Genomic DNA, 57,391 nt, shown 5'->3' with positions numbered 1-57,391 from the left:
TTCTCCAATAGCTCAGTCGGTAGAGCGACGGACTGTTAATCCGCAGGTCCCTGGTTCGAGCCCAGGTTGGAGAGCCAAGATTCTTAAAAACCCACTCATCATGAGTGGGTTTTTATTTGTATGATGCCTTCACATGTTCGAATCGAGTCACTTATTTTTTATTGTTTTAGGTTGCATCAGCACCTGCATTTTTCTTGCTGTTTGTTTACGCCCCTATTTATTTCCAAAACAAAAATTCTTTGCTCGTCCTGTCATTACCAACTTTGAAATTCAGATGTTTATCCGTTTAAAACAAAGTTTTCCAAGTTATCATGTTTTAGCACAAGTGGCTTTTAGCGCTTTAATTACCAGTAAGGACTATAAAATTCGTAGTCAGTTCAACCGAAAAGTTACTGACTTTGTTGTGCTTAACGATAAGATGGAAGTGATTGCCATTATTGAGTTAGATGACCCTTCTCACCTTGAAAAAACGGAAGAAGATCGTATTCGTGATCAAATGCTCACAGAAGCAGGTTACACTGTAAGACGCTATACAAACATTCCAAGTGTACGTCAGCTACAAAAGGATATTCATTAAAAAACCGCTGTTATTTCTTTTCAGAACTTGCTGCTTCTTTTTCAGCTATTCTTTTTTCCATTTCTAAACGTTGCTGCTCATATTGTTTTTTAGTCTTAGCATCACTCTTTGCAACCAAGAAAAGAATTCCAATAATCAGGAAAGGAATAAGCAAACCTAATCCCATTAATAACCAAGGAACAGATTTTTTTTCAACAGGTTGCTGGCTCATAAATGCTTCAAACTCAAACGGTATCGATTTTAAGGTGTGTAACAATATAACAAAAAGGGCCCTCTTTAGGACCCTTTTAATTTGAATATATTCAATACAAAAATTATTGTGCTATTCCTGTACATTCAACATTCTTACTAGCATCTATTACCGATGGATCAAGCACTATATTTGTTTTAGCTGGCATCTTAGATTGAACAAATTGATAAATTTCAGCATTTCTACATACAATCGCTTGAGTATGAGCAGCCCCTAGAACAGGCACAAATGTCACATCAGTTCCCATTTTTTTAAGCCCCTCTTGTAAGGCAAGAGTAACAGGATATGGTACAGCCATATCAGCAGTCCCCTGAACAATCATAACTGGTGAATTAATTTTTTTAGTTGCTGGCTGATTATCGTCTAAGAACTTTTTCACAGTTGGGTTTTCTTGGAAGTTACCAGCTAAACCAGGATAATCTAAAACTGTTTTACCAGTATTAGTCGCAAGAAAGTCACGAATATCATCTGCAAATTTATTATGCAAATCAGTTAAACATACGCCATTTTCACCAGTAGTCCCCTCTGCGAACTCAGCTACACTCTGAGAACGTTGTTGGAAAATTTCACGATAATTAAATTTAGGTTCATAGGCTGTAATACCCACTGTAGTATATGCAGCATATGCGAGTAGCTCAGCATACACTTCTACAGCCGTACCAACAGGTGCAGTACCAGCCTGCTCTTTCACAAGAATGTCTTTAATTGCTTGCGGAGCAACTTTAGAAATAATATCGCCAAGGCTAGAAGCTGGTGCTGTTGCAACCGCTCCTTTGTAGTTACTGTCGTTATTAGCAAATTCAGCTGTTCCTAATGAAGCATGGCCTCCTTGGGACTGTCCAATTGACATCCATGAACTATTTAACTGACTACCGTAATGATCCTTCGCAGCTTTAACTGCTGCAATTGCAGATTTAGCCTCACTTCCTAGATTAAGGTATGGATGCATCCCTCTAGTACCTAAACCTTCATAGTCTGGAGCAATCACGACATAGCCAGCTGCCAACAATGTATCCGCTAAAATTTTGAAACGTGGATTAATTGTATTATTACTTGGCGCACAGCTATCGCCTACGCCTACAGTGCCATGTTCCCATACAACTACACGATAACCATCTTTAGGTTGAGCAATTTTAGGGAACATTACTAATGCTGTTGCTTCTGCTGTTTTCCCTTGAACATTTGCCATGTTATAAGTCATGACTTTTATAGATGAAGCACCTTCTAAACTATCCTTAGAATAGGCTTTTTCAGAAATATAAGTTTTATTAGGGTTCACACCAATATAGTCATCATCATCGTCATTACATGCTGCAAGAAATAATGTTGAAACCGATAATGTTATAGCTAAAGCAATTTTTGACCGTTTCATAAAATATCCTTTTTATGTTATGTGTTATTTATTCCGCATATTTTTATGCACAAATATTAAGACATAAAAAAAGTGCTCTGCATAGAACACTTTTCAACCTTACGGTCATTTTTACTATATGAAATTTAAAAATATTCCCAGAAAAATGATTAATCCAACCCAGCGATTGTGACGGAATGCCCAAAAACAGACTTGAGGGTTGCGGTCTTTGGTTTTAATTGTTTGATATATAAAATCGAATGCTACAATCACTAATGCAATGATCGCCCATGGAAATAAAATATTTTCTAAATACAGTGCAGCACCAATCAAAACAAGACTGGTTGCTTGTAAAAGCGCAATAATCTGGATGTCATATCGACCAAAAAGAATAGCTGTAGATTTCACACCAATCTTTAAATCATATTCACGGTCAGTAATGGCATATTGAGTGTCATAAGCGACTGTCCAAGCTAGATTACCAAAATAAAGAAGCCAACACGTTATATCTAACGGCTTACCCATCGCAGTAAATGACATTGGAATTCCCCAAGAAAATGCCATACCTAAAACCACTTGTGGTAAATGGGTATATCTTTTCATGAAGGGATATATAAATGCTAAAACTAATCCAGCTAGAGCACAATAGAATGTCGCTAGAGGTAAAAAGAACAACGTACAAGCGCTAGCAAATACTAGCGCTAAAAATACATATATTGCTTCTCTCGGACGAATTATCCCAGTTGCTAATGGACGTGTTTTAGTGCGTTCAACATGTGCATCTACTTTTCGATCAGCAAAGTCATTAATGGCACAACCAGCAGCACGCATAAAAATTGTGCCTAAGACCATTGCCAAAAGAATATGCAATGGCGGCGTTCCTTCTGCCGCAACCCAAAGTGCCCACATGGTTGGCCAAAAGACGAGTTCTGTTCCAACTGGCTTATCAAACCGACATAGATAATAGTATGCTTCTAAACGCTGACGCCATGTGGTATCTGTTGCAGTCGTCATAGTAGTTCCTTGTCGTTCTGCTGATGTAGAAAAGCTTCAAAAGCTGGTAAGAATGTTTCTTGGACTATAAATTTACACCCATGCCAAGTATAGCAACTTTGTCGCGTCCACCCTTCTGGCAAATGAATGACACGGCGGTCACAAAGTGGTGTGGTTCTTTGAAATAGAAAAAATCCAATCGGTGTAGAACCAATGTGCTGGAATATGCGGGCTTTTTTTTGTAGGCTTAAAATAGGAAAAATACTTTTTGCTTTAACCCAAGGTTCTGCCTCACTGCCATATAAATAAGTCTCGCGCACCCATGAGGTGTGAGTATGAGGCATATTCATCCATTGGCTATCTGCAAAAGTTAAACGCTGAAAGTGTTCTTTAAAAGGTTTTACACTGAACTGACCACCACCAAGTTCAGTCAATTGTTGAGTCAGAGAACCAGATGCATACAACCATGTTTTCAACTCAGGATTTAAAGTCTTTTCCTGTTTAAGTACTGGTTGCCGTTTACGCATAATCTGCTCACATGAAAACTCGCACTTAGTTTAACCCAATTTTTTGATAAAAAACGTAGAGAATTCAATCAACATTCCAAGCAATAAAAAAGCCTGCATAAGCAGGCTTTTTATGAAAATACGTATTACAAGCTGTAGTACATATCAAACTCAACTGGGTGAGTAGTCGTGTTAAGACGACGTACATCTTCAGTTTTAAGTTCGATGTATGCATCAAGCATTTCTTTAGTGAACACGCCGCCTTTTAACAAGAATTCGTGATCTGCTTGAAGTGCTTCAAGAGCCATATCTAAGCTATGAGCAACTGTTGGGATTTTTGCTTCTTCTTCTGGAGGAAGATCATACAAGTTCTTATCAGCAGCTTCGCCCGGATGGATCTTGTTTTGGATACCGTCGATACCAGCCATTAACAATGCAGCGAAACCTAAGTACGGGTTCATCATTGGGTCTGGGAAACGAGCTTCGATACGCTTACCTTTAGGGCTAGAAACGTATGGAATACGGATAGACGCAGAGCGGTTACGCGCTGAGTAAGCAAGCATGATTGGTGCTTCGAAGTGAGGAACCAAACGCTTGTATGAGTTTGTAGATGGGTTTGTGATCGCATTCAATGCACGAGCGTGCTTGATAACACCACCGATGAAGTACAATGCCATTTCAGAAAGGCCTGCATATTCATCACCAGCAAACAAGTTCTTGCCATCTTTAGAGATAGACATATGAACATGCATACCAGAACCATTATCGCCTACCATTGGTTTAGGCATAAAGGTTGCAGTTTTTGCATATTGGTGTGCAACGTTCCAAACAGCATATTTGAATTGTTGAACTTCGTCAGCTTTACGTACAAGTGTATTGAAGCTCACACCAATTTCTAATTGGCAAGAAGCAACTTCGTGGTGGTGTACTTCTACACGACCAGGGCCCATGATGTCTTCGATTTTCGCACACATTTCTGCACGCATATCTTGTGAAGAATCAACTGGAGGAACTGGGAAGTAACCGCCTTTAACACGTGGACGGTGACCAGAGTTACCAGACTCGTAGTCTTTACCAGTAGACCAAGCAGCTTCTTCAGCGATCAATGTATGACGAGCGCCAGACATATCGATGTCCCACTTCACTTCATCAAATACAAAGAATTCTGGTTCTGGACCAAAGAATGCAGTATCACCGATACCTGTAGATTTTAAGTATTCTTCTGCACGGCGAGCAATCGAACGTGGGTCACGCTCATAACCTTGACCAGTTGAAGGTTCAATAACGTCACAAGTCACAACTACAGTTGGTTCAGCAAAGAACGGGTCAACAAAACCAGTTTCTGCATCTGGACGTAAAATCATGTCAGATGCTTCAATGCCTTTCCAACCAGCGATTGAAGAACCATCAAACATTTTACCGTCTTCAAAAGTATCTTCATCAATAGAATCAGCTGGGTAAGTTACGTGCTGTTCTTTACCCTTAGTATCAGTAAAGCGAAAATCGACCCATTTTGCGCCACTTTCTTGTATGAGTTGAAGGACCTTGTTCGCCATGCTCATTTTGCTCCAATGAAATTTTGTTGCACTTGTTAAGTGCGTGTTAATTGCTAGTATATATTAAGCAAATCTCATACCAACTTTATAAGACTTACCTAAAACATTGAATTGCTTATAACTATCCATGATTTAGGTCCCTTGTCTTGAACCCATTATACTGTTTGCATAGTTAAATGCACCATATTCAGACATTTTCAAATTATGGCATACAAGAATAGCTCACAATCGCCCTAATTTAGTGCAAAATTGTTGCGCTAATATGAATCATCGCATCAATATCTAACAGTAATTCATGATCATAATACTTTCTTATATAGAAAGCTGGCATTCTTATTACAATGAATAAAAAATAATAAATGATGACTTATGAAATTCTAACCTTTCGATGAGAGCTCTACATCTACTCATGCCTTTGCAAAAAAGGCTTTAATGTAAATATTGCCTTGAAAAGTAATTTTCAAAAAAATTTAAATAGTCCTCTTTTGCGTTATACCTCACTCATTAAAATACTGAGGTTTTCTGAAATTATTTTTCTTTTTTACAGCACTTCTATTTTAAGACTCGTTAAAACAGCTTAATTCTTATTTTCCTTATGGAGTTCTCTGCTGTGAGGCAAGTTTTGATCAGCTTTGGTGCGTAATAATCTGATAGCTTAGCTTTTCACGATATAGTTTTTCACTTTTCCATTTTTTACCATTTGTTATATACCTTTTTTATACATGACCAACTTGCTTTTCAATTTAAAAAAAACTAAAAAATAAAACATAACTTTTTTTTATAATTAAACAAACTAAAAGTTTGGTTTACTTGACTACAAATATGTTCAAAGGATTTGAAATGAAGCATGAACTCGAACAATGCGACACAGCTTTTTTCGGCCATCCAAAACCCTTAAAAACTTTATTTTTTACTGAACTGTGGGAACGGTTTTCTTACTATGGAATTCGTCCCTTATTGGTTCTTTACATGGTTGCGATGGTCAATGACGGTGGTTTAGGTCTTGATCGTCCTACCGCAGCTGCAATTGTAGGGTTATTTGCTGGCTCTATGTATTTAATGACCGTTTTAGGCGGTTGGATTGCCGATAACTGGTTAGGCCAAGCAAGATCTGTCTGGTATGGTTCCATCATTATTGCATTAGGTCATTTATCGATTGCACTTACTCCTATCTTTGATCAATTCTTTTTTTATTTCGGTTTAGTTCTTATTGTTATTGGTTCTGGATTGTTTAAAACCTGTATTTCAGTGATTGTCGGAACATTATATAAAGCCCAAGATAATAGACGTGATGCCGGCTTCTCCATTTTTTATATGGGAATTAATATAGGTTCTTTTATTGCTCCTCTTCTTACAGGCTTATTAGCACGGGATCATAACTGGCACTTAGGTTTTGGTATAGGTGGCCTTGGGATGTTAGTTGCATTACTTATTTTTCGTGTATTCGCTATTCCACAGCTACAAGCTTTTAATGAGTTGCGTCAAGAAAATGACAATTGGAATAAACCAATTGTTGAAAATAAAAATGCGCCAAAAATTGCTTTATCCTTTTTACTATCTGTCGCAGTCGTTATTGCCCTGACCTCCTTTGGTGTAATTCATATCAATCCGGTCGCGGTAGCAACTTACTTAACCGTAGGAATCGGCGTTGGTATTATTGCTTACTTTGCATATTTACTACTTTTCCTGAATTTAGAGCAGCATGACAAATTTAAAATTATTATTTGCTTTGTTTTATTAGCAGCATCTGCGCTATTTTGGTCTGCCTTTGAGCAAAAGCCCACAACTTTTACTTTATTTGCACAAGATTATACGGACCGTATTGTTTTCGGATTTGAGATCCCAACTGTATGGTTTGAATCAATCAATGCCCTATTTATTATTGTTTTTGCTCCAGTTGCAGCTTGGCTATGGGCGAAGCTAGGTAAGGCAAATAAAGACCCAAGCTATATCAGCAAATTTATTATCGCATTGTTATTCGCAGCAGGCGGCTTTTTGCTCATGTCTCTTGCCAGTCATTTTGCTATTAATGGTGGGGCAGTTTCACCATTTTGGTTAGTCGGTACTTTATTTTTTCTTACCATAGGTGAACTTTGCCTAAGCCCGATTGGCTTATCAACCATGACTAAACTTGCACCTGATGTCATCCGCAGTCAAATTATGGGTCTGTGGTTTACTGGTTCAGCTTTAGGTAATCTGATAGCAGGGTTGATTGGAGGACATGTATCGGCAGATGGCATTAATCACTTACCTACCCTCTTTATGAGATGTGTTTTGGCGTTAGTGATTGGCGCAATCGTGTTATTTTTATTAAAGAAACCTATTTATAGATTAATGAACAAAAGTACCAGTAAAGTTCAACCTGACTTGGAAACCATATGACCAATTTAACTGTTCAAGAAAAGCTAGAGAAACTTCGTGAACTCATGCTTAACCAGCATGTTGATGTGTTAGTCGTCATGAGTGCCGATCCACATATGTCAGAATATTTACCGGATTACTGGAAAGCAAGGCAATGGCTTAGCGGTTTTAGTGGCTCTGTTGGAACACTTGTAGTCACTCAAAATTTTGCGGGACTTTGGGCAGATGGACGTTATTGGGTACAAGCCGAGCAACAGCTTGTGGGAACTGGATTTGAACTTCAAAAATTGACCAGTGATGAATCATCAACACATCTAGCTTGGATTGCACAAAACTTAACAGCAGGATCCGTCATTGCAGTAAATGGACATACCTTATCCATTCAACAATTTAAGGCGCTCGAACATACTGCAAGACTTAACAACTATAAACTCGAAACTCAACAAGATTTAATTGGAGCAATCTGGTCTGATCGTCCGGAGCTTCCTTCCAAAAAAATCAACTTGATGCCTGAAGGGTTAAACGCCCTCTCTCGTAAAGAAAAAATTCAGAATATTCGTGAAACTTTACACAGCAAGAATATTGCGGGTCATTTCATTTCATCTTTAGATGATATTGCATGGATCTTAAATGCACGTGGGCAAGATGTAGAATATAACCCTGTGTTCTTGTCTCATTTATATATTAGTGAAAAACAAACTATTCTTTTTATTGGTACTGAAAAAGTTGATATAACCATTCAACAAGCTTTAGCAGCTGATGGTATTGAGATTCGTAACTATGAAGATACGGCAACATTTTTAGCGAATATTTCTGATGTCTCTATACTTTTAGATCCAGCCAAAGTATCGATTTATCATGAACAAGCCATCGCAAAAGATATTCAGGTTGTATACGACATCAACCCGAGTACGCTTTTTAAATCACGTAAGCATGAAAGTGAAATAGCTCATATCCGTCATGCAATGGTTAAAGATGGTGTTGCCCTTTGCCACTTTTTCCACTGGTTAGAAAAAGCACTTCATCATCGTGAAACCATTTCAGAACTGACGATTGATGAAAAAATTACAGCTTTCCGTGCTCAGCAAGATGGGTTTATAGGGCCAAGTTTTTCTACAATTGCTGGCTTTAATGCCAATGGCGCTCTACCTCACTACCGCGCAACTGAGGAGCACTATTCATTTATTGAAGGCGATGGATTATTGCTAATTGACTCAGGTGGGCAATATGTAAATGGAACAACAGATATTACTCGTGTAGTTCCTGTGGGCACGCCAACACAACCACAAAAACGTGACTATACCTTGGTTTTAAAGTGTCATATTGCTTTGGCCAAAACGATTTATCCAGAAGGTTTAGCTGCACCGCTACTCGATTCAATTTGTCGCCATACCTTATGGCAACATGGTTTAGATTATCGCCACGGAACAGGTCACGGTGTAGGCTTTGCTCTTAACGTTCATGAAGGACCGCAAGTACTTTCTTATTACGCGCCAGTTCATGCCTATAGCAAATTGCGTGAGGGAATGATTCTTTCCAATGAGCCAGGACTTTATCATGAAGGACAATACGGTATTCGCATTGAAAATCTGGTGGCAAACCGTCTTCACTCTGGGTTTGAAAAAACCTATGGTGAGTTCTTGGAGTTTGAAACGCTAACACTTTGTCCAATTCATTTAGATTGTATCGTTGTTGATATGCTTAACAACGAAGAAAAAGACTGGCTAAATGCCTATCACCAAATGGTTCAAGAAAAACTAGCTGAACATTTGTCTGGAGAGGTTTTAGACTGGCTGATTTACAACACTCGTGCGATTTAATCTGCTTTTCTAACTAAGGCAGAATACTTTTTAGTTCTAATGAAAAAGCCGATTCTGCCCTAGTTGCACATATCTCTGTTTCTTAACAGATCTAATATCAATTTAAAGCTGACTTTTTTAGCAAATTTCTAAGGAATGAAATAGTTAAACTGGTCACTTCATTTTTTGTTATATTAGCCGCTTAGAAAGCGGCTTTTTTATTTTTTAATCAAGAAGTTCTTTCTAAAAGTGAGTATTAATGTGAGTAACTACTCTAGTCACTTATTAAATATATATTAATTATTATGAGGTTAAGTTCATCATGCTTCTAATGATCGACAATTACGACTCTTTTACCTACAACATCGTCCAGTACTTTGGCGAGTTGGATCAGGAAGTAAAAGTTGTTCGCAATGATCAAGTCACATTAGAGGATATTGAACGATGGCAACCTAAATATCTGGTTATTGGTCCTGGCCCTTGCTCTCCAAGCGAAGCAGGTATTTCTATTCCGGCAATTAACCACTTTGCCGGAAAAATTCCTTTACTTGGCGTGTGTTTAGGGCATCAAAGTATTGGGCAAGCTTTTGGCGGAAACATTGTACGAGCCAAAACGGTGATGCACGGACGTTTATCTGATATGTACCATAGCAATAAAGGTATTTTCAGTAATCTCCCTAGCCCATTCTCAGCAACTCGTTATCATTCATTGGTGATCGATCAGCAAACACTGCCTGATTGCCTTGAAGTAACGTGCTGGACCAATGAAGCAGATGGCTCAATGGAAGAAATCATGGGTGTTAAACATAAGACATTGCCTGTTGAAGGTGTGCAGTTCCATCCAGAATCAATTTTGAGCCAACATGGTCATCAAATCTTTAAAAACTTTTTAGATATTTATGCATAAGTGATATTTATGAACATTCAACAAGCACTTAACCATATTACAAAAAATATTCACCTGACTCAGCCGCAAATGGAAGACATTATGCGCAGCATCATGCAAGGTGAGGCAACCGAAGCACAAATTGGTGCTTTGATGATGGGCCTTCGCATGAAAGGTGAAAGTATTGACGAAATTACTGCTGCCGCACGTGTTATGCGTGAATTCGCTATTAAAATTGATGTCAGTGATATCAAATATTTAGTTGATATTGTCGGTACTGGCGGCGATGGGCAAAATTTATTTAACGTCTCTACAGCCTCAAGCTTTGTGATTGCAGCAGCTGGTGCAACCATTGCAAAGCATGGTAACCGAGGCGTTTCAAGTAAATCAGGTTCATCTGACCTACTGGAACAAGCAGGTATTAACCTTGATTTAGATATGGAACAAACTGAGCGCTGCATTCGTGAGATGGGTGTAGGCTTTTTATTTGCTCCAAATCATCACAAAGCAATGAAGTATGCTGTTGGCCCACGTCGTGAGCTTGGTGTTCGCAGCATTTTCAATTTACTCGGCCCGCTTACGAATCCGGCCGGCGTAAAACGCTTTGTCATTGGGGTATTTTCAGATGAACTTTGCCGTCCGATTGCCGAGGTTATGAAGCAACTTGGCGCTGAGCATGTCATGGTGGTTCATTCAAGAGATGGACTCGATGAAATTAGCCTTGCTGCCCCTACTGCTGTTGCAGAGCTTAAAGACGGTGAAATTACCGAATGGACGCTTAATCCAGAAGATGTCGGGATTGAATCACAAACCTTAAATGGTTTAGTGGTAGCAGATGCCGCAGCAAGCTTAAAGCTGATTAAAGATGCATTAGGTAAAAATAAATCTGACATTGGTGAAAAAGCAGCAAATATGATTGCTCTCAATGCTGGTGCAGGAATTTATGTGGCTGGTATTACCAAAACTTACGCTCAGGCTGTTACGTTCGCTCAAGATATTATCTATGGCGGGCAAGCTTTAGAGAAAATGAGTGTTTTGGCTGAATTTACTAAAGCATTAAAACAGTCTCAGGCAGATTAAGGATTTCTCATGATTAATATTCAAAATACCATTTTAGGTAAAATTGTTGACCGTAAACATGAGGAACTTGCTGCACGTTTAAAACAACGTAATTTGCAAGATGTTGAAGAACTAGCGAAAGCTGCAACTCCAGTACGAGGCTTTGCAAAAGCTTTACAGCACAAACGCCCTGCCGTAATTGCTGAAATTAAAAAAGCTTCTCCGTCAAAAGGCATTATTCGTGCAGATTTTAATCCTGCTGAAATTGCCGAGCAGTACGAACAAGCTGGAGCAGCATGTTTATCCGTTTTAACTGATGTTGATTTTTTTCAGGGTGCGGATGAAAATATTGCCATTGCACGAAGCCACTGTGCTTTACCTGCTTTACGTAAAGACTTTCTGATTGATCCATATAATGTAGTTGAAGCACGTGCATTACATGCTGACTGTATTTTATTGATTGTTGCATCTTTGTCAGATCAACAACTTGAAGAAATGTCTAAGACTGCATTTGAACATCAGCTTGATGTATTGGTTGAAGTTCATGACGAAGAAGAACTGGAACGTGCTTTAAAGTTGTCTGAGCAATGTGTATTAGGTGTGAATAACCGTAATTTAAAAACCTTTGATGTAGATTTAAATACCTCAATTCGTTTGAAAAACTTGCTTCCATCATCACGTTTACTTGTGACGGAAAGTGGTATTGCCACTCCAGATGATGTTCGTATGATGCAAGAAAATGATATTCACACCTTCTTGGTTGGCGAAAGTTTTATGAAACAACCAAGACCAGATCAAGCTTTTACCGCCCTTTTTGGACAACCCCAAACGGTTTAATAGAAGATATATGAGTAATAAAGATTCATCGCTTTCTAAAGAGCAACAAAAGTTACTGAAGCAATTTAAAAAGCAAATCTCCAATCCTCATTCAAGCAAAATCGCAAGTCAGTCTGAGGCCCCCAAACCTCAGGCTGAGCCTGAAGAATTGGAAGATGCAAACCTGTTTCAAAGTGCTCTAGCAGGTGTTAAGCCCATCAATAATAGTAATATTGCTGATGTAAGAACGCCTCGCACAAAAAAAATTGATGCTCAAACACTCGCTAAACGTGCAGCTGCCGAAGGTGGTCGTGAAACTGAACATGCCGAGTTATCAGACACCCAAGCCGCTCTAAATCCTGTAGCGAGTCAAGCAACTCTAAGCTATCGCATTGCCACACTTCAGCATAAAGTTTTCGAAGACTTAAAAGCTGGAAAAATGCGCTGGTTTGAAGCTGTAGATTTACACGGCTGTACGATTGAACAAGCACGTGACGCAGTTTTACAGGTTATCCAGATGGCAAAAGATGAAAATCAAAATGTTGTCAAGATTGTACATGGTAAAGGCCCTGAAGCTGTCTTAAAAACCTATGTCAACGGATGGCTACGTCAGCACCGCGATGTTTTGGCTTTTGTAAGTGCACCTGAAAATCAAGGCGGCACAGGTGCCGTTCTCGTACTGCTTAAACGTGCAGAAAAAAATCCAAAGTTCGAACAAAAGAAATGATCCAAACAGATCATTTCTTCACATCAAACACCTGTAATAATTGAGCAACCACTGCAACGGCAATCGTTGCAGGTTGTTTCGATGAAATCCCTTCTATCCCGATCGGGCAAACTAAACGTTGTAATGCTTCTGGTGCATAACCACGCGTCAGCATACGTTTCTCAAAAATAGCCCTTTTACTTTTTGAACCAATCATCCCAACATAAGCAAATGGTTCTGGCATAGATTTCAAAGCTGCAAAACACAGTTGCAGATCTAGTTGATGATCATGAGTCAAAATTAAAATTGCACCTGAACGGTCAAAATGCTCGATCTCGGCTTCAAGCGTATCAGTCGTTAAACATTGAACCTGTTGCAGTAAATCGGATGGGAAAATATCGTCACGTGGATCAATCCATTTCACTCGAACACCAACAGGCAATAAACAACGGACAATTGCTTCCCCCACATGCCCCGCGCCACAAATCAACACTTGCATGGCATAAGGTTGAATCTGCTGGCCAAATTGCCATTCTTCACTACTGACAGGCTGAAATTCGAAACGTGGTTGCTGTTCTACGTCCCGAATCTGCCAAATGGATGCATGTTGATGTGAGACTGTACGCCATATACGCTGTCCAGCTCGCCATGCTTGCAAACAATGGGATAAATCTGAGGCAATTACAGCAGGTGATATTTTTTCAAACAACAACCACATCACTCCGCCACAACATTGCCCCAAGCGAGCACTGAGGTTAAATCGCTCAACACGTCTCGTACAAGCTTCCGTTTCTCTTAAGATTGCTTTCGCAATATCAAGAGCCTGAAACTCTAGATGCCCACCACCGATCGTATCTGCCTGCTGCCATTGTTGTTGCAAATTGAGCCGCAATAACATTGTTGCACCAACCTCTCGTGGTGTTGAACCATCAGCGCGTACCACTGTGACCAATACCATAGGCATAGCATCGGCTTGCCACGCCACAAAATCAGTCCACCATTGTAAATGTTGCATAATCTTCTACATTTTAGCTTGTGGGCGGTCAGCCAAAGCTTGTCCACGCCCAATAGCAATTGCACGTAAAATTTCTTCGGCAGTTGCTGGCGCATTAAGTACGAGTGGTGCATTTTCTGGAATAGCCGCCTGTACTGCCTGACGAATTGCAGAAAAAACTGACAATGCCAACATAAATGGAGGTTCACCTACCGCTTTGGAGCGATAAATAGTGTCTGCCTGATTGTGGTTATTAAACAGTTTGACGTTAAAAATATGAGGAATATCAAAACTGGTCGGGATTTTGTAAGTTGAAGGTGCATGCGTAAACAAGCGTCCTGCATGTGGTCCTTGTGGCTGCCAATACAACTCTTCTGTCGTGAGCCATCCCATTCCTTGAACAAAGCCCCCTTCAATTTGCCCAATATCAATTGCAGGGTTAATGGACCGCCCGACATCATGCAAAATGTCGGCACGCAATACTTTCATTTCCCCAGTTAAGGTATCTATTGCGACCTCACTGACTGCTGCACCATAGGCATAATAGAAAAACGGACGGCCTAAATGGTTGACCTGATCATAGTGAATTTCTGGCGTTTTATAAAAACCGCTGTCCCATAGTTGCACACGCGCTATATATGCCCGTTGAACTAAGTCAGGAAATGTCCATGAATGTCCATTCGCTGTTGAAACCATACTATCTTCAAACTGGATTTGCTCAGCATCACTTTGACTTATTTCTGCTGCAAGTTTTGCCAGACGCTCACGAATTTTAATACAGGCATTTTGCACAGCTTTACCATTTAAATCCGCTCCACTTGATGCTGCGGTTGCCGAAGTATTTGGCACACGAGAAGTATCGGTTGCAATTAAGCGAACACTATCGATTGGTAAACCCAACTCATGCGCAGCAACCTGCCGTACTTTGGTATATAGCCCCTGTCCCATTTCTGTACCGCCATGCGTAATAGAGACAGTACCATCCATATAAACATAGACCAATGCACCTGCCTGATTGTAATGCACGGCATTAAACGAAATACCGAACATTAATGGTGTTAATGCAATACCACGCTTAATGATGTCATTGTTCTGATTAAAGGTATGAATGGTCTGTTTACGTTTCGCATAATCACTACTTTGCAACAATTCGGCCACCAGTCGAGGGGCAACATTATCACGGACTTCTGCCCCATAATGCATACGATCACGTCCGCCACCAGGCTGCTCGGCAAAGAAATTACGTTGCCGAATTTCAAGCGGATCACAACGTAAATAACGAGCAATGTCATCAATAATATTTTCAATGACAAACATGCCTTGCGGTCCACCAAAACCACGATATGCGGTATTGGAAACAGTATTGGTTTTACAGCGTAAGTTACGCAACTGAACCGCATTTAAATAATAGGCATTGCCAATATGACAAATCGCACGTTCATTCACTGGCCCAGAAAGATCAGCCGAAAAACCGCAATTTGAAGCCAATTGCACCTTTAGGCCTTGCAAAATACCAGTGTCATCAAAAGCCACAGACCACTCATAAGCAAAACCGTGACGCTTGCCTGTGGCGCTCATATCATCATCACGGTCTAAACGTAATTTACAAGGACGGCCTGTTTTTTGTGCTGCCAAAGATGCAATGCATGCCCATTGTGCCGACTGCGACTCTTTACCACCAAAACCACCACCCATACGGCGACTTTCCACACTCACCTGATGCATATTCATGCCTAATGCATGACAAATCAGCAGCTGCATTTCTGTTGGATGTTGTGTCGAGCAATAGACTTTTAAGGCGTGATTTTCTTGGGGAATCGCATAGGAAATCTGTCCTTCAAGATAGAAATGCTCTTGACCACCTAGCTCAATAGCACCAGAAAGTTGATGTGCAGCATTTTGAAATGCCTGTTCAACTTCACCATGGCTAAATTCAACAGGTGGCAATACCCACGATTCTTTTTCAATCGCATCTTGAATCGTTAAAATCGGAGTTTCGGGCACATATTCAATTTTTGCCAAGCGAACTGCCTGACGGGCTTGCTGATAAGTCTCGGCAACAACCACAAACAAGGCTTGTCCATAAAATTCGACCTTCTCTTCAGCAAAAATCGGGTCATCTTTAACAATGGGTCCCCAATTATTTTCAACATCAATATCTTGTGCTGAAAAAACTGCATAAACCCCACCAGCCTGACGTACCGCATCCAAATCAAACTTACTGATTTTACCTTTGGCACAACTCGAAAATCCGACTGCTAGATGCATCGTATTTTCAAGCTCGGGTAAATCATCGATATAGGTTGCCTGCCCAGTCACATGTAAATGTGCGCTCTCGTGTGGAATGGAGTCGCCTGCTTTAGCGGATTTTTTAGAAACACTTAAGTCAATGGTTTGATTCATGTTAGATCTCCACCAGAGCAATCAAGTCATTCACACGAGTGATCGCTTGAGACAGGATTTTTTCTACATAAAAACGCTTTAAACAGTTTTTCGCGACTTGTAAACGATATGCCGAGCTAGCACGTCCATCATCTAAAGGTTGATAGTCTTGTGACAATGCCTCTTGTGCCTTAGCTATCAATTCTGCTGTCAATTGCTGGCCTTCTAATATGGCTTCTGCATATTTTGCACGTTTGGGAACAGCAGCCATGCCACCAAAAGCAATTCGCACATTGTGAGCGACGTAATGAGTATCTAACTCGCATGAAATAGCCGCACATACCGCAGAAATATCTTGCTCAAAACGTTTGGCAATTTTATAACTGGCAAATTTAACATGCGTCTGCTCTTCACAAAGTGGAATAACAATCGCTTCAACAAACTCACCAAGCTGTAAGGCTGTTTTTTGATAATCTAGATAAAAGTCTTCCAATGCGACTTCACGCGTCTGTTCACCTACACGCAAAATCAATCGTGTACCTAGCGTAATTAATGCTGGCATTGAGTCACCGATAGGGGAACCATTGGCAATATTTCCACCTAGGGTTCCCGCGTTTTTAATAGGCATAGAAGCAAAACGGCGCTGTAATTCTTGAAAGTCAGGATAAAAATCTGAAATTTTTATGAGTGCATCACTCAAACTTACATTTGCCCCAATCGTTAAAGCATGGTCGGTAACTACAATCTTTTTCAGTTCTTCAACCTGACCAATATAAAGCATATCGCCTAAATCACGGCCCTGCTTGGTTACCCACAAACCGACATCTGTGCTACCAGCGACAATACGTGCTTGCGGCAATTGCAAACGTAAAGCGGCAAAATCCTGTAAAGTCTTTGGTGCAAAAAATTGCTGACCATGATCATTCAAATGCAATGCAGGTAATGCTTTGATCTCTTTTAATACATCAAGTACTTTTTGACGTTCTAATACAACACGCGGATAGTCATAAGCTTTTTGTGCTGCATCTAAAATAGGGCGATAGCCTGTACAACGACACAAGTTTCCGGAGAGATAATCACTGATTTGATCTTTACTCGGAGAATGTTGTTCATTTTCATACATTGACCATAACGACATGATAAAACCGGGTGTACAAAAACCGCATTGTGAACCGTGCAAATCGACCATCGCCTGTTGTACAGGATGAAGTGTCCCAGCCTGAGTAGGCAATAATGTATGAAGATCTTCTACTGTAAATAGGGCCTTACCATCTAAAGTCGGTAAAAACTGAATACAGGCATTCACACTTCGCAATTGCAAACTCTTATTGACCAACTCACCAATCACGACTGTACATGCACCACAATCGCCCTCAGCACAGCCCTCTTTTGTACCGGTCTGCCTAGTCTTACCAGTTTGGGTATATTCTCGCAGAAATTGTAAAACCGTCGTTGTAGGTAATACATTTTCCACTTGCTGCTGACCACCACGGAAAAAAAAGGTGATTGGACGTTCTGACATGTTTTATCCTTATGCTCTATAACACTGCATCTGTGCAAATATGATGCCATTAGGCGACCATTTAGAACTTAACAATATTAAATGCACATTTCATGTTCAAACACTTGACTATTAACGATAAAAAACATGAAAGTTATTCATCTTTTATTCAACGTGCGCAAAACCCAAATAAATATAGTGCGAGGATTTATGAAAATCAGATCATGTTCTGATACAATGCCGAGCTTGTTTAGTAGAGTAAATTTATACGTCTTATGTCAATGCAGCAATCGTACGCAAATATTCTGACTGCCGTCGGTGAAGATCTTGATCGTCCCGGCCTTAAAGATACGCCTGTGCGTGCGGCTAAAGCTTTTTCATATTTAACTTCTGGCTATAGTAAAACTTTAGAAGAAGTCACCAATAATGCTGTTTTTCCATCAGATAACCATGAAATGGTATTGGTGAAGAATATTGAATTTTATTCGCTTTGCGAACATCATCTTCTTCCATTCTATGGTCGTGTTCATGTTGCCTATCTACCGGAAGGCAAAGTTCTCGGCTTATCTAAATTTGCACGTATTACCGAAATGTTTGCACGTCGTTTGCAAATTCAGGAAAATTTGACTCAGCAAATCGCAGAAGCTGTGTCTGAAGTAACTGGGGCGCGAGGCGTTGCTGTCGTGATTGACTCTGCACATATGTGCATGATGATGCGTGGTGTAGGCAAACAAGAGTCAACCACTCGTACAGTTTCATTTATCGGAGACTTTAAAACCGACAAAGAAGCTCGACGTGAGTTCTTAAGTGCCGTACCTGAAAGTTACTAAATTTTATTTAGTAATCAAATTAAAAGCCCGACTAAGTTGGGCTTTTTTTACATCTAAACTCTTCACTGATTCTATAAAACATAACAATTAAATCATGTGATTTTTGTTATAAAAGTACGTCCCTTCACTTTAAAATGTTTGATGAGCTAATCATGCGATTCCAAAAAATTTCCTATTTACTTCTTCCTTCTCTTTTTATTTTTAATACCTCAATTTATGCGGACAATACAAATACACCAAAAGAACAAGATATCAAGAAAGTTGTTGATCAAAACTTTAAACCATTATTAGAAAAATATAATGTTCCCGGAATGGCGGTTGGTGTCATCCAGAATAATAAAAAGTACGAAATGTATTATGGCCTACAATCGGTTCAAGATAAAAAAACCGTAAATAGTAATACCATTTTTGAGCTAGGTTCAGTCAGTAAATTATTTACTGCCACGGCAGGTGGATATGCCAAAACTAAAGGAAAAATCTCTTTTGAAGACACCCCAGGAAAATACTGGAAAGAGCTAAAAAATTCACCGATTGACCGAGTAAACCTACTTCAACTTGCGACCTATACGAGTGGCAACCTCGCCTTACAGTTTCCAGATGAAGTACAAACAGACCAACAAGTTTTAACTTTTTTCAAAGACTGGAAACCTAAAAACCAAATTGGTGAATATAGACAATATTCAAACCCAAGTATTGGATTATTTGGAAAAGTTGTGGCTTTGTCGATGAATAAACCTTTTGACCAAGTCTTAGAAAAGACAATTTTTCCGGCTCTTCACTTAAAACAGAGTTATGTGAATGTGCCTAAAACTCAGATGCAAAACTATGCATTTGGCTATAACCAAGAAAATCAGCCGATTCGTGTGACTCCAGGCCCACTAGATGCGCCTGCCTACGGCGTTAAATCTACATTACCAGATATGCTTAATTTTATAAGTGCTAATTTAAATCCACAAAAATATCCAGCAGATATTCAACGTGCAATTGATGAAACTCACAAAGGTTTTTATCAAGTCGGTACGATGTATCAGGCGCTTGGTTGGGAAGAGTTTTCCTATCCAGCACCTTTACAGACTTTATTAGACAGTAATTCTGAACAAATCGTGATGAAACCTAATAAAGTGAGTGCTATTTCAAAAGAACCTTCAATCAAGATGTTCCATAAAACTGGTTCAACTAACGGATTTGGAACTTATGTAGTCTTTATTCCCAAAGAAAATATTGGCTTAGTCATGTTAACCAATAAACGCATTCCAAATGAAGAACGTATTAAAGCGGCTTATGCTGTACTAAACGCGATTAAGAAATAATTCTTTTTCACAACAAAAAAGAGAGAAATAACTTATTTCTCTCTTTGCTTTACTCATCATAAAAGTTAAAAGAACCAAACGTAGCCTAAACTAGATTTCATCCAGTCTCGATGATTTTGTTGTTCATAATCCCAGTTTAATCGAACGGCATTATTACTGTTAATCACATATTGCCATTGGGTATTTAATCTTAAATTCCACTGATTTTGGTCTTCCCAATATGGCAATTCAATTTGTACGACAGAGTTAAAACGGTCGAACCATTGGTTCATACAACCTAAAGTTGGCCCTATTCCTACACGCCATCCTTTATCTAGATTTGAACCTGCTTGTACGTAAGTTTGTAATTGCCCATAGCAAATATGTTTGCGCTCATAATCTGCAAAACTGTAACCAACCTGAGCATTAAAATTCGCTACGCCATGCTGTTTTTCTTCACTAAAGTTTCCATCATGAATTGCTTCTTGACGCCAGCCTAAGTTAAATCCCCAACTCAGCGGTGTTTTAAAAGGTTGAATCGGGTTATAAGAATTTACTTCTAACAGATCAAGACGTTCTAGTTTTAAATGATCATCTCGCCACTGCGCATTGCCATTTAAAAATAGTAATTGAGTCCCAGCACGGTATCCCCCTTGAGGATCTATTAAGTCGTGATAGGCTTGTCGATGACCAATTTCGATAAACTTATCACCTTGGACTTCACCAGCTTTCACTGAAATATTACGTGCATTATGGCCTTGAGTTGGCTCTTTTTCTGGTCGTTTAGGTTCTTGACGTTGCTTGTCTAAATCAATCTGGCTTCTTAGTGCCAAAAGCTGACGTAACTGTGGCTGAGCAACGCTTTCTTCTATTTGACGGCTCGTAAATTGGAGATATAAATCATCGTAAGCCATCTCTAGAATTTTAGCCTGATCTTGCTCACTAAAGGATTTTAAAACCTCAGAAGACTGCTTAATTGGCATCATCGTAATTTGATGTGCAACTTTCGCTAATGAGGCACCATGCTGATGAGCTTGGGCTAATAGTTGAGTTTCTAAAGCAGGCCGATATACAGGAGCTTTGGTGAGCCCTTGCTGTTGCATCGATTTGATTGTTTCCATCGGAATAGATGCATAAGTAAACTTTTCTTGTAAGTTAGACTCAGGTTTTACTAAATCGACCAAGCCTAATAACCTATAGGCGCAGTTATCACTCACAAAATAATAAGGAAAACTTACATGCTGCATTTCCCAAATATGGCTTACTAAAAACCGCGTTTCTTCAGGGGAAAGTTTCAGCTCATATTCCCATAAATCACGGCTTTCGAAATCACCGTACTCTTTTACCTTACGATAATAAGGCATCAGCGAATATTCACCCGGATATTGCCCTGTTAAACCTTTCCATGCATATGACCAGTTGTCGTTCCCCGCCACTGTCGCAGCATAGTTTACGGCGTAAGAAACCAAGTTTAACTGCTGCTGATCTTTAGGGTCTAAACGCAATAAAGTATGACCAAACATCGAGCTAGGATTGCCCATAAAATCTGTCGCATAAATTAATGTCGCTTTATAAGGCTTAATTTGGCCAATCCAGTTTTCAAATTCTGAACATTTTATTTGAGGCAATTCATTTTCTTGAATACCTACTTTTTGTATGAGCCATTGGCTTCGAGCCGGAAACTTACAACGAATCGACTGATTATCTTGAGCAGGCATAAATAATGCCGAGATGTCAGCTTTCAATTCTTCTTTTAAATTATTTTTCCCATTTTCTGACATGAAATAACCAGAATAAGTGACGTCACTTTTATGGTTTTTATTAGCATACATGAGCCGTTGCCATGTAATGTCTTGATCTAGATTGTGTTGTTCTGCAATGGACCAATATTTTTGAATAGATGGATTTATATCTGCTGAATACGCAATATTAACTGCCAAAGAGGCAAAAACTAAAACAACTGACTTCATTAAGTTCATCAATTTTTATCATTAAATATAAGAAAAACCCTGCCATATGACAGGGTTTTCAATTTCAAACTTATACGTAAGCTTTTAAAACGTCGTCTTTAGCCATTACAGTTTGCAATGATGCTAAAACTTGAAGGGTATTTTGATTATTTGCTGAATAGATTTCACCAAAGTTTGCTTTTGAAACTTTAAAGAAACGGTCTTTATCTTGAGATTTAATTTGCATTAACTCAGCAAGTACGTTCAGGCTTTCACCTTGGCCTACCGCCATATCACGTGCTAAAGCTTCTGCATTTTCATTTGTGAATGTTACAACTTGCGCTGTTACTGTTCCGCCTTGACGGCAGCCTAAAGTACCGAAAGTGATCCCTAATAATTGGTTAGTAAAAATACCGTTTGTTGTTGCAGCAAGAATTTTAGGCGCTACTCCTTTTTTGCCAGCCCATACTTGTGTACCCGCACCACAACCCACATCGTTGTCAGCCATTGCAACACTTGAACCAGCTGCTAACAATGCAGCTAAAGCTATTTTTTTTAACATAGATGTATATCTCCAAAAATCATTATTGATTGTTTCTTATGTCTTGTATTGTTATGTGTAATTTTTATTACACGATATTAAAGATAGCGAGAAGGCTACGATTTAGCAATTAAAAAATAAACAATATGATGAAAAGTGCTAAAGAAAAATTTACCTTAAATTCCAATTACCTTGATTATCTCGATTACCTAATATTTTAAGAACCAATACCAAGCTTAAAAGTAATAATAAATACCACGACCCAAGCTTGCCCCACCCCACCATATGCCAAGCATCGACCTGACTGGGATAGAGCCAAATTTTATAAAATGTACTTATATTTTCAGCAATCCAGATGATAAATGCGAGCGTCAATAATATCGGTAGCATCGGGATTTTAAATTTATGTTCATTTATTTGAAAATAAAGTTTTGTTTTCCAGAAAATAAAAATACTAATCGCAAATAAAATATAGCGAATATCGGGAACAAAAAATTTACTCATAAAATTTATATATGAGAAAAATGCCAGTAATAGCATAGTTCCAAAATTTGGAAGCTTTTCAAAAGACACTTGAAACAGTCGTATTGAACGTGCGAAGAAGCTGCCTACAGCCGAATACATGAAACCTGCAAATAACGGCACTGTTAAAATTTTAAATACGGCGGGCTGCGGATATTGCCATGAAGCAATTGCAGGATGCGTCAAAAATATTTCCATGACCATCGCCATGACGTGAAATAAAGCAATTACTTTGGCTTCTGCCCATGACTCCAGTTTTAAATAGAGTAAGCAGATCTGAATCATCAGTGCATAGATGAGTAAATAATCATAACGATAAAAACCCATATATTCATGGCTTCCCATCGGTGCAGTTAAAGCAAATGCAATTAAAAGCAAAATACCAAACAAGGCTGCCGAAACAGCCTTGCCGATAAATTGAAACGGTAAAGTTAGATATTGCACAAAAACTATCCTAGATATTTAGCACTATACTCATGCACTGTATCTACAAAGATTTTTGGTTGTGCAGGATCTACCCACTGGGTAATCCCATGGCCCAAGTTAGCAATGTAACCGGTCTTTTCACCATTTGCGTAGGCATCGTCTAACATCGATTTCACGGCTTTTTCAATTGAAGCAGCCGAACCATATAAAACAGCCGGATCAAGATTTCCTTGTAGCGCTACACGCCCAGCCACCGTAGTTCGAGCTATATCTAATCGCGTAGTCCAATCTAAACCTAAGGCATCTGCGCCTGTGCTAATCATTGGCTCTAGCCATTGGCCACCACCTTTAGTGAACACAATGATAGGAATACGTCGGCCATCTTTTTCACGTTGCAAACCAGCAATGATTTTATTCATGTAGTTTAAAGAGAATTCGATATATTCACGATGTGCCAATGCCCCGCCCCAGCTATCAAAGATCTGGATCGCTTGAGCACCTGCATCAATTTGAGCATTTAAATAGTCAATTACAGAGTCTGCTAAATGATCAAGCAAGGCATGCAAAACTTCTGGTTGGGCATACATCATCTGCTTGGTAAAACGAAACTCTTTACTTGAACCACCTTCAACCATATAGGTTGCAAGCGTCCAAGGGCTACCCGAAAAACCAATCAGGGGAACTTGACCACCTAAAGCAGAGCGAATCGTGCTTACAGCATTCATGACATAATCAAGGTCTGATTTTGCATTTAACTTAGGTAAATTCGCCACATCTTGTTCAGTACGAACAGTCTTTTGAAACTTAGGACCTTCTCCAGTTTCAAAATAAAGCCCTAAGCCCAGTGCATCTGGAATGGTTAAAATATCTGAAAATAAAATTGCTGCATCTAAATCATAGCGACGCAAAGGTTGTAAAGTGACTTCACAGGCAAAATCTGTATTTTTACATAAGGATAGAAAGTCACCTGCTTTTGAACGTGTTTCACGATATTCAGGCAAATAACGCCCTGCTTGACGCATCATCCATACCGGCGTGGTATCTACAGGTTCGCGTAACAAAGCACGGAGGAAACGATCATTTTTCAAAGTCGTCATTACCAATCTCTATCTTCTTTATGTGGCAGCATCATATCAAAAACAGAGACATTTTTATAATTTCAATTTCACACAAAAAACTCGTCAATCTACTAAAAAATGCATATTTACACAAAACTCTACTGCAAGCTGTGGGGTTTTCTGCAATACTTGCAACATGTTACATTGGGGTCATTGATATTCTTTTAATCACTAAATTGCCAATCTTGGGCTCATAGAAATGAGTTATTGGTGATTTTATGCACTTTGAGATTAGATCAATCCCCTATTGCTTATATGAAAATTCTTAAGGTTGAATTACATGTTTGTTCGCTCATTACTCGCTATGAGTTTAAGTTGTATTATTGCTAATGTTGCTTTTGCTGCTTCAACAACTGAGCAACCCCTGAACCCTAAAAAGGTATCAGCTCCTGTAGAAGATCCGATTGATCCTCTAGCAGTAGATGCAGCTTCAACTGTACAAGCTCAAGCTCCAACACAAATTACTGCTCAAGAACAAAATGATTTAAATCGAGCGTCAACAACATTACAAAATTTGCAGAAAACTGAAGACCCAAATGCTGAGTCTGGTATTGCTGCATCTACACCAGCAGTAGCTAAAAGCACAACGGCGGCGTCTAAGGCTGCACCAGTGTCAGCTGCTTCATGGACATTAGATGGCTTAAATTCGGCAGAATGGTCTGAAAATATTGGTAAAGGTCAACTTCCAGTTTATGCACGTGCACACGTGATGCTTAATAATGCACATGCATCACCAGGTGCAATTGATGGCATGAGCGGTAAAAACACCTTAAAAGCAATTTCTTCATTCCAACAAATGAATGGTTTATCACCTACTGGTGAACTTACCAAAGAAACTTGGGATGCATTGGTTGCTAAACAAAACAAGCCAGCATTTATTGAATACACGATTTCTGATGCTGACTTAAAAGGTCCATATGCTGAGTCGATTCCTTCTGACTACGCATTACAAGCCAAAATGAAAGGTTTATACTACACTCGTGTGACCGAAATGTTGGGTGAGAAGTTTCATATTGATGAAGGTTTCTTAAAGAAATTAAACCCAACTGCGACATTCAAAAAAGCGGGTGAAAAAATCATTGTTCCAAACGTGCGTAATGATTTACCAGAAGATATTCATTTGATTATTGCCCATAAAGGTGCAAAACAATTGTATCTCTTCAATAGCCGGAACCAAATGATTGCCTCATTTCCTGCAACAATTGGCAGTACTGATACGCCTTCTCCGGCCGGTACTTACAAGGTAGTTGGTGTGGCTCGTAACCCATGGTACAGCTATTCACCTTCGAACTTCGTACAAGGTAAAAACTTAAAACCTCTTTCTTTACCACCTGGCCCAAATGCCCCTGTTGGTAATATCTGGATTGGTTTGAGTAAAAAATCTTTTGGTATTCATGGAACGCCAAATCCATCTTTAATTTCTAAAACAGCATCACACGGTTGTATCCGTTTGACTAACTGGGATGCAAACGATTTAGGAAGCAAAGTTCGCTCTGGCGTAACTGTTAAGTTCCTTGAATAATCAAATAGTTTCATTAAAAACCTGCCTTCATGGCAGGTTTTTTTATGATTAAAAATGCATGGATAAATAAAAAACTTATCGTCATATCAATTATGCAACGACATGTTGCAGTTAACCTATTTTTTTGACCCAAATAGAACATTAATATATTTCTTAATAGATCAATAAAAATTTGGGAGATTAGATCATGAATGCTTACGTACATCGTGGTGAAGATCGAGGACATGTGAAAGCGGGCTGGTTAGAGTCATACCATAGTTTTTCATTTGGTAGCTGGTATAACCCTAAATATATGGGTGTAAGTGCTCTACGAGTCATTAATGACGACAAGATCGATGCGCATAATGGTTTCGGTACGCACTCCCATGACAACATGGAAATCTTAACCTGTGTGTTAGATGGTGCAATTTCACACCGTGACACGATGGGAAATGAAGGCCAAATTAAAGCAGGTGAATGGCAACTCATGAGTGCTGGCACAGGTGTGGCCCACAGTGAAATCAACAATACTGATACGCCAGTACATTTGCTTCAAATCTGGATTATTCCAGATGTAAGAGATGCAGAGCCGAATTACCAACAAATTAATCTTGACCCACGTAAAGATCCAAATAAATGGCATTTAATTGCTGGGCCTGATGCAAATGCACCGATGCATATTCGCCAAAATGCAGAGATCAAGTCTGCTGTATTGGAAAAAGGACATGAGTTAACTGTTGATCCGGTTAAAAAAGTGAATTATATCCACGTTATTACAGGTGTAATCCGCATTGGCGATCAAGAAGTTAAAGCAGGCGATGCTTTCGTGTTTGAAGATAAAGCGACGATTCAGGCAAATGAAGATAGTCAATTTATTTGGTTCGACTTACCTTAAATTAATCAAAAGCCCTTTGAACAAAAGGGCTTTTTTAATCTCCACCACTACCGCCCCCATCACATCCTCCCGAATCTGAAGATGATGATGATGAACAATCATTTGAATAATTAGAGCTATGATGACTAGGGCTATTATCGTGAAAATGATGGGTTGAAGAAGATGAATAATCATGCTCGCCAGATGACGAAGAATTTTTTAAATTTCTAAGCAGTGCAATTAAACAAATCAGACCAATACTGGAAAAAATTGCAATAAATACAATAATAAATAACTTCAAATAACGACCTCCTAGATCAAGCTAAACACATATTAAAATAAACTATTTTAAGTTTCCTTTACATACAAATAAGCGCTCGCTCTTGATATACCTAAATGTTGTGCAACCGTCTCTACAGCCTTTTTAATATCTAACAAACCATTATTCTTTAGCTCGTGTATTAATTGTTTTCTCTCATTGAGTTTTAACATACGCGGTGTAGTGGCATGTTTTGAGGCAAATTGATCAATATATCTTCGAATTGCTTCAGACCCATTCGGTTCCAAATTTTCAATAATGTTGTCAGTTTCAATTTTAGTAAACTGGTCTAAAGCGCTTTGCATGCCCCTAAATAGGGTTAAATCAATATTCATACATAAAGCGGCCACATATTCGCCCTCTTCATCTTTAATACCAATCGAAGTACTTTTTGCGGGGCGGCCATCTGCAAACTGGTTTGCATAGTTGGAAATAAGATTTGGAAATTCTGGAGACATAATTCTTGCCAGCCCTAACTCTGTTGCTGGATCTCCAATTTTTCTACCAGATAAATTATTGTGTATTGAGAGTATGGCATGCTCAGGATTTGTTAAGTCATGGACAACAACTTCACAAAATGGAAATAGAGTTTCACTTAACCCTTTCGCGATGGTATCTAGTTGAGTGAGTAAATGTTTATCACGATTTCCCAATGTATTTCCTCCAAATGACTTAATTACTATTTCAAATCCTAGCGTGAAGTATGCAATAGTAATTTAGACTTTTTATCTAATTTTAAACTTAATGTAAATCAAAATCTTATATCTCATTGTTATCACATTAGAAAATAAAATTAGACATTTTATCTAAATATATATATTTTATCTAAACAAGGTCAATATATTGTGCGTTGCTTGAGCAATACGAAATCTTGCATCCGAAAACATTGAATAGAATTAGGTTTAATTATGAAAAATTTAACCCTTCCAACTTATGAAGATGTCGCAGCCGCTGCTGAACGTATAAAAGGCTTTGCAAATAAAACCCCTGTTTTAACTTCACGTACTGTTAACAATGAATTTGAAGCAGAAGTATTCTTTAAATGTGAGAATTTTCAGCGTGTTGGCGCTTTCAAATTTCGTGGTGCAATGAATGCGCTTGCACAGTTCGATGAGGCTCAAAAAAAAGCTGGTGTGGTTGCTTTCTCTTCGGGAAATCATGCTCAAGCGATTGCACTGTCAGCAAAAATCCTTGGTATTCCAGCAACAATCATCATGCCCAAAGATGCTCCTGCTGCAAAAATGGCAGCGACGCGAGAATACGGCGGCAATATTGTTGAATTTGACCGTTATACGGAAGATCGAGAACAAATTGGAAAAGAGATTGCCGAAAAAAATGGTCTGACACTCATTCCATCTTATGACCATCCGCATGTGATTGCAGGTCAAGGAACGGCTGCAAAAGAGCTATTTGAAGAGGTTGGTGAGTTGGATTATCTCTTTGTATGTTTAGGTGGAGGAGGTTTATTGGCTGGGTCTTCCTTATCTGCCCGTCAACTCTCGCCTAACTGTAAAATATATGGTGTTGAACCTGCCCTAGGAAATGATGGACAAATGTCCTTTAGAAAAGGAGAGATTGTTCATATTGATACGCCCCAAACCATTGCCGACGGTGCTCAAACTCAATATTTAGGCAAACTCACTTTCCCTATTATTCAAAAGAATGTAGATGACATTTTGACTGTAACAGACGAAGAACTCGTGACTTCTATGAAGTTTTTTGCTGAAAGAATGAAGATGGTGGTTGAACCGACAGGATGCCTTGGATTTGCGGCTGCCCGTAATTTAAAACATGAGTTAAAAGGCAAACGTATAGGCATCATTATTAGTGGTGGGAATGTCGATATTGCTAAATATGTAGAGTTTTTATCAGCTTAATAAAAGTTGGTGTCTATCTATGATGTCAATTAAAGCGTCATGGATAGACATTACATGCTACTCGTCTCTCGAACTGTTCACGTCTTAATTTAAATATTCACTTTTGGAGATGGCTATGAGATTTATTTCTGAGTCTGAATCTTCTGCTCTCATCAATCATGAACTCGCTTACGATGCAATTTACCAAGCTTTAATTGCTGCCACTCAACCCGACACTAAAAGTTTTCCTGTCGTTCATGGTCAAGCGTCTGGTACAAAAAATACTTTTAGTATTAAATCATCTGCTAATCAGCGCTTAGCTGGTCTTAAAGTCGGTTCGTTTTGGGAAGATAACCCTAAAAATGGTTTGCCACGCCATAACGCGCTCATTTTATTATTTAATCAAGCCAATGGAAAAATGGCGGCAGCCATCGAAGCAGGCAAAGTGAATGCCTTCCGTACAGCAGCTTCTAATGCTGTTGCGACTAATATATTGGCAAGAAAAAATTCAAAAGTATTAGCCATATTTGGTACGGGAAATCAGGCTAAATATGAATGCGAGGCATTAGCTCGAATTAGAAATTTGGACCAAATTTTGATTGTAGGACGTGACCAGAGTAAAGCCGAAAAAATGGCAGAAGACCTAAAACAATTAGGGATTAAGCTTAAAATTACCAATGCAAAAGAAGCTTGTGAACAAGCAGATATTATTGTGACAGCAACTTCATCTCAATCCCCTCTTTTTAAAGCAGAATGGGTAAAAGCCGGTACTCATATTTCATCTATGGGTTCAGATAAAAAAGGCAAACAAGAACTTCCACCAGAATTATTTTCACAGAGTGGTTTATTTTGTGATCTGAATACCCAATCTAAACTCATCGGTGAATTCCAACATGTGCCTGAATCTGCAACTTTAATGAATATCGGTGATGTGCTTTTAGCAACCGCTCAAGGAAGGCAATCTCAGGAACAAATCACAATTTATGACAGTTCAGGCTTATCTATACAAGATTTATATATCGCCCAGAAAATTTTAGAAATTTCTTAATCTTTACATTTAACTGCATCGTTCAGGTTGATGCAGTTAAATTAAAAAGTATTTGTTTGATTTGCACTAAATAAACTGGATTAAAAAATAATCCAACAACCGTTCTCTTTCATCTGGTTTGGTAGGATCTAAAAGCTGAACCATTGCCCCATCAATCACAAACAAGAACATGTGTGCATCTTGCTTTGCAGCATTTGCATTGGTTGTTAAAAGCAAATTATAGATTTCATTAATAAGCCAATTTCGATATTCAATTACCACCTGATACGCCTTGGGATGTGTTTTTGCAATTTCAAAAATGGCTTTAAATGGTAAATGATATAGCCCTTCTAAATCTGCATGTAAAAAATAAATTTTGCGAAGCTTTTCAACCAAGCTTAAGTCTTTTTGAACATAAATGATTGAAAGTACTTTTTCTTTTAAACCATCTTTTTGAAAGGTTAAACTCATTTGAATTAGCCTTTCTTTTGAATGAAAGTAATTATAAAAAGTTGCTTTCGGAGTTTTCGACGATTCAATAATGCGGTCCACCCCGACGTTATGAAAGCCATATTTATTAAAAAGATATCGAGAGGTATGAAGGACGCTTAATGCACGAAATGGAAGATCTGAATGTGGCATAGTTTTACCGTTATAAAATAAATTTTTGTTGTATATAAATGAGATATAAACGCCGCTGCCCTTTTGGGGAGAAAAAAGGCATAGCAAAGCCATAAAGACTGTGCTTGGCACATCTCAAGTTTTATTGTTGAAATAAGTTTTTAGCCGTAATGACTTAAAGTCTGAAAAGCCGATGAGCCTTCAAACTGTTTAAAGATGAATTAAGTCGTGTCGTTATAGCTTGTGGCAAAGGCTGCCAAGAAATTAAGAATGTGCAAAGCCAACTCCTTTTATTGGGAGTTCTGCCAGAGCATTAATTAAGAATTATGGTGGCAGAACGAAAGAGGGTTGACAGACTGGCTCAAGACCCAGCACGCACGAAGGCGTCCCCCTTCCGTCCTACCGCAACAAAAGGGAGACGAACGGGTTTACATTAAAAAAACGAATTTTTTCAATGTACTTGAGCACGGCCTGTCAAAGCCGGCTGGCAATGTGGCCAGCAGGCAAAGGATAAGCTTCACATTTGTTGCAGTCAAGCACACAGAATGACATTTGCTTTAAATTAGATCATTAAAAAGTAAGGTTAAATAATGAATAAGCTATTGTTAAATTGGGGTTTATAAAGTTGGGAAATTTTGGGATATAGGGGTTTAAGAAACTAGAAATGCGCTAGTATGGTTTTTACCACCTGCGCTTTATTATTTGTTTAATTGAGTATTTGCAATGTGCCCTAGAGCCATGAAGGTTTTCTATTTTTTAAAAGAACGCTAGCCTGCCGCGTTAAATGTACTGCGTTGATAGATTAATTTATTTTATCAATTTTGAAAATTTTACCGCTTAAAGTACTTTGAAAAAACATTTCAAAACCCGGTCGTATATCTTCGCCTTCAACTGTAATGTATTTTAAATTAGAAAAACATTGAGTATTAGCGAAATAATTATCTACTGTTGCCTGAATGACGTATTTAATTCCAAACTGGTCTTTGACACTGATATTTTGTTTAAGCATGACGATATCCTAATAAAATTATGGCAGAAATAATGGACCCGCCTAAATATCCAATAGCAAACTGAGTTTTAACTAACTCTATAATCTAATTTAAATAGTTGATTTATAGACGCATAAAAGGTGCGACCATCTAAATTTAAATCAACTTCAATTCCAGAGGAAAGAAGAACTCTTTTACCAACTTCAACAGTTTTAAAACCTTCACGTGTATTTTGTATTCTATTTAGAGGAATTAAAGACACTAAAATTTCTGTACCATTTTTAGATTTTGCAATTAAATCATTTATTTTTAACAATTTATATCCTAAATTAAAATTTACTTATAATCTTAAAATAATTTTAAAATTAATTTAAAGTGAAAAGCACTCATTAGTGCTTTTCATTTATGACTGCTTATAATTATTTATAGAGCAACAATATTTACAGCATTTGGGCCTTTTTGGCCTTGTGCCACACTGAATTCAACACGTTGACCTTCAGCAAGAGTTCTGAAACCTGAGTTAGCGATTTCGCTAAAATGAGCAAAAACGTCTGGTCCTGATTCTGGTTGGATAAAACCGAAACCTTTAGCTTCGTTAAACCACTTAACAGTACCTTTCATGATATTTGAATTAGACATAATACATCCTAGTTTTTTTAAAAATTTAAACCATTTTATTGGTTATGAGTAACATCGAAATAATAAAGAATGGAGCTGAAAATCTGAAAAAAACGAAGGATTATGACTAATACTGCGGTACTTAGAGAAGATTTACCAAACATGACTTTTTCTAGTTATGTTCATTGTATACGAAAAATAAAATTAATCAAGTTTTCTAATATATATATTTATTTTATTTATAAAAAGGTGATGTTCTGGATTCAAAGTGCTTATAAGCAAGGTATGCTCATTGCAGGCATTCTTAATGAAATTTAAATGTCCATAACTTAGATCTTTTATAATTATTTTCTATAAACTTCCTCCACCATCAACATTTAGAACTTGACCAGTAATAAAACCTGCATGATCTGATAGTAAAAAAGAGACAGCATGTGCAACATCTTTTGGTGTTCCAATCTTTCCTAATGGAATGCTATCTAAAATAGCTTTCTCAGCTAAACTACCAACTGGTCTGGTTTTTCTAAAAAGTTCCGTTTCAATCGGTCCAGGCGCTATACAGTTTACTGTTATCCCAAATTCAGCCAACTCAAGTGCCCATGTTTTAGTACAACCAACCAATGCACTTTTTGCTGCTGAGTATGCAGTCCGTTCTTTGGCCCCGTAAATAGCCCTGCTACCAATATTAATAATTCGACCAAATCGCTGTTCTTTCAGTTGTTCAACAAAATGTTGCGTAACTTGTATGGCAGCCCTTACATTTAAGTTCCACACATCCTCTAAAGCCGAAAATGTAATCTGGCCTAAAGTTTGAGGTAAACTAATTCCTGAATTATTCACTATTCCATGGATGACGTGAGATTTAGAAATTAAACCTAGTGTTTCTTCAGTTTGTTCTATGTTCGATAGATCACAACTAAAAAGCTCCCCATGAAAGTCTATATTATCGATATTTCTAGCAATTCCTATAACGTGATTTCCATTCAAAAAGAGTTCATCACTAATTGCTTTTCCAATGCCTTTTGTAGCACCTGTAACCAAATAAGTGTTTTTCATAGTTAATCCTAAATAACAGTAAAGTAACTTCTGGTAAGTTATGCCTCTAAACATCAAAATAGTAAAAACTGTATCTCTAATTTTTAAAACAAGCTATTTACGTTAAGTAAATCTGGAAAATGTCAATGATTGATAGCCGATTGGGGCAAGTTTCATAATGAGTAAAGAACTATTTCAAAATAGATAATTTAGAAGTCCATATTCAATTTTACTCCCCCTACCCATGCGCTCTTATTAGAAGGGTTTGCACCAATATTATGAATATATTGAATATTGGGCTTTAGCATTAACCAATTTCTAAGTTTTAAATCGTAATAAATCTCGGCATTCACCTCACTATTAAACCCATGTGTTAGAAGACTATCTTTAAATTTTTGCGCATCACAATTAATATGGATTCGCGCAACTCCTCCCCCCAATTCATCTTGAGGCCTATTTGCAAATAAACCTTTATAAACAAAAACCATGTTTTGAATATCTTTATAAATACTTGTTTCATCATCAAAAAATATAGCTTGCCCCATCACAGTTAAACCACGTGAGTTATCTCCATCTTTGGAAGTTAACTGTTGTTTAATTGAGGCCCATACCGAGTTCTTGTGATAATTATCATTAAGCGGTTGACCCCAATTAGGGTGCGTATAGTCATATTTCACGTTTTTTGCATCAACCGTACTATAAAAATATCCGAGACGATATTCAGCTGGAAATGGTAATTGTTCAAAAGCTTTTTTAGGTGACCAAACAACTTCAATAGGAATGATCGCACCTTTCGAGCCATCCGTACTTAAATTGAATCCATCTGTTGTATTGGTTGCATTACCATTTATAGGGTTTTGCTCAAATACACCCACTTGTGCATATAATTCTGGATGAAGATTATAACGAATCCGCATAGCCCATTGACTTACCGGTGCGTCATACCATTGATCCCCTGCACCCTTGGAAACTTGCCCACCACAAAGAGATAAGTTTTGAAATAAACAATCAGCTCGAGCAAACTCCCCACCTATTCCATAACGTCCAACTTTTATATCTAAATGCCTATCAAAAAAACTTTTTTGAATCCAAAAATCAGTTAATCGCCATGTTTGACCGCGACCATAAACCTCTTGGGTCTGAAAAAATTTTTGTGATAGTGCGTCAGCTTCCTGATTTAAAGATTGTCCACCACGATGAGTTATTTTGATTTCAGCTTCGGTATCATTCCAATCCAAAATTTTTTCCAGATTTAGTTTGGTTCCAATAGTCCACTGATCGGCATAAGCACTGCCATTGCCTTTATGTTCAGTATGTAGAGTTCCTGCAAATTGACCTGTATAACCAAATGTAAACTCATAACCCTGATCAGCTAATCTTGTTCTATTACCATCCCAGTCTCCAAGTGCCCATTTACTTTTTTGATTAAAGGGAGATTCAGCAAAAATAGAGCTACTTAAACATACTGATGATAGAAAAATTGTCATCTTAAAATGTTTCTTTAAAGTAAATTGGCTCATTCGTTAATCTCCTAAATCTTAAGCTGAGTAAACAAGATCATTTTTATGCGCCTAATTTCTTATTTTTAAAATTGAGTAATGAACCTGCTAAAACTCCAATCAATGCAGCAATTCCGACAGGGATAACTGCGGCAGTCCACCCAGCAAAACTAATTGCCAAACCTATTGCCAAAGGGCCTATAACCTGTCCGAGATAATTCCCTTGCATCACAGCGCCAATACTCAATGAAACCAAGCCAATATCAGGAGAACTGCGCGGTGCGGAACTGACAATAGTTGCAGGAATTAGACCACTCACCATTGAAAATAAAAAACATAAAATTATTGCCAAGAGCTCAGGTGTGAATGGAAGAAATATTCCTATACCAAGTATGCCGATAGCAGCACTGGCAAAAATAATAATGGTCTTTGCTTTAACACCACGATTAAGTAAAAATGAAGATGTAAGATTGCCGGTAATATTAGAAATAACTACCGCTCCACAAACAAACCCTGCTTGTACAACTGACATTCCTGTCCTATTCACTAAAAATAAAGGTAAAAACGTAAGTACCGAAAAAAATTGAATATTGTAAGCTGCAAAAGCAATCGCCAGTAAAGAAGGATTACGTGTTTTTAAGACTCTTAAAATATCATCTTTAATATTCGTAGGTTGAGCCAAAATGGATGTAGTTTTTTCTATATGAGGTACTTTTAAAAATATAAAAATTAAGATTAAAAATGTTAGTCCTGCATTGATCAACCATAAACTTTGCCAGTTATTTAACAAAGGACCCAAAAAGATTGAGATTGCAATTCCTACGCCCATAAACATGCTCCAAAAGCCAAATACCATGTTGTATTGCTGAGGAGTTGCTAAACGATTCAAAATAGAAGGTGCTGATACAACAATAAGTAAAAATCCCAGTCCTTCTATAATTCTAGTTGTGATTAAAAATGTAAAATTGGTTGTCATAGCGCCCAAAAAACTTGCGCTTGCGAGAACAGTTAAACCTAGGCAGAGTAAACGTTTGTCTCCCCATTGTTTCACTAAAATCCCCGCAGCCATACCGCCAATAACGCCAATAAATGGAAAAACTGACATGATCCAACTAAGAGCAGAAAGCGACCAATGGTACTGTTCATGCATTTGGGGGATTGCAATTGAAGCCTTTCCTACATGTAAAGCAGAAATAATTCCAGCAAATATCACTAAAGTAATTGCTAGATAATTTGATTGATCTAAAGTTTTACCTTCAGAGTTTTGAAATATTGGCTTTACTATCACTCTCTATCCCCCTCTTTTACATTAGTATGCTCATGTAAACTACTTAGCTAGCTAAATAAAAAATTATTAATTTCCAATAAACAGTTGTAATTAAATAATTTTTTTAAATGGAAATATGAACCAGTAATGCTAAATATCTGAATCTTTCTGATCAACTAGCAGATATTTAGTTAGCTTGCTAAATAAATAATACTTAGCAAGCTAACTAAATACAAGATAAAAATTTTTGCTATACTTCTCTGAGTTATAGTTAAATTTTAATGTTTTTACTTTATTCAATCGTTTAGATCAGGTATGGAATAATTGAACCCTACAGCAAAAGATAGTTCAATGACTGAACAAAATGAGCAAGAATTTGAAGAGTTTATTTTTGTTTGTCATAACCTATTTAAGGCAATGACCCGTGATCGAGGCTACTATGCTCAGATGCGTTCACATCTTTCATTATCACAACTCAATTTATTAGATACCTTGGCAGATGAAGGCATTTTGACCATTAGTCAGATTGCACATCATGCAGGTGTTGCCGTGCCAACAGCAACCAGAATGCTTAAAATATTAGAAAATAAAAATATTGTACTTCGTAAAAAGAATACGAGTGATGCGCGTAGTTGGTTAATAGAGTTAACTGACTATGGCTTACAATTAGTTAAAGAACAACGTAATGGTTTACGTGAAATACAATACAAGCACTTCTCTACTCTGACCCCAGAACAACGCACCAATTTTATTAATGTATTACAGCAAATGTCTGATACCCTGATTTCTTGGTCTGATTTGTATAAAGGTAATTCGGATAATTAAGCTTCTTCTATTTAAAGTATTCTAGCTCTAGTCTCTTTTTAAATCTAACTATATGCTAAATAGGCGCATTGTATTTACTCCTTTATTTAGTAGCCATAAATCTACGATACTGTGTAGGAGAATGGTCATACATCCGCTTAAATGCCGTACTAAAAGCTGATTCAGACTGATATCCAACAGTATAGGCAATGTTGATTACTTTTTTTTCACTTCTTAATAACATATCTGCAGCAAGGTGCATACGCCAACTCGTTAGATAGTTAATAGGTGACTGCCCGACAACTTTACTAAAATGTTGTGTAAACGTTGTCCTCGACATTCCTGCAATAGCAGCCAATTCAGCGACAGTCCATGAATACATTGGTTTCTCATGGATAACATTCATTGATCGTATTAGACGATGATCTGAAAGTGCTGCTAACCAGCCTGTGTATCGAGTTTGTCCCGGCCCTAACCAAAATCTTAAAACCTGTAATAACATGATCTGAGCCAGATGGCTGGTCATTAACTCATTTCCTAATGTTTCTTCTTTTATCTCGATAGTTAATTGTTCAATGGCCCACTTTAGAACAGAAACTTGATTAGAGACATTTTTCAAATGAACAAATGAAGGAAGAGCACTTGTAAGCATTCCCCAAGTATCTCCTTCAAAATCAAAACTAATACCTATTAGAAAAAAATCACCACCACTATTCAAAATAGATATTTTCCCAACATTCATATCAAAAATAGTTGAAGATTCGATTGTCGGTAGATTCAGATCAGTAGCTGCAACAAATGGTTTTCCGCGCGTAAGTAAAACACAGTCGCCCGCTTTAACAAGAAAAGGTTCCTCATCATCTTGGGTTTTTACCCAACATTGCCCTTTCAAAACAGCATTAAACTTAATTCCGTCATAAGCTGGAAAATTGATAGCCCAATCTCCACCAGCATCAAGACCTGCACCGTTACTATGTCTTATTCTCAACAATGACAATACATGCGATAGAGCATCCATTTATAAAAAATCCGAACGATCAAAAAAGAAAAGTGTCCTTTTAATTATGGTTTGTTCAATATTTGCTGTCCATACTATTTTATCTCCTCCAAATATAGAAGTAATAAAGATGGAAAGACAACAAATACCAATTGGCTCAAATTTTGGAAAAAATAGTACAGCTGAAGATGTTCTAGCAGGTATTAATTTAAAAAATATACATGTTGTTGTAACTGGTGGTCATGCTGGTTTAGGGCTAGAAACTAGCAAAGCTTTGGCTCACGCCGGCGCTCTAGTTACAGTTGCCTCCAGAAACGTAGAGGAAGCCTATACAGCAACAAAGGATATTCCAAATATTAAGGTTGAAGCTTTAGATCTTAGCAATCTGAATGACTCTAAAAGTAGTGTTTGGGAATTTTCTCAACGGCTATTAAAACAAGACAGGCATATTGATCTTTTAATTAATAATGCCGGAATAATGGCTTGTGCTGAAACACGTGTAGGCAATAACTGGGAATCACAATTTGCTGTAAACCATTTGGGGCATTTTGCTTTGACGAACCAACTATGGCCACTACTAAAAGGTGGTGCACGTGTTGTAACGCTGTCATCCGCAGGGCATCAATTATCACCAATTCGCTGGAATGATATTCACTTTAGATATGATTACGATCATTGGCTAGCTTATGGACAAGCAAAAACAGCTAATGCTTTATTTAGCGTCCATCTGGACACATTAGGCCAAAAAGACAACGTAAGATCTTTCTCAGTACATCCTGGCAACATTGCTACTTCCTTACAGCGTCATTTAACACATGAGGAAATGTTTGCAATGGGATGGATAGATAAAGATGGTAATCCAACTATCGCAGATCTAAAAACACCGCAACAGGGAGTAGCTACTACGATCTGGGCTGCAACCACTTCCGAGCTCAATACATTAGGTGGTTTGTATTGTGAAGACTGTGATATAGCAAAATTAAAAAGTAGCACAGAAATTACATTCAAGGAGGTAGAAGCATATGCTGTTGATACCGAGCAAGCTAAACGCTTATGGGATTTGTCTTCAGAACTAACTGGCAGCAATGCTTTCTAATTATTTGTTTTTTACTTCCCCCTCACTTAGAGAAAACCATGAAAACAAATCAAATTATATTGTCCAAGCTACCTAAAGGTAAGCTAGATATTCACCATTTTCATATACAAGAAAGTGATCTGCCTTCAGCTAAAGATGGTGAGATAAGCGTACGTACCCTATATATAGCATTAGATGCGGCAAGTCGAGCTTGGATGCAAGGTGATACTTATCGTTCTGCGTTACAAGCAGGTAATGTTATGGCTGGCATTGCTTTAGCAGAAGTGATCGAATCACACGTACCACATTTAACAAAAGGAGATCTTGTCATCGCTGAGACTGGGTGGCAGACACATGCGACTATCTCAGCCGATGCCCTATTTGCTCTTCCCACTTTAAAACCAGTAACGTATTTATTGAGTATTTATGGTGTACCCGGGCTTACTGCATATTTTGGACTATTACAATGTGGCAAGGTCGAACAGGGTAATACAGTTGTGGTCTCAGCTGCTGCTGGTGCCGTAGGCTCTCTTGTTGGCCAGATTGCTAAAATTAAAGGCTGTCGTGTAATAGGTATTACAGGAAGTACACATAAATGTGATCTTCTCAAAAAAGATTTTGGATTTGATGAAGCTATAGATTACAGCACTGGAAATCTGGAAGATAAACTACGTTTAGCATGTCCGGATGGTATAGATGTATATTTTGATAATGTCGGTGGAAATATTTTAGATGCTGCATTATCCAATATGAAAAAACATGGCCGAATAGTTTGTTGCGGCGCCATATCTCAATATGATTCAGATACACCTAAAGCTAATGTAGTGGGTATACCAGGTCAGTTAATTTTGAAAAGCCTCACTATGAAAGGTTTTTTGCTATTTGATTATTTAGATAAACAACCTGAAGCCTTTCATGATTTAAGTACATGGGTTTCTTCTGGTCAATTACGGGTAGTAGAAGAGATATTCAAAGGCTTAGAACAGCTTCCCAAAAGTCTGGTTGGTTTACTAAATGGAGAGAATATTGGTAAGAGAATAGTACAAGTTGCAGATATATAAATGCCCCCTAGTCCACTCCACGCCCATTTACCATCAGTTTTTTTATATCTCAATTGCCATAATTTATTCACTTTCTTTTGCAGGGGAAATATCTATTTTTCTATAGTCTTTATCTTCAGGCTCAAGACTGGCCAAAGTTGTATCATGAATTCAGTAATTGAATCGTGATACAAGGATCGATCTGATATATGAGTTTATGTAAAGCAATAAAAAAGCCCTAAACCATTATAGTTTAGGGCTTTTCAGGTCATGTAAAGCTATTCGAGCTTATATGACTTTAATGTCTTGGTAGGTATATCCAATACCAAACAAAATCACAAGATACTGATAATTAAATATTTAAAAAATTATACAATATTAATGATACAAGTCATGATACAAAAATATTCCTACTGTCTTTGCTGTAGCTTTGTATCAATACCTATTTTCCCACTCTAATTAAGAATTAGCTAAATTTTAGAGGTTACAAAGGTTACTGAGGTTACAGCCTTATGGGGCAAGGCTTTTAGAGCGTAACCTTTCAAAAAGAATGAAAGGTTACATAATTCAGAGGTTACAACTTAACCTTTATTCTTTGTATAGACGTCGATCAGTACCGCACCTAATAAAACTAAGCCTTTAATAACCTGTTGATAATCAACGCCAATGCCCATAATAGACATACCATTATTCATAACGCCCATGATAAATGCACCAATTACCACAGCAAAAACTTTACCGACACCACCAGAAGCAGAAGCTCCACCAATGAAACAAGCTGCGATCACATCTAGTTCAAAACCATAGCCACCTGATGGGGTAGCACTATTCAAACGAGCTGCAAAAATAAGCCCTGCAAATGCTGCCAACACCCCCATATTTACAAAGGAAAAGAAAATTACACGTTCAGTGTTTATTCCTGAAAGTTTAGCTGCTTTTGCATTCCCACCAACTGCATAGATACGACGGCCGATAGTCGTTTTATTCATAATAAAGGTATAAAGTGCTACTAAAACCCCCATGATGATCAAAACAATAGGCATACCTTGATATAAGGCAAGTAAGTAAGAAAATGCAATAATAACAGCAGTTAGAACTAAATTTTTCACTATAAAGAGAGTCATCGAACCATTATTAATACCATGTAATGTAGCTTGACGACGTTGGCGAAACTCAATGTAAAAAAAGGCTATGCTTACTACAAGTCCCAATAAAAGTGAGGTGACATGTACTCCCTCAATACCAAAGAAATCAGGAATGAAACCAGAGCTAATGATATTAAAGCCGTCTTCAAATGGTCCAACAGATTGACCATCAAGAGAAATTAATGTTAATCCTCTAAAGACAAGCATCCCAGCTAGTGTGACAATAAATGAAGGTACTTTCCAATAAGCTACCCAATACCCTTGAATAGCACCTATTGCAGCACCAACAAGAATACAAATAAGCATTGCAGGTACAAATGGCATACCACGAGTGACCATTAGAGTAGCCGCTAATGCTCCAATAAATCCAACGACTGAACCCACGGAAAGATCAATTTGTCCACTTACAATCACCATCAACATACCAAGTGCCATGATGACAATATAACTATTCTGCAAGATTAAATTTGTTAGGTTCAATGGTTGTAGCAAAACATTATTTGTAGCAAATTGGAAAAAGGTCACAATGATAATTAAGGCACATAATAGACCATATTCCCTTAATCCTTGTGCCAGAAAATTTGTGTTGAATTTTTTGTTTCCACTGCCATTAGTATTATTCGAGATTTCTGCGCTATTGATATTGCTCATTTTAATTAACTCCATTTTTCATAATAGATCGCATAATGGCTTCTTGACTTGCATCTTTGGCTAGAAACTCACCAACAATCTTTCCTTCATTCATGACATATATCCGATCACACATACCTAAAAGCTCAGGCATCTCAGAAGAAATCATGACAATACATTTGCCCTCTTGGGCTACCTGATCAATAATCGTATAGATTTCATACTTCGCACCTACATCAACCCCACGTGTAGGTTCATCTAAAATTAGAACGTCAGGTGCAGTAAACAGCCACTTGCTAATGACTACCTTTTGCTGATTTCCACCCGACAAATTACCTGTATGCTGTTCTACATCTGCACTTCTAATCCGAAGTTTGTTACGGAACTCTTTGGCAATATTGGTTTCTTGATGATCATTAACCACTAAATGCTCAGAAATTCCGGAAAGGTTTGCTAAAGAAGTATTTTTCTTAATGCTTTCTTCAAGTAATAATCCATAACCTTTTCGATCTTCGGTCACATAAGCTAAGCCATTATTAATTGCCTTACGTACAGTAGAAGCATCTATTTGTTTGCCATGGATAGAAACTGTGCCTCGTATATTTTTACCGTAGGATTTTCCAAATATACTCATTGCTAGCTCAGTTCGGCCTGACCCCATTAAACCTGCTATTCCGACAATCTCTCCCCTACGCGCCTTTATATTGATGCCTTTAATTACTTCACGTGATGCATGGTTTGGATGGTCTACACGCCAATCCTTAACTTCAAATAAAACTTCACCAATATTTGGTGTTCTCTTCGGATAACGGTCTTCCATTTCACGGCCAACCATTGCCTTGATGATCCGATCCTCACTTACTTCTTCTTCACGGCAATTTAGATAATCTACAGAGGCACCATCACGTATGATCGTGATACTATCGGCTACTCTAGATATTTCATTAAGTTTGTGAGAGATAATAATTGAAGTGACGCCTTGAGCTTTCAGTTCTAATAAAAGTGTTAATAACCGATCACTATCATTGTCATTTAAGCTTGCTGTTGGCTCATCTAATATCAATAGTTTGACTTCTTTAGATAAAGCTTTTGCTATTTCCACTAGCTGCTGTTTGCCTACTCCAAGATCACCAATTAAACAATCTGGAGAGTCTGTTAGACCGACCTTAGCCAGTACTTGTTTGGTTTTCTTATAGGAAGTGTTCCAGTCAATAACACCCAATTTAGACTGTTCATTACCTAGAAATATATTTTCTGTAATGGATAGCATAGGTACTAGAGCTAGTTCCTGGTGAATAATAATAATTCCCCTCATCTCACTATCGTGAATACTCGAAAACTTTTGCTCTTCACCTTGATATATAATTTTTCCATCAAAAGAACCATGAGGGTATACGCCACTTAGTACCTTCATTAAAGTCGATTTACCTGCTCCATTTTCACCACAAATTGCGTGAATTTCCCCCTTTTTGACAATCATATCTACATGACTTAGAGCTTGAACCCGCCCGAAACACTTCTTAATGCCTCGCATTTCAAGTATTGTTTCCATACAGTAATCCTCTACTGGTCAGAATTCTGACCAGCATTTATCCATATTCAGAACTTATTTTCTTTATGAAAAAACTGAAGTGAGCAATGCTCTAAAGGCTTATTTCAGTTGATTTGCTTTGTAATAACCAGATGTTACAAGTGCTGCATTCCAATTAGTTTTATCAACTAGAACTGGCTTTGCTAAATAAGTCGGCACAACTTTGGCGCCATTGTTATAAGATTTTGTATCATTTATAGGAACAGATTTACGTGTGACAATTGCATCGACCATATCAGCAGCTGCTTTGGCTAATAGACGAGTATCTTTAAATACAGTTGATGCCTGATCGCCACGGATAATCGCTTTGATATTCGCAATCTGAGCATCTTGCCCTGTGATTACAGGCATTGGCTGATTAGGACGACCATAGCCAACACCTTTGACTGAAGAGATAATACCTGTTGCAATATTATCATTGGGTGCTAAAACAGCATCTACATGATTGCCACTGTAAAAAGCACTGAGCAAGTTATCCATACGAGCTTGGGCTTTTGCACCATCAAATTGTAGAATTGCGACTTTGTTAATATCAGTTTGTTTACTGCGTACAACCAACTTGCCTTTGGCGATATATGGATTCAATACAGACATCGCACCTGCATAATATTTATGAGCATTATTGTCATCAAGAGAACCGGCAAAAAGCTCAATATTAAATGGCCCTTTACCTTTGTCTAATCCAAGTTTCTTGACAATTGAGACACCTTGAAGTGCACCGACCTGAAAATTATCAAAAGTTGCATAATAATCAACATCCTTGGTTTTCAATATCAATTTATCATATGAAATTACAGTGATACCTTTTTGCTTTGCTTTACGTACTACATTTGAAACGGTTGTCCCATCTACTGGCGCAATAATCAGGACTTTAACGCCTGCCGTAATCATATTTTCAATCTGAGAAATCTGAGTTGGCACATCATAAGTTGAATACTGTAAATCCGTCTTATAGCCTTTAGCTTTAAGATTATTAACGATATTATTCCCATCCATAATCCAGCGGGCTTCTGTTTTGTTTGGCATAGCGATACCAATTAACTCACCTGCGGCATAAGTACAATTAGCAAATGCTGCTAAAGCAATAGTTGCTACAGAAGTGGTTAGAGTTTTATACATATTCATTGTAAATTTCCTTTAGCTTTTAAGCACAATTTTTATCTGCAGATATTTTTGAATTCCATTCAACAATCTGCATGACTGCTTGAAATTAGTTTGTCAGAAGTATCCAAATGGACCCTTTAAGACTTTTTTTACCAACTACATATTCATTTAGATCTTTGAGAAAGTTCCCTAATTTATTTCTCCTTTATATTTACGACGTTCCTGTCGCACTTACTCATTCATCAGTTTTTTCCAACATTTACTTGTTGGGGATGGTTCTTATCAATTGATCTGAAGTATAGGAGCGTCAAAATTGGAAAAAAATGTCAAAATAGAAAATGTCTTTTGCATTATCTGGAAAAATAAAGGGGTTTTAATCTAATTATAAAAATGTTAATGGAAGGCAATCTGGTAATTTCAAAAATGAAAAAGTGTTTTTAGAAATAGCTATTCTTTTTCAAAAACTGCTTGTATACCCTAATTATCAATCAGGGTATTTTTTTATGATTACCTATTTTCTAAAAGGAAGTAAGAAATGTTAAGAGTTGCTATTTTAGGCGCAGGACGTATTGCTCAAATTCATTCTAAAAGCGCTTTTCTTAATTCGCAATGTGAACTTAAACTCATTGCAGACCCATGGAAAGAAGGTGTAGAAAAGCTTGCTAATGAACTTAACTGCGAGGCCTGTTATGACTATTATGAAGCAATTGATAGAGACGACGTTGATGCCGTAGTTATTGCAACCGCTACAGATTTACATGTTGATTTAATGCTACATGCAGTAAAACGTAAAAAACCAGTTCTTTGTGAAAAGCCAATTGATTTGGATTTTGAACGCTCAATTGCAGCCGTGCAAGAAATCCAAAGTCATAATGGCAAAGTAATGTTAGCTTTTAACCGCCGTTTTGATGAAGATACAATTGCGATTAAAGAAGCTATTTTGAATAACGAAATTGGTGAGATTCGCCAAGTTATCATTACAAGTCGTGACCCTGGAATGCAACCAGTTGAATATATGAAGACATCTGGCGGTATCTTTAAAGATATGACAATTCATGACTTCGATACAGCTCGTCATATTCTTGGTGAAGAACCAATTGAGATCTTTGCTACAGCAAGCCGTTTAGTAGACGAAGAATTAGCTACTATTAATGACTATGATACTTGCAGTATTACCTTGAAAACTAAATCTGGTAAGCAATGTATTATTAATAACTGCCGTGAAGCAGTTTATGGATACGATCAACGTATTGAAGTATTAGGTTCTCAAGGTTTATTAAAAACCCAAAATCATCGTCCATCAACTCTGAAAAAATATACTCAAGAATTCACAAGCTCACAAAAACCTTTATTAAATTTCTTCCTAGAACGCTATACCAGTTCATATAGAAATGAATTTAATGCTTTTGTCTCTAGTCTTGTGGAAGGAAAAGAATTCCCGACGAATTTATTTGACGGTCTTCAAGCCCTCTATCTAGCAGTTTGTGCAATGGAATCAGTAGAAAGTAATAAAGCTATTACCGTAAATCCAGAAGGTCCATCAAAGTCGCTTGCTGCATAAGTTATTTCTTATTTAAGAATAAGGTTCCTAACGACTTAATTTAAATAGCTCAGGAAGTATGTTCACTACGTACTTCTTTGAGAAGCTATTTATCATTTACAAGGAAACTAGCAATGGATGCGAGTTTAAGTAAAATTACAGTTGCGCCAATGAAAAAGAAAGCAATTACATTAAAAGCAACGATGATCATCGTTACAGCTTTCAACTTCATGTGGGCGTTCTCACATACTCTACTAGATGTACTGAATAAACATTTTCAGGATGTTTTCCACATTTCACATGGCCAATCTGCATTTGTCCAAACAGCTTATTTAGGTGCTTATTTCCTTTCTGCAATTCCAGTAGGATTGCTTATGAAGAGATATGGCTATAAAAACTCAATTATCGTGGGATTATTGCTGTTCGCAATTGGTTGTATGGGCTTTGTTCCTGCAGCACAAATTGGAACATTCTCAGCATTTTTAACTGCGATCTTTATTTTAGCAACTGGTTTGGCCTGCCTAGAAATTGTTTGTAATTTATATGCTACTAAATTAGGTGATCCTAAAGATGCAACTCGTCGTTTAACAATGGCGCAGGCATTTGGCGGCATGGGTGGTATGTGTGGACCTTTAGTAGGTGGTGCCGTATTTTTTATTCCAGCTGGAACTGTTGGGGGCTTTTATGTAGAGCCTGCAACGATGACTTATGCTGTACTTTCCATTCTAGTGTTGTGTGTCGTTGTATATATTATTTCGATCAAGTTACCAGAAACGAATAAAGATGATGAGAACAGTATAGCTCCCCGTCCCGAAGACACTGTTTACGAAAATATTCCTTTATTAAAAATTAAGAATGTTCGTAAAGCTATGCTTTCTCAGTTTTGCTATAACGGGGCACATTTTGGTATTGGTGCTTTTTTCATTAACTATGTGATTGAACATTGGCACGGCATTACACCAAGCAAAGCAGCTTACTTCTTATCGATGGCTATGTTCTGTTATATGTCTGGTCGCTTCTTGGGTATCTTCATTATGAAACGTGTAGACCCTAGAAAACTTCAAATTTTTAATAGTGCAGTCTGTGTTCTAGGTTGCTTATTCGTAATGTTGGGTTATGACTATATCTCTGTAGTTGTGCTCATCTGTCTCTTCTTATTCAAATCAACTCTGTATCCAACGATCTTCTCAATGGGTGTTCGTGGTCTTGGGAAAAAATCTCAGATGGCAGCATCACTCATGGTTACGATGTTTGTTGGTGGAGCGATCTTACCGCTTGTTATGGGTTATCTCTCAGATATCACAAGTATTTCAACAGCATTTATTGTTCCTGCAATCTGCTATGCCCTTATCTGCTGGTGTGCAATCACTCAAGACCTTACTGGTTATAAACACGTTAATTTTAAATAATTTTTTTCAACACATGAATTAAAGGAAAATCTCATGAACAAACCAGATTTACTAGCTGCATACTGGACATTGGCTGGAAACGTATACCCAGGTGCTCCAACAGAAATTAGCCCATTTTCATTACAACAACGTGTAGAAGCTGCATCTAAAGCAGGATGGAAAGGTATTGGCTTAGTTTTAAATGATCTTCAAGCAAATTTAGAAAAGAATAGTGCAGCAACTATTCGCCAATTATTTAAAGATAATGATATTAAATACTTTGAACTTGAGATTTTACTTGATTGGTATCTTGATGGTGAGGCTAGAAAAGTTTCTGATTATGAACGCTCAAAAATGATTGAGCTAGGTGCAGAGTTAGGTATGTGCAACCTTAAAATTGGAGCACGACCATTTGAAAACTCTCCTAACTCATTAGAAAGAATGTCTGAAGAGTTTTCAAAATTATGTAAAGAAGTTGCTCAAGTTAATGCAAATGTAGCTTTAGAAATTATGCCTTTCTCACGCTTAGCAACTCTTGAAGATGGCTTAAAAGTTGTTGACACAGGTGATGCTAATGGTGGCTTATGTTTAGATATCTGGCATCTGGCTCGAGGTAATATTGATTTTGAAAAAATCAGAACAGTTCCAGCTCATCTTATTAAATCTGTTGAACTAAACGATGCTGCTGATGAAGTTCAAGGAGACTTATTTAACGACTCTACTCATCATCGTAAACTCTGTGGTCAGGGTTCTTTTGATATCCCCCTCTTCTTGAATGAAATCAAAAAGGCTGGGTTCAACCAACCTTATTATGGTGTTGAACTTATTTCACAAGATCATCGTATTTTAAGTCTTGATGAAATGGCAAAAAATGCGTATGAAACAACAATAAATGCATTTAACGCTGTAACTGCTTAATATAAAACCCCCATTAAATATTATTTATTGGGGGTTTTTATAATTTATAAAAATAAAAACCATCAAATTTTAATTAAATTACTTAAAAATTAAATATTTTATAAATACCAATATATTTAAATAAAAAAATTTATATCGTTATTTTAGAAAAACTGTTTTTAATTAATGATGTTTTAAATAAGCTTAACCACATTTAATATAAAAAATAGGAAATAAGAAAATATTTCCATATCTAATTTAAAATGGAGTTTCATAAATGAGTTTATCTCAACAAATTACATTTGATTTACCTGAAGCAGTAATTCTTACCGGAACATCTTCAGGTCTTGGTGAAGCGATGGCAATCGCACTAGCTCAATCTAATGTAAAAGTTTTTGGTCTTGATATTGCAGGAAAAACAGCAGCTTTAGATGCATTAGATCATTATGAACATTTCCAAGGGGATATTACCAACCCTGAATCTTGGACTGCACTTACCGAAGCAGTAAAAGCAGGTAATTTTAAACATGTCGGTTTAGTACCTTGCGCGGCAATTACAGATGTTGACCGTATTCTTGATGTGACACCAGATCGTATCAAAAAAGTTTTCGATGTAAATATCTTAGGTACAATCCAAGCCCTTCAAGCAGCATTGCCTTTAATGCTTCCAAATAAACAAGGTAGTATCGTTTTAATCGGTAGTATCTGTGCAACATTTGGAGAACAAGGTTTACCAATTTATTCTGCATCAAAAGCAGCCGTACGCGAATTGGCACGTACAACCTCTCTTGACTATGCTCGTGATGGTATAAAAGTAAATATCGTGAGTCCTGGACCAATGATGGCAGGTTTATTTAAACGTCATGTTGACTCTGTAAATGATCCAACTTTCCACCCTAAACGTGCAAATCGCCAACCATATGGTCAAATTTTAGAAGTTGATGATGTTGCAAAAACCATTCTATTCTTATTGTCTTCAGGTTCAAGCGCATTACTAGGTGCTGATCTTATGGCAGATGCTGGTTTAACAACTGGTTTTGACTTCTATAGTTAATTTAATTTGAGCATTTAAAAGATCTAAGATTCTCTTCTTAGGTCTTTTTTTATCTTTAAAATAAAACTTACTTTATGTTTTTTAATTATGACATCTAATTCTAGTTTATCACGCACTTATTCGTTATTTGGAGTTATCCTAGCGCTAGCAATGGGTGGATTCTGTATTGGTACAACTGAGTTTGTAGCCATGGGTTTAATACAGGAAATTGCTAAAGATTTACATGTATCTATTCCTGATGCGGGTAATTTTATTAGTGCATACGCTTTAGGTGTTGTAATTGGTGCTCCAATTATAGCTATCTCTTTTGCACAAGTTCCTCGTAAAAAAATATTACTAGTACTCATGTTGTTCTATGGTATTGCAAACGCCGCTACTGCTTTAGCTAACACTCCTGAAACAGTTTTATTATCCCGATTTATTGCAGGACTTCCTCATGGAGCTTACTTTGGTGTAGGAGCACTAGTTGCTGCTCAGCTTGCTAACCCTAATCGTCGCTCTACAGCAGTGGCTTTAATGATGATGGGGCTTACTATAGCTACTGTTATTGGAGTTCCGCTAGCTACATGGATTGGTCAAAAATTTGGCTGGCGTTCAGGTTTCGAGTTTTCTGCAATTATTGCATTCTTAACTTTAATCGCAATTATCGTCTTTGTTCCTCATATTCCAGTTCATGATACAGCTAGTGTACGAAATGAATTAGCTGGTCTTAAGAATATAAATATATGGTTAACGCTTGCAGTAGGTGCTGTTGGCTTTGGTGGTATGTTTTCAGTTTATAGCTACATTTCCCCAATTTTAACCGAATATACTCATGCTGATATTACAGTTGTTCCGTTCGCACTTGCTGTATGGGGCGTGGGGATGGTTATTGGGGGATTAGTAGCAGGACATTTTGCAGATAAAAACTTAAATAAAACAATTATAGGAGTTCTAATCAGTTCAGTAATTACCTTCCTGTTAGTAAGCTTTATGATGGATCATATCTATACCGCACTTATTGGCTTATTTCTGATAGGCATGACTGTAATTGGCTTAGCAAGTACGCTTCAAATGCGTTTGATGGAAGTTGCAGGTGAGGCTCAAAGTTTAGCAGCATCTCTTAACCATTCTGCTTTTAATTTAGCTAATGCTATAGGTGCGTATTTAGGAGGTTGGGTATTAACTCATAATCTAGGCTGGTTGGCACCAATTCAAATTGGGTCTATTTTAAGTTTAGGCGGTCTAATCATTATTTTTATTGCTTTCTTTGTTGAAAAAAATCAAACAAAAATATAGTTTTTCTTTTCATCTTATTGAACTAGATGTATTTAATATTAAAAGCATCTAGTTCTAAATTTAAGTTCAAAAATATTATCTTAAATATCTAAATCAAAACTCTACTTCCAAGATTAAAGTTTTTTCATGATCCGTGTTTCATTATATTTAATAAGCTCACCTACCTTATTAAAACACGACATGAAATGTGCTGTTTTTAAATGTCCTTCAAGAGCTGCTTCAGTTTTCCATCTTTCAAAAATTATCAAAGTAGCAGGATCATGTACTTCTTGGTGCAAATCATATTGTAAACAACCTGATTCTTTTCTAGTCTCATTCATAAGTAATTTAAATGCATGAATTACTTTCTCAATTTGTTCTGGCTCTATAGCCAATTTAGCCAAAACTCTAACTTCTTGATACATAGTTAACTTCCCTTTATCTATGGTGGAGATATTTATTGATCATCATATAAGCTCAGACAGAGCCATCCGCGCTTTTTCCTAAATCTCTTAATTTTTTCCCCTCTAATAAATTTTTCTCAATATATTCCAAAGGAATATTTTTAGTTTCTGGTACAAAGTAGTAAAAGAATATAAGGAATAAAAAGTTTAAGACTGCCAAAAAGGCAAAAGTTTCACCTGCGCCAAACTTTGCAGCAGCTACTAAAAAATATGTGCCTAAAAACATATTTAATAGCCAATTCGTTAATGTTGAACATGTAATACCGAAATCACGACCTTGTAATGGCTGTATCTCTGAACTAAGTGTCCATACAACTGGACCACCTGAAAATGAAAAACCAATCATAAATAGAATTAATCCAAGTAACGCAAATATAGGAATTGTATTGAATAGACTATAGGCAACTAATCCCAAGCCAACTGCAATTGCGCTAAAACCGCCATATAGCATGGGTTTTCGTCCACACTTATCAATAATCATAAAAGCGACAATATTAGAAATTACTTTCACAACCCCAACTAAAACTGTAGATAACAACTGGTTCTGAAGTCCCACAAAACCAGCTAATTCAAATAGTTTTGGTGCAAAAACCAATACAATACTAATGCCTGTAAATTGTCCCATCGCTTGTAAAGTAATACCTAGCCCTACTGAACGTCTAAAATTCCTGTTATTAAGAAAGAAATTAAATCCTTTACTACGTCCTGACTTTAAAATATTTTCATGAATATCTTTGAGTTCTAATAGCGCCTCCTGATCGGTTGCTCTGATTTTCTTTAATACAGCTAACGCATCTTGATCTCGACCTTGTAAAGCCAACCATCGTGGACTTTTAGGTACTATCAGCGTACCTAAAAGTAATAAAATACCAGGTATAAAAAGTACAGCGAACATAGCCCTCCAACTTTCTAAATAACTAAAGAGCCAGTTACAAAAGAAGGTGGCTAGAATTCCAAAAGAAATCATAAAATCAAATACAGAAATCGCCTTTCCTCTTGTTTCTTTGGGGGCAATTTCAGATACATATAGTGGAGCTGCGAAAGAGGATATGCCTACTCCTATTCCTAATAAAACCCTGCCTATTATCAAAATATTTATAGACTGGGCAAGAACAACAGATAAAACTCCAGCTAGAAAAATAATCGCTGAGATTAAAATTGCATTTTTTCTGCCATATATTTTTGATATTTGTCCAGCAACTAAAGCACCTAATACAGCTCCTCCCATTAAGGAACCAACAATCCAACCTTCCAAAAGAGGAGTTAGTTGAAATTCTTTATGTAATAGAGGTAAAGCTCCTGAAATAACGCCTAAATCTGTACCATATAAGAGACCAGCAATAGCAGATAATCCAATTGAGTACCAAATTGCTATTTTATGACGTTTATTTCTGCTATTTTTTAAATCATTGATATATTCCATTTAAATCTTTTAATTCCATTTTAAAGCTCTCTTTCAATATAAAATAATATTTTTGAAGATTATATTATTAAGTTGGAAAATAAGATTTTCATAAATGAAATAAAAAAGCAGCTATAAATAGCTGCTTTTTTAAAGATATTATTTTAGATAAAAACTTCAACGCCACTCTTTCCTGCTGAATCAAATAATGCAGCAAGGAGAATCGAAATATTATGAGCTTGTGAAGCTGGTACCTGTGAAGGTTTCTTATTAAGATAAGAATCAAGAAAAGCATTTAATTCACGATCAAAGTAAATTGGGTTACCAATTTCTGCAATGTCTGGTGAATATTCAGTTTTCTTAGTAGCCCAGATCTCAGGGAAACTTGTTTCATGCCACTCTGTCCACCCTTCAATCGTTCCTTCAACTTTACCTGTTTGATAAAGCTTATAAGAAGAAGGTAGAGAACGTGAAGACATAATACCTTCCGTACCATAAGCTGTCATATCCCAACTTTCAGTCCAAGGTAGAACGTCCCAAGACATAAAATCTACAACTACAATTTTATCATCGTAATTGAGGATAGCACCCGCAGCATCTTCTCTAGATTCATCACCTTTAAAACCATTGAATTTGGTAATACGGGCATTCACAGACTTAGGCATTCCGAAATGGTGAAGTACTCGATCAAATAAGTGACAACCAATCACAAAGAAAGCACCACCAAGATCACCAGGTTGTCTCATATGTGCTGTTTCAGCTTCATTATGTGAACAACCAGCATGAGCACGAACTTGTAGAACTTTACCAATCTTTTGTTGAGATAAACATTCTTGCATGGCATTGATTGAAGGAGCAAATCTCCAACAATAACCAACCTGAACAAAACCATTATATTCATCTACAGCATCAACAATGCGCTGTGTATCTTGAACACCACGACCTGCTGGTTTTTCAACAAGAACAGCTTTTCCTTTTTTTAATGCTTCAATAGTTAAATCAGCCATCTCATAACTTTTTGAATGCACTAAAACAATATCAATTTCAGGATTATTTAAAATTTCTTCTTTCGTAGTAATATTAACGTTTAATGCATCACAAAATGGCTTTAAAAGCTCACTGTGATCAGCTGCTCCATAGATCTCAATGTCACTACGTCTTTGTAAAGCTTTGACGCGTCCAGATGTATGAGGATGAGTAATACCAAGTAGAGCAACTTTCAACTTATCTTTTTGCACGGTTTAACTCCTGTAAAATCATTAATACTCCTAATGAGTGCAAGTTATCTTTTTCTTTTATAGGTATAAAGCGCTTTTCGGGAAAAGATTATTTCATCTTTGAAATAATCTTTTCCCTATTAAAGGGGAAAATATTAATTAACAAGTTTAATCAGATGCTTACTGAACACTATTCCAGTATCTTTCATATTCCTTAGTCTTAAAGTCTTCCATCAAGAAGTCAATAAATAAGCGATTTTTGATAGGCATAAATTGGCGACTTTGGAATGCAATATTCACAGTCAACTCAGGTAGCTTCCAATCTGTCAAAATAGGAATTAAACGGCCTTCGACAATATCTTGATAAATAATATAAAGAGGTTGAATTAAAATACCCGAACCACACAAAGCTGCAGCTCTAACTATTTGCCCGTCATTTGTTTCAAGAAGCGGATTTGTCGCAAAAGTTTTTACTTCATCCCCCTTTTGAAAACATAAATTTTTAGGGTTATGAGCATGGCTATAGAGAAGAATATCGTGATCTGCCAACTCTTCAATAGTTTTTGGCTTTCCCCTTTTTTTTATATAGTCATAGGATGCAGCGAGTATCCTATGCGTTGTAGCAAGTTTTCTTATTGTTAAATTAGAATCAGGTTCAAACTCTCTAGTACGAATTGCAATATCAATATTACTATCAATAATGTCATAGTATCGATTTGCACCAATTATATTTATTTTAATTTTTGGGTATAACTTATTGAATTTAGGTATTAAAGGAGCTATATGCATAATGGCAAATGAGACCGAGGAGGTTATTGTAACAGTACCTTCTGGTTCAACTGCAGATGATGTAATTTCTGCTTCACTCTGATCTAATTCAGCTAAAAACGATTTACATTTTTTGTAGTATTCGATACCAATATTAGTTAAAGCTAAACGTCTTGTGCTTCTTTCAATAAGCCGAACATTCAGTCTACTTTCTAAAGCAGTAATATGGCGCGTTGCAGCGGCATTCGAAATCTCAAGTTTTTCAGCAGCCTTGTTTAATGTGCCTAATTCAGCAACAGCAACAAATAACTCCATACTTGTAAGACGGTCCATATCCTCACCTTCAATTATTCCTAAAATGAAATAAAGATTTTCCTTCGTGATATTTTATTTCATTTTATGTCAGCTTAGCATGAGAAAAATGGAAAAAGCTATCTTACTTATGGAAAAAAGTTGATGAAAAATTTAGATGAAAGAACAATCACGCAAGCTGTCATAGAACGCAACTCATCATCATCAAATGAACGTCTTAAAGACGTAATGCATTCACTTGTAAAGCATTTACACTCGTTTGCCCGTGAAGTTGAGCTTACGGAAGAAGAATGGGAAATTGGGATAAAATTTTTAACTGATGTAGGTCAAATTTGCAGCTCAACACGACAAGAATTCATCTTGCTTTCAGATACATTAGGTTTATCAACTCTAGTTATAGCTCAAAATCATAAAAAACCTATAGGTTGTACAGAAGCTACTGTATTTGGTCCATTCCATGTACAAAATGCTCCTCAATTAGAACTTGGTTCAAATATTAGTGAAGGTGTTAATGGTACTCCTTGGTTTGTAAGTGGAAATATCCAAGGAATAGATGGAGAACCTATCCCCAATGCCGTTATTGAAGTTTGGCAGGCCGATGATGATGGATATTATGATGTCCAAAAAGAAAATTTACAGGCATATCAAGGAAGAGCTGTTTTAAAAGCAGATACTCAAGGACATTATTATTTCCAAACTATCGTTCCTGAAGCCTATCCAATTCCACATGATGGTCCTGTAGGAAAAATGCTTGAAGCACTCAATCGCCACCCTTGGAGACCTGCCCATCTTCATTTCATGATTACTGCACCTAATTATGAACGTTTAGTAACCCATGTTTTTAAAGAAGATGGTGAATATTTAGATTCAGATGCTGTCTTTGGTGTTCGTTCCTCATTAATTGCAAAATGGGTACGCCATGAAGAAGGCTTAGACCCAAATGGCAATTTCCAGTACACACCATTTTATACCTTGAATTTTGACTTTGTTCTAAATAAACAAAAGGTTAACTAAGAGAATGATTAACAAGATTAGTACATCAATTGAAAGTGCCCTATCGCAGATTAAAGATGGTGCAACCATTCTGATTGGTGGTTTTGGTACCGCAGGACAACCCGCTGAACTCATTGATGGTCTTATTGAACTGGGTGTTAAAGGCCTAACCATTGTCAGTAACAATGCCGGTAATGGCGATTACGGTCTGGCTAAACTGCTTAAAGCCGGTTCGGTTAAAAAAGTAATCTGTTCTTTCCCTCGTCAGTCAGACTCTTATGTGTTTGATGAGCTGTACCGTGCCGGAAAAGTAGAACTTGAAGTAGTGCCGCAAGGTAATTTGGCTTGCCGTATTCAGGCAGCCGGTATGGGACTTGGGGCTGTGTTTACCCCAACAGGCTTTGGAACACTTCTAGCTGAAGGCAAAGAAACCCGCCAGATCGATGGTAAAGACTACGTACTCGAATATCCAATTAAAGCAGATTTCGCACTCATTAAAGCCTACAAAGGCGACCGCTGGGGCAATCTGGTTTACCGTAAATCTGCACGTAACTTTGGTCCGATTATGGCCATGGCTGCTGATGTCACCATTGTTCAGGTTTCTGAAGTGGTTGAGCTAGGTGGATTAGATCCCGAGCACATCATCACCCCAGGTATCTTTGTACAGCATGTTGTACAAGTCCAGCCCGCACAGTAAGCAATAAGGAGAAATAACATGAGCTACCAGAAACTCAGCCGTGACCAGATTGCAAAACGTGTGGCACAAGACATTCCAGATGGTGCCTATGTAAACTTGGGCATTGGCTTGCCGACTAAGATCGCGAGCTACCTACCCAACGATAAAGATATTTTCCTTCATTCTGAAAATGGTCTGTTGGCTTTTGGCCCACCGCCAGCGGCAGGTGAAGAAGACCCTGAACTGATTAATGCGGGTAAAGAATTCGTGACCATGCTTGAAGGTGGCAGCTTTTTCCACCATGGCGACTCATTTGCGATGATGCGTGGTGGACACCTTGATATTGCAGTGCTTGGTGCATTTCAGGTTGCAGCGAATGGTGACTTGGCGAACTGGCACACGGGTGCACCGGATGCGATTCCTGCGGTGGGTGGTGCGATGGATTTAGCTGTAGGTGCTAAAAAAGTATTTATCACCACAGACCATGTGACCAAGCAAGGTGAACCGAAGATTGTGGCTGAGCTGAGCTATCCAGTAACTGGTAAACACTGTGTTGACCGTATTTACACCGACCTTTGCGTGATTGATGTGACCAAAGATGGTTTAAAGGTGCTTGAGAAAGTGGAAGGTCTAAGCTTTGATGAGTTACAGGCTTTAACTGGTGCAACTTTAATTGATGCGACTCAAGGGTAAGGAAGTAGGGAAATGACATTAAAAAACGCTTATATCATCGATGCCATCCGTACCCCATTCGGCCGTTATGCCGGTGGTCTTGCACCTGTCCGTGCCGATGACCTTGGTGCTGTGCCGATTAAAGCCCTCATGCAACGTAACCCAAATGTAGATTGGGAACAGGTCGATGATGTGATCTATGGCTGTGCCAATCAGGCTGGTGAAGATAACCGTAATGTCGGTCGTATGTCAGCATTACTTGCAGGTCTACCGTATCAAGTGCCAGCAACCACCATTAACCGTTTGTGTGGTTCTTCACTCGATGCGATTGCTATGGCTGCCCGTGC

At 37.6% G+C, this 57,391-nt stretch carries 54 protein-coding genes and 1 tRNA gene; 26 read left to right on the top strand and 29 right to left on the bottom strand.

The features are described 5' to 3' along the window. The first annotated feature begins 1 nt into the window (after position 1). Positions 2-77, top strand: a tRNA-Asn gene (locus AC07M3_RS18350). Between the two features lie 56 nt (positions 78-133). Then, entirely contained in the window at positions 134-577 is a 444-nt protein-coding gene (locus AC07M3_RS18345) for a DUF2726 domain-containing protein (RefSeq protein ID WP_494567989.1), read from the top strand. 10 nt (positions 578-587) lie between these two features. On the opposite strand, the gene AC07M3_RS18340 is transcribed toward AC07M3_RS18345, so the two are convergent. The 5 genes from AC07M3_RS18340 to glnA form a co-directional block, all read right to left on the bottom strand. Then, positions 588-788, bottom strand: coding sequence for a hypothetical protein (locus AC07M3_RS18340; protein ID WP_494567988.1), 201 nt, complete (start codon positions 786-788; stop codon positions 588-590). A gap of 103 nt (positions 789-891) precedes the next feature. Further along, a complete protein-coding gene (locus AC07M3_RS18335) occupies positions 892-2,199 on the bottom strand; it encodes a lipase family protein (RefSeq protein ID WP_494567987.1) in 1,308 nt (435 codons plus the stop codon). 114 nt (positions 2,200-2,313) lie between these two features. After that, complete coding sequence (gene ubiA, locus AC07M3_RS18330) at positions 2,314-3,192, bottom strand: 4-hydroxybenzoate octaprenyltransferase (protein WP_494567986.1); 879 nt, start codon at positions 3,190-3,192, stop codon at positions 2,314-2,316. After that, positions 3,189-3,698: a chorismate--pyruvate lyase family protein gene (locus tag AC07M3_RS18325; RefSeq protein ID WP_494567985.1), complete on the bottom strand. Its 510-nt coding sequence runs from the start codon at positions 3,696-3,698 to the stop codon at positions 3,189-3,191. The genes ubiA and AC07M3_RS18325 overlap by 4 nt, the downstream gene beginning before the upstream one ends. Before the next feature lie 125 nt (positions 3,699-3,823). Further along, positions 3,824-5,239, bottom strand: coding sequence for a type I glutamate--ammonia ligase (gene glnA / locus AC07M3_RS18320; RefSeq protein WP_003650573.1), 1,416 nt, complete (start codon positions 5,237-5,239; stop codon positions 3,824-3,826). A gap of 816 nt (positions 5,240-6,055) precedes the next feature. On the opposite strand from glnA, the gene AC07M3_RS18315 reads away from it, so the two are divergent. The 6 genes from AC07M3_RS18315 to AC07M3_RS18290 all read left to right on the top strand — a co-directional run bounded on the left by AC07M3_RS18315 (position 6,056) and on the right by AC07M3_RS18290 (position 12,881). Then, on the top strand, positions 6,056-7,615 hold the full coding sequence (locus AC07M3_RS18315; RefSeq protein ID WP_494567984.1) for a peptide MFS transporter: 1,560 nt from the start codon (positions 6,056-6,058) through the stop codon (positions 7,613-7,615). Next, positions 7,612-9,414, top strand: a complete 1,803-nt coding sequence (locus AC07M3_RS18310) for an aminopeptidase P family protein (RefSeq protein WP_494567983.1) — start codon at positions 7,612-7,614, stop codon at positions 9,412-9,414. Before AC07M3_RS18315 ends, AC07M3_RS18310 begins: the two co-directional genes overlap by 4 nt. A 301-nt stretch (positions 9,415-9,715) precedes the next feature. After that, positions 9,716-10,300, top strand: a complete 585-nt coding sequence (locus tag AC07M3_RS18305) for an anthranilate synthase component II (RefSeq protein WP_003650566.1) — start codon at positions 9,716-9,718, stop codon at positions 10,298-10,300. 9 nt (positions 10,301-10,309) lie between these two features. Beyond that, positions 10,310-11,359, top strand: a complete 1,050-nt coding sequence (gene trpD / locus AC07M3_RS18300) for an anthranilate phosphoribosyltransferase (RefSeq protein ID WP_494567982.1) — start codon at positions 10,310-10,312, stop codon at positions 11,357-11,359. Between the two features lie 9 nt (positions 11,360-11,368). Beyond that, the gene (trpC, locus tag AC07M3_RS18295; protein WP_017387943.1) at positions 11,369-12,175 is read left to right on the top strand and encodes an indole-3-glycerol phosphate synthase TrpC; all 807 of its coding nucleotides are present in this window, start codon (positions 11,369-11,371) and stop codon (positions 12,173-12,175) included. Between the two features lie 10 nt (positions 12,176-12,185). Beyond that, on the top strand, positions 12,186-12,881 hold the full coding sequence (locus tag AC07M3_RS18290) for a Smr/MutS family protein (RefSeq protein WP_494567981.1): 696 nt from the start codon (positions 12,186-12,188) through the stop codon (positions 12,879-12,881). A 10-nt stretch (positions 12,882-12,891) separates the two neighbouring features. Here the strand turns inward: AC07M3_RS18290 and xdhC are convergent, their stop codons facing one another. Genes xdhC through xdhA form a run of 3 tightly spaced genes read right to left on the bottom strand, consistent with a single transcriptional unit; the run spans position 12,892 to position 17,758 of the window. Continuing rightward, on the bottom strand, positions 12,892-13,875 hold the full coding sequence (gene xdhC, locus AC07M3_RS18285; protein ID WP_494567980.1) for a xanthine dehydrogenase accessory protein XdhC: 984 nt from the start codon (positions 13,873-13,875) through the stop codon (positions 12,892-12,894). 6 nt (positions 13,876-13,881) lie between these two features. Beyond that, positions 13,882-16,257: a xanthine dehydrogenase molybdopterin binding subunit gene (xdhB, locus tag AC07M3_RS18280; RefSeq protein ID WP_494567979.1), complete on the bottom strand. Its 2,376-nt coding sequence runs from the start codon at positions 16,255-16,257 to the stop codon at positions 13,882-13,884. A gap of 1 nt (position 16,258) precedes the next feature. Continuing rightward, on the bottom strand, positions 16,259-17,758 hold the full coding sequence (xdhA, locus tag AC07M3_RS18275; protein WP_494567978.1) for a xanthine dehydrogenase small subunit: 1,500 nt from the start codon (positions 17,756-17,758) through the stop codon (positions 16,259-16,261). A 260-nt stretch (positions 17,759-18,018) separates the two neighbouring features. On the opposite strand from xdhA, the gene folE reads away from it, so the two are divergent. Both folE and blaADC read left to right on the top strand, forming a co-directional pair. Then, entirely contained in the window at positions 18,019-18,567 is a 549-nt protein-coding gene (gene folE / locus AC07M3_RS18270) for a GTP cyclohydrolase I FolE (RefSeq protein WP_170834036.1), read from the top strand. Between the two features lie 152 nt (positions 18,568-18,719). Further along, on the top strand, positions 18,720-19,877 hold the full coding sequence (blaADC, locus tag AC07M3_RS18265; protein WP_494567977.1) for an ADC family extended-spectrum class C beta-lactamase: 1,158 nt from the start codon (positions 18,720-18,722) through the stop codon (positions 19,875-19,877). 65 nt (positions 19,878-19,942) lie between these two features. Here the strand turns inward: blaADC and AC07M3_RS18260 are convergent, their stop codons facing one another. From AC07M3_RS18260 to hemE, 4 genes are all read right to left on the bottom strand, one after another. Further along, positions 19,943-21,826: an Lnb N-terminal periplasmic domain-containing protein gene (locus AC07M3_RS18260; RefSeq protein WP_494567976.1), complete on the bottom strand. Its 1,884-nt coding sequence runs from the start codon at positions 21,824-21,826 to the stop codon at positions 19,943-19,945. Positions 21,827-21,896: 70 nt separating this feature from the next. Then, positions 21,897-22,367 carry a DUF3015 family protein gene (locus AC07M3_RS18255; protein ID WP_494567975.1) on the bottom strand — a complete coding sequence of 157 codons (471 nt, stop codon included), beginning with the start codon at positions 22,365-22,367 and terminating at the stop codon, positions 21,897-21,899. A gap of 150 nt (positions 22,368-22,517) precedes the next feature. Continuing rightward, on the bottom strand, positions 22,518-23,312 hold the full coding sequence (locus tag AC07M3_RS18250; RefSeq protein WP_494567974.1) for a DUF817 family protein: 795 nt from the start codon (positions 23,310-23,312) through the stop codon (positions 22,518-22,520). Between the two features lie 5 nt (positions 23,313-23,317). Further along, positions 23,318-24,391: a uroporphyrinogen decarboxylase gene (gene hemE, locus AC07M3_RS18245; RefSeq protein WP_494567973.1), complete on the bottom strand. Its 1,074-nt coding sequence runs from the start codon at positions 24,389-24,391 to the stop codon at positions 23,318-23,320. A 301-nt stretch (positions 24,392-24,692) separates the two neighbouring features. On the opposite strand from hemE, the gene AC07M3_RS18240 reads away from it, so the two are divergent. Both AC07M3_RS18240 and AC07M3_RS18235 read left to right on the top strand, forming a co-directional pair. Beyond that, entirely contained in the window at positions 24,693-25,934 is a 1,242-nt protein-coding gene (locus AC07M3_RS18240) for a L,D-transpeptidase family protein (protein WP_494567972.1), read from the top strand. 187 nt (positions 25,935-26,121) lie between these two features. After that, complete coding sequence (locus AC07M3_RS18235; protein WP_494567971.1) at positions 26,122-26,808, top strand: pirin family protein; 687 nt, start codon at positions 26,122-26,124, stop codon at positions 26,806-26,808. A gap of 34 nt (positions 26,809-26,842) precedes the next feature. Here the strand turns inward: AC07M3_RS18235 and AC07M3_RS18230 are convergent, their stop codons facing one another. After that, entirely contained in the window at positions 26,843-27,088 is a 246-nt protein-coding gene (locus tag AC07M3_RS18230) for a hypothetical protein (protein WP_494567970.1), read from the bottom strand. A gap of 47 nt (positions 27,089-27,135) precedes the next feature. Beyond that, complete coding sequence (locus tag AC07M3_RS18225; RefSeq protein ID WP_004643545.1) at positions 27,136-27,759, bottom strand: helix-turn-helix transcriptional regulator; 624 nt, start codon at positions 27,757-27,759, stop codon at positions 27,136-27,138. Positions 27,760-28,014: 255 nt separating this feature from the next. Between AC07M3_RS18225 and AC07M3_RS18220 the strand changes: the two genes are divergently transcribed. Next, the gene (locus AC07M3_RS18220) at positions 28,015-28,983 is read left to right on the top strand and encodes a threo-3-hydroxy-L-aspartate ammonia-lyase (protein WP_494567969.1); all 969 of its coding nucleotides are present in this window, start codon (positions 28,015-28,017) and stop codon (positions 28,981-28,983) included. A 115-nt stretch (positions 28,984-29,098) separates the two neighbouring features. Then, positions 29,099-30,010: an ornithine cyclodeaminase family protein gene (locus tag AC07M3_RS18215; protein ID WP_494567968.1), complete on the top strand. Its 912-nt coding sequence runs from the start codon at positions 29,099-29,101 to the stop codon at positions 30,008-30,010. A gap of 66 nt (positions 30,011-30,076) precedes the next feature. Here AC07M3_RS18215 and AC07M3_RS18210 read toward each other — a convergent pair whose 3' ends face one another. The 7 genes from AC07M3_RS18210 to AC07M3_RS18180 form a co-directional block, all read right to left on the bottom strand. After that, entirely contained in the window at positions 30,077-30,631 is a 555-nt protein-coding gene (locus tag AC07M3_RS18210; protein ID WP_494567967.1) for a TetR/AcrR family transcriptional regulator, read from the bottom strand. Between the two features lie 781 nt (positions 30,632-31,412). Beyond that, the gene (locus AC07M3_RS18205; protein WP_004643550.1) at positions 31,413-31,619 is read right to left on the bottom strand and encodes a hypothetical protein; all 207 of its coding nucleotides are present in this window, start codon (positions 31,617-31,619) and stop codon (positions 31,413-31,415) included. Between the two features lie 68 nt (positions 31,620-31,687). Further along, positions 31,688-31,915, bottom strand: a complete 228-nt coding sequence (locus tag AC07M3_RS18200; RefSeq protein ID WP_003650533.1) for a hypothetical protein — start codon at positions 31,913-31,915, stop codon at positions 31,688-31,690. 107 nt (positions 31,916-32,022) lie between these two features. Further along, positions 32,023-32,238, bottom strand: coding sequence for a cold-shock protein (locus AC07M3_RS18195; RefSeq protein ID WP_003650532.1), 216 nt, complete (start codon positions 32,236-32,238; stop codon positions 32,023-32,025). 330 nt (positions 32,239-32,568) lie between these two features. Then, positions 32,569-33,273: an SDR family oxidoreductase gene (locus AC07M3_RS18190; RefSeq protein WP_494567966.1), complete on the bottom strand. Its 705-nt coding sequence runs from the start codon at positions 33,271-33,273 to the stop codon at positions 32,569-32,571. A 188-nt stretch (positions 33,274-33,461) separates the two neighbouring features. After that, complete coding sequence (locus AC07M3_RS18185; protein WP_494567965.1) at positions 33,462-34,772, bottom strand: carbohydrate porin; 1,311 nt, start codon at positions 34,770-34,772, stop codon at positions 33,462-33,464. Between the two features lie 43 nt (positions 34,773-34,815). Then, positions 34,816-36,039, bottom strand: coding sequence for an MFS transporter (locus tag AC07M3_RS18180; RefSeq protein WP_494567964.1), 1,224 nt, complete (start codon positions 36,037-36,039; stop codon positions 34,816-34,818). Between the two features lie 330 nt (positions 36,040-36,369). Here AC07M3_RS18180 and AC07M3_RS18175 point away from each other — a divergent pair, with 330 nt between their 5' ends. Then, complete coding sequence (locus tag AC07M3_RS18175) at positions 36,370-36,843, top strand: MarR family winged helix-turn-helix transcriptional regulator (RefSeq protein ID WP_494567963.1); 474 nt, start codon at positions 36,370-36,372, stop codon at positions 36,841-36,843. Between the two features lie 82 nt (positions 36,844-36,925). Here AC07M3_RS18175 and AC07M3_RS18170 read toward each other — a convergent pair whose 3' ends face one another. After that, positions 36,926-37,840, bottom strand: coding sequence for an AraC family transcriptional regulator (locus tag AC07M3_RS18170; protein WP_494567962.1), 915 nt, complete (start codon positions 37,838-37,840; stop codon positions 36,926-36,928). Between the two features lie 109 nt (positions 37,841-37,949). Between AC07M3_RS18170 and AC07M3_RS18165 the strand changes: the two genes are divergently transcribed. Further along, positions 37,950-38,915, top strand: coding sequence for an oxidoreductase (locus AC07M3_RS18165; RefSeq protein WP_494567961.1), 966 nt, complete (start codon positions 37,950-37,952; stop codon positions 38,913-38,915). 38 nt (positions 38,916-38,953) lie between these two features. Next, entirely contained in the window at positions 38,954-39,955 is a 1,002-nt protein-coding gene (locus tag AC07M3_RS18160) for an NADP-dependent oxidoreductase (RefSeq protein ID WP_494567960.1), read from the top strand. A 560-nt stretch (positions 39,956-40,515) separates the two neighbouring features. Here the strand turns inward: AC07M3_RS18160 and mmsB are convergent. From mmsB to chvE, 3 genes are all read right to left on the bottom strand, one after another. Further along, complete coding sequence (mmsB, locus tag AC07M3_RS18155; protein ID WP_227562607.1) at positions 40,516-41,730, bottom strand: multiple monosaccharide ABC transporter permease; 1,215 nt, start codon at positions 41,728-41,730, stop codon at positions 40,516-40,518. Position 41,731: 1 nt separating this feature from the next. After that, positions 41,732-43,243 carry a multiple monosaccharide ABC transporter ATP-binding protein gene (mmsA, locus tag AC07M3_RS18150; protein ID WP_494567990.1) on the bottom strand — a complete coding sequence of 504 codons (1,512 nt, stop codon included), beginning with the start codon at positions 43,241-43,243 and terminating at the stop codon, positions 41,732-41,734. A gap of 117 nt (positions 43,244-43,360) precedes the next feature. Further along, on the bottom strand, positions 43,361-44,425 hold the full coding sequence (chvE, locus tag AC07M3_RS18145; RefSeq protein ID WP_494567959.1) for a multiple monosaccharide ABC transporter substrate-binding protein: 1,065 nt from the start codon (positions 44,423-44,425) through the stop codon (positions 43,361-43,363). A 514-nt stretch (positions 44,426-44,939) separates the two neighbouring features. Between chvE and iolG the strand changes: the two genes are divergently transcribed. The 5 genes from iolG to AC07M3_RS18120 all read left to right on the top strand — a co-directional run bounded on the left by iolG (position 44,940) and on the right by AC07M3_RS18120 (position 50,561). Then, positions 44,940-45,965 carry an inositol 2-dehydrogenase gene (gene iolG / locus AC07M3_RS18140; RefSeq protein ID WP_494567958.1) on the top strand — a complete coding sequence of 342 codons (1,026 nt, stop codon included), beginning with the start codon at positions 44,940-44,942 and terminating at the stop codon, positions 45,963-45,965. Positions 45,966-46,078: 113 nt separating this feature from the next. Next, positions 46,079-47,353, top strand: coding sequence for a sugar MFS transporter (locus AC07M3_RS18135; RefSeq protein ID WP_494567957.1), 1,275 nt, complete (start codon positions 46,079-46,081; stop codon positions 47,351-47,353). Between the two features lie 33 nt (positions 47,354-47,386). Further along, positions 47,387-48,250, top strand: coding sequence for a sugar phosphate isomerase/epimerase family protein (locus AC07M3_RS18130; RefSeq protein WP_494567956.1), 864 nt, complete (start codon positions 47,387-47,389; stop codon positions 48,248-48,250). A 256-nt stretch (positions 48,251-48,506) separates the two neighbouring features. Further along, a complete protein-coding gene (locus AC07M3_RS18125; RefSeq protein WP_494567955.1) occupies positions 48,507-49,283 on the top strand; it encodes an SDR family NAD(P)-dependent oxidoreductase in 777 nt (258 codons plus the stop codon). 87 nt (positions 49,284-49,370) lie between these two features. Continuing rightward, complete coding sequence (locus tag AC07M3_RS18120; protein ID WP_494567954.1) at positions 49,371-50,561, top strand: MFS transporter; 1,191 nt, start codon at positions 49,371-49,373, stop codon at positions 50,559-50,561. A 113-nt stretch (positions 50,562-50,674) separates the two neighbouring features. On the opposite strand, the gene AC07M3_RS18115 is transcribed toward AC07M3_RS18120, so the two are convergent. The 4 genes from AC07M3_RS18115 to AC07M3_RS18100 form a co-directional block, all read right to left on the bottom strand. Continuing rightward, a complete protein-coding gene (locus AC07M3_RS18115) occupies positions 50,675-50,965 on the bottom strand; it encodes a putative quinol monooxygenase (RefSeq protein WP_199964610.1) in 291 nt (96 codons plus the stop codon). 52 nt (positions 50,966-51,017) lie between these two features. After that, the gene (locus tag AC07M3_RS18110; RefSeq protein WP_494567953.1) at positions 51,018-52,427 is read right to left on the bottom strand and encodes a sugar porter family MFS transporter; all 1,410 of its coding nucleotides are present in this window, start codon (positions 52,425-52,427) and stop codon (positions 51,018-51,020) included. Positions 52,428-52,570: 143 nt separating this feature from the next. Continuing rightward, the gene (locus AC07M3_RS18105; protein WP_494567952.1) at positions 52,571-53,644 is read right to left on the bottom strand and encodes a Gfo/Idh/MocA family protein; all 1,074 of its coding nucleotides are present in this window, start codon (positions 53,642-53,644) and stop codon (positions 52,571-52,573) included. Positions 53,645-53,803: 159 nt separating this feature from the next. Further along, on the bottom strand, positions 53,804-54,724 hold the full coding sequence (locus AC07M3_RS18100) for a LysR family transcriptional regulator (RefSeq protein WP_494567951.1): 921 nt from the start codon (positions 54,722-54,724) through the stop codon (positions 53,804-53,806). Between the two features lie 123 nt (positions 54,725-54,847). Here AC07M3_RS18100 and AC07M3_RS18095 point away from each other — a divergent pair, with 123 nt between their 5' ends. From AC07M3_RS18095 to AC07M3_RS18080, 4 genes are all read left to right on the top strand, one after another. Then, positions 54,848-55,717, top strand: a complete 870-nt coding sequence (locus tag AC07M3_RS18095) for a dioxygenase family protein (RefSeq protein ID WP_494567950.1) — start codon at positions 54,848-54,850, stop codon at positions 55,715-55,717. Positions 55,718-55,721: 4 nt separating this feature from the next. Next, the gene (locus AC07M3_RS18090) at positions 55,722-56,393 is read left to right on the top strand and encodes a 3-oxoacid CoA-transferase subunit A (protein WP_494567949.1); all 672 of its coding nucleotides are present in this window, start codon (positions 55,722-55,724) and stop codon (positions 56,391-56,393) included. An 18-nt stretch (positions 56,394-56,411) separates the two neighbouring features. Beyond that, the gene (locus AC07M3_RS18085; protein ID WP_309456111.1) at positions 56,412-57,065 is read left to right on the top strand and encodes a 3-oxoacid CoA-transferase subunit B; all 654 of its coding nucleotides are present in this window, start codon (positions 56,412-56,414) and stop codon (positions 57,063-57,065) included. Between the two features lie 12 nt (positions 57,066-57,077). Next, on the top strand, positions 57,078-57,391 hold a 314-nt coding region (locus AC07M3_RS18080; RefSeq protein ID WP_494567948.1), incomplete at its 3' end, for a thiolase family protein.

Source organism: Acinetobacter sp. GW821-FHT09D10 (assembly GCF_059416285.1).
This window is presented reverse-complemented; position numbering and strand designations above follow the sequence as displayed.

What these genes read in the sequence shown, in the direction of transcription:
- AC07M3_RS18345 (WP_494567989.1), top strand. Translation starts at nt 134, where the DNA reads ATGTTCGAATCGAGTCACTTATTTTTTATTGTTTTAGGTTGCATCAGC.
- AC07M3_RS18340 (WP_494567988.1), bottom strand. Translation starts at nt 788, where the DNA reads ATGAGCCAGCAACCTGTTGAAAAAAAATCTGTTCCTTGGTTATTAATG.
- AC07M3_RS18335 (WP_494567987.1), bottom strand. Translation starts at nt 2,199, where the DNA reads ATGAAACGGTCAAAAATTGCTTTAGCTATAACATTATCGGTTTCAACA.
- ubiA (WP_494567986.1), bottom strand. Translation starts at nt 3,192, where the DNA reads ATGACGACTGCAACAGATACCACATGGCGTCAGCGTTTAGAAGCATAC.
- AC07M3_RS18325 (WP_494567985.1), bottom strand. Translation starts at nt 3,698, where the DNA reads ATGCGTAAACGGCAACCAGTACTTAAACAGGAAAAGACTTTAAATCCT.
- glnA (WP_003650573.1), bottom strand. Translation starts at nt 5,239, where the DNA reads ATGAGCATGGCGAACAAGGTCCTTCAACTCATACAAGAAAGTGGCGCA.
- AC07M3_RS18315 (WP_494567984.1), top strand. Translation starts at nt 6,056, where the DNA reads ATGTTCAAAGGATTTGAAATGAAGCATGAACTCGAACAATGCGACACA.
- AC07M3_RS18310 (WP_494567983.1), top strand. Translation starts at nt 7,612, where the DNA reads ATGACCAATTTAACTGTTCAAGAAAAGCTAGAGAAACTTCGTGAACTC.
- AC07M3_RS18305 (WP_003650566.1), top strand. Translation starts at nt 9,716, where the DNA reads ATGCTTCTAATGATCGACAATTACGACTCTTTTACCTACAACATCGTC.
- trpD (WP_494567982.1), top strand. Translation starts at nt 10,310, where the DNA reads ATGAACATTCAACAAGCACTTAACCATATTACAAAAAATATTCACCTG.
- trpC (WP_017387943.1), top strand. Translation starts at nt 11,369, where the DNA reads ATGATTAATATTCAAAATACCATTTTAGGTAAAATTGTTGACCGTAAA.
- AC07M3_RS18290 (WP_494567981.1), top strand. Translation starts at nt 12,186, where the DNA reads ATGAGTAATAAAGATTCATCGCTTTCTAAAGAGCAACAAAAGTTACTG.
- xdhC (WP_494567980.1), bottom strand. Translation starts at nt 13,875, where the DNA reads ATGCAACATTTACAATGGTGGACTGATTTTGTGGCGTGGCAAGCCGAT.
- xdhB (WP_494567979.1), bottom strand. Translation starts at nt 16,257, where the DNA reads ATGAATCAAACCATTGACTTAAGTGTTTCTAAAAAATCCGCTAAAGCA.
- xdhA (WP_494567978.1), bottom strand. Translation starts at nt 17,758, where the DNA reads ATGTCAGAACGTCCAATCACCTTTTTTTTCCGTGGTGGTCAGCAGCAA.
- folE (WP_170834036.1), top strand. Translation starts at nt 18,019, where the DNA reads ATGCAGCAATCGTACGCAAATATTCTGACTGCCGTCGGTGAAGATCTT.
- blaADC (WP_494567977.1), top strand. Translation starts at nt 18,720, where the DNA reads ATGCGATTCCAAAAAATTTCCTATTTACTTCTTCCTTCTCTTTTTATT.
- AC07M3_RS18260 (WP_494567976.1), bottom strand. Translation starts at nt 21,826, where the DNA reads ATGAAGTCAGTTGTTTTAGTTTTTGCCTCTTTGGCAGTTAATATTGCG.
- AC07M3_RS18255 (WP_494567975.1), bottom strand. Translation starts at nt 22,367, where the DNA reads ATGTTAAAAAAAATAGCTTTAGCTGCATTGTTAGCAGCTGGTTCAAGT.
- hemE (WP_494567973.1), bottom strand. Translation starts at nt 24,391, where the DNA reads ATGACGACTTTGAAAAATGATCGTTTCCTCCGTGCTTTGTTACGCGAA.
- AC07M3_RS18240 (WP_494567972.1), top strand. Translation starts at nt 24,693, where the DNA reads ATGTTTGTTCGCTCATTACTCGCTATGAGTTTAAGTTGTATTATTGCT.
- AC07M3_RS18235 (WP_494567971.1), top strand. Translation starts at nt 26,122, where the DNA reads ATGAATGCTTACGTACATCGTGGTGAAGATCGAGGACATGTGAAAGCG.
- AC07M3_RS18220 (WP_494567969.1), top strand. Translation starts at nt 28,015, where the DNA reads ATGAAAAATTTAACCCTTCCAACTTATGAAGATGTCGCAGCCGCTGCT.
- AC07M3_RS18215 (WP_494567968.1), top strand. Translation starts at nt 29,099, where the DNA reads ATGAGATTTATTTCTGAGTCTGAATCTTCTGCTCTCATCAATCATGAA.
- AC07M3_RS18210 (WP_494567967.1), bottom strand. Translation starts at nt 30,631, where the DNA reads ATGCCACATTCAGATCTTCCATTTCGTGCATTAAGCGTCCTTCATACC.
- AC07M3_RS18205 (WP_004643550.1), bottom strand. Translation starts at nt 31,619, where the DNA reads ATGCTTAAACAAAATATCAGTGTCAAAGACCAGTTTGGAATTAAATAC.
- AC07M3_RS18195 (WP_003650532.1), bottom strand. Translation starts at nt 32,238, where the DNA reads ATGTCTAATTCAAATATCATGAAAGGTACTGTTAAGTGGTTTAACGAA.
- AC07M3_RS18190 (WP_494567966.1), bottom strand. Translation starts at nt 33,273, where the DNA reads ATGAAAAACACTTATTTGGTTACAGGTGCTACAAAAGGCATTGGAAAA.
- AC07M3_RS18185 (WP_494567965.1), bottom strand. Translation starts at nt 34,772, where the DNA reads ATGAGCCAATTTACTTTAAAGAAACATTTTAAGATGACAATTTTTCTA.
- AC07M3_RS18175 (WP_494567963.1), top strand. Translation starts at nt 36,370, where the DNA reads ATGACTGAACAAAATGAGCAAGAATTTGAAGAGTTTATTTTTGTTTGT.
- AC07M3_RS18170 (WP_494567962.1), bottom strand. Translation starts at nt 37,840, where the DNA reads ATGGATGCTCTATCGCATGTATTGTCATTGTTGAGAATAAGACATAGT.
- AC07M3_RS18165 (WP_494567961.1), top strand. Translation starts at nt 37,950, where the DNA reads ATGGAAAGACAACAAATACCAATTGGCTCAAATTTTGGAAAAAATAGT.
- AC07M3_RS18160 (WP_494567960.1), top strand. Translation starts at nt 38,954, where the DNA reads ATGAAAACAAATCAAATTATATTGTCCAAGCTACCTAAAGGTAAGCTA.
- mmsB (WP_227562607.1), bottom strand. Translation starts at nt 41,730, where the DNA reads ATGAGCAATATCAATAGCGCAGAAATCTCGAATAATACTAATGGCAGT.
- mmsA (WP_494567990.1), bottom strand. Translation starts at nt 43,243, where the DNA reads ATGCGAGGCATTAAGAAGTGTTTCGGGCGGGTTCAAGCTCTAAGTCAT.
- chvE (WP_494567959.1), bottom strand. Translation starts at nt 44,425, where the DNA reads ATGAATATGTATAAAACTCTAACCACTTCTGTAGCAACTATTGCTTTA.
- iolG (WP_494567958.1), top strand. Translation starts at nt 44,940, where the DNA reads ATGTTAAGAGTTGCTATTTTAGGCGCAGGACGTATTGCTCAAATTCAT.
- AC07M3_RS18135 (WP_494567957.1), top strand. Translation starts at nt 46,079, where the DNA reads ATGGATGCGAGTTTAAGTAAAATTACAGTTGCGCCAATGAAAAAGAAA.
- AC07M3_RS18130 (WP_494567956.1), top strand. Translation starts at nt 47,387, where the DNA reads ATGAACAAACCAGATTTACTAGCTGCATACTGGACATTGGCTGGAAAC.
- AC07M3_RS18125 (WP_494567955.1), top strand. Translation starts at nt 48,507, where the DNA reads ATGAGTTTATCTCAACAAATTACATTTGATTTACCTGAAGCAGTAATT.
- AC07M3_RS18120 (WP_494567954.1), top strand. Translation starts at nt 49,371, where the DNA reads ATGACATCTAATTCTAGTTTATCACGCACTTATTCGTTATTTGGAGTT.
- AC07M3_RS18115 (WP_199964610.1), bottom strand. Translation starts at nt 50,965, where the DNA reads ATGTATCAAGAAGTTAGAGTTTTGGCTAAATTGGCTATAGAGCCAGAA.
- AC07M3_RS18110 (WP_494567953.1), bottom strand. Translation starts at nt 52,427, where the DNA reads ATGGAATATATCAATGATTTAAAAAATAGCAGAAATAAACGTCATAAA.
- AC07M3_RS18100 (WP_494567951.1), bottom strand. Translation starts at nt 54,724, where the DNA reads ATGGACCGTCTTACAAGTATGGAGTTATTTGTTGCTGTTGCTGAATTA.
- AC07M3_RS18095 (WP_494567950.1), top strand. Translation starts at nt 54,848, where the DNA reads ATGAAAAATTTAGATGAAAGAACAATCACGCAAGCTGTCATAGAACGC.
- AC07M3_RS18090 (WP_494567949.1), top strand. Translation starts at nt 55,722, where the DNA reads ATGATTAACAAGATTAGTACATCAATTGAAAGTGCCCTATCGCAGATT.
- AC07M3_RS18085 (WP_309456111.1), top strand. Translation starts at nt 56,412, where the DNA reads ATGAGCTACCAGAAACTCAGCCGTGACCAGATTGCAAAACGTGTGGCA.